Source organism: Ideonella sp., from assembly GCF_036277275.1.
GTDB lineage: Bacteria > Pseudomonadota > Gammaproteobacteria > Burkholderiales > Burkholderiaceae_C > Ideonella.
This window is the reverse complement of record NZ_DASUNH010000174.1, coordinates 1-55829: the sequence shown is the minus strand read 5'-3', so window position 1 is coordinate 55829 and position 55829 is coordinate 1. Positions and strand designations below refer to the sequence as shown.

Sequence of the window (55829 nt, the reverse complement as noted above, 5' to 3'; positions counted from 1 at the left end):
CAGGAATTCGCATTGTGAAAAGAGAGCCTGCTGCAGCGCAGCAGTTTTTTCCACTATGAAATTTATCCTCTCGTATGGCGAAATGACGCATGTAAGTCATTGATTTGTAGTGAAATACTTTTGTGTCTTATATAAGACATAAGTCTCCTCAAACGCTTGCAACCGGCGTACGCTTGAGCCCAACAAAGCACCCCAACCACCTTTCGTTTTCACCCAAGGAGCACCGACATGACCCGACCGACCCGCGAACAACAGATCGCCGCCCTCGAAAAGGACTGGGCCGAGAACCCCCGTTGGAAGGGCATCAAGCGTGGCTACACCGCGGCCGACGTGGTGCGCCTGCGCGGTTCGTTGAAGATCGAGCACACGCTGGCCCAGCGTGGCGCCGAAAAGCTGTGGAACCTGGTCAACACCGAGCCCTTCATCAATGCGCTGGGCGCGCTGACCGGCAACCAGGCCATGCAGCAGGTCAAGGCCGGCCTGAAGGCCATCTACCTGTCGGGCTGGCAGGTCGCTGGTGATGCCAACAGCAACGGCGAGATGTACCCCGACCAGTCGCTGTACTCGGTGGACTCGGTGCCGAAGGTCGTCAAGAAGATCAACGCCACCTTCGCCCGCGCCGACCAGATCCAGTGGTCCGAAGGCAAGGACGACATGGATTTCTTCGCACCGATCGTGGCCGATGCCGAAGCCGGTTTCGGCGGCGTGCTGAATGCGTTCGAGCTGATGAAGGCCATGATCGAAGCGGGCGCTGCCGGCGTGCACTTCGAAGACCAGCTGGCTGCTGCCAAGAAGTGCGGCCACATGGGTGGCAAGGTGCTGGTGCCGACGCGTGAAGCCGTGGCCAAGCTGGTCGCCGCCCGCCTGGCTGCCGACGTGATGGGCACGCCCACCGTGCTGCTGGCCCGCACCGACGCCGAAGCCGGCGACCTGGTCACGAGCGACATCGACGATAACGACAAGCCGTTCTGCACCGGCGAGCGCACCGTCGAAGGCTTCTTCCGCACGAAGAACGGCCTGGATCAGGCCATCAGCCGCGGCCTGGCCTATGCGCCGTATGCCGACATGATCTGGTGCGAAACCGGCAAGCCGGACCTGGCTTTCGCCAAGGCCTTCGCCGAAGCGATCCACGCCAAGTTCCCGGGCAAGCTGCTGGCCTACAACTGCTCGCCGTCGTTCAACTGGAAGAAGAACCTCGACGACGCGACGATCGCCAAGTTCCAGCGCGAGCTGGGCGCGATGGGCTACAAGTTCCAGTTCATCACGCTGGCCGGCTTCCACAGCCTGAACTACTCGATGTTCAATCTGGCCTACGGCTATGCGCGCAACAACATGAGCGCCTTCGTCGAGCTGCAAGAGGCCGAGTTCGCCGCCGCCGAGAAGGGCTTCACCGCCGTGAAGCACCAGCGTGAAGTGGGCACCGGTTACTTCGACGCCGTGACCACCACGATCGAGCGCGATGCGTCGACCGCGGCGCTGAAGGGCTCGACCGAAGACGAGCAGTTCTTCGACGCGAAGCATGGTTGACGGCTTGCAGCCGCCGACCATGCGGTGAACGTTTCGCTTCCCCGCGCCTCCTCCAAGCGGGGGGCTCCAGCGAGACCGACGAGACCGGGCCTTGGCCCGGTCTTTAAACGAAAGACCGGCGTGTGCCGGTCTTTTCACATCGACGCGGCGAGCATCTCGCGGTAGTCGTCGGCACTGGCCACGCGCGGGTTGGTCTTGTGGCAGTGGTCCACGAGGGCGTGCTCGATGATGGCGTCGAACATGTCCTCGGTCACGCCCATGTCGCGCAGGCCGCAGGGCAGGCCGAGGCGGGCGTTCTGCGCGCGTACCGCTTCGGCCACCTCGGTGCCCTGCGCGTCGCAGCTTCCCAAGCCCATCGCGTGGGCCATGCGCTGCAGGCGCTGCTCGCGCTGGATCGTTTCGGCACCCGCGTTGAAGCGCACCACTGCAGGCAGGAAGACGGCGTTGAGCGTGCCGTGGTGCAGCTTCGGGTTCGCGCCGCCCAGGCTGTGGCTCAGGGAGTGGACGCAGCCCAGGCCCTTCTGGAACGCCAGCGCGCCTTGCATGCTGGCACTCATCATGGCCCAGCGGGCATCGCGATCACCACCGTCGCGCGTCGCGCGCTCGATGTGCGCCCAGCCGCGTGCCAGGCCGTCCAGCGCAATGCCGTCGGCCGGCGGGTTCACCGCATGGGCCATGAAGGTCTCCATGCAGTGCGCGATCGCATCCATGCCGGTGGCGGCCGTCAGCATCGGCGGCAGGCCCAGCGTCAGCTCGGGGTCGAGGATCGCGGCCTTGGGCATCAGATGCCAGCTGTGAAAACCCAGCTTGCGGCCGTCGTCGACGATCAGGATCGCGCCGCGCGCCACCTCGCTGCCGGTGCCGGCGGTGGTGGGCACGGCGATCAGTGGCGCAACCTGGTCGCTGATGCGCATGGCGCCGCCGAGGATGGTGGCGTAGTCGGTCAGCGGGCCCGGGTGGGTCGCGGTGATGGCCACGCCCTTGGCCAGGTCGATGCTGGAGCCGCCGCCGATGGCGATCAGGCCGTCGCATTGGCTTTGTGCATACACGGCAGCGGCCGCACGCACGGCTGCTTCGTTCGGGTTCGGCGGCGTGCCGTCGAACACCGCATGCGGCAGGTCTTTCAGGGCAGCGAGCGCCTTGTCCAGCACGCCGGCTGCGCGCACGCCGGCGTCGGTGACGACCAACGGGTGCCGGATGCCGATGCGTTCGCAGTGCTGCGGCAGCAGGCGCACCGCGCCGAAGTCGAGTTCGATTTGCGTCAGGTACTGGATCAGGGCCATGGCGGTCGAGGGCAGGGTGGTTGGAGCCAGTATGCTCACGAAGCCCTTTTCGTGCCAATGAGGCCCACCCTGAGCCACCTGTCTCCTACGCGACTGCTGACCCCGGCGATGGCCGGTGTCCTGGAGCGCATCCAACGCATCAAGCGAACGCCGTTTCACCACATGACGCCTGTCGAGGCCCGCGTCGCCTACCAGGCTGCGGCCGAGATCCTGGAGTTGCCGCGCGCGCCGCTGCCACGGGTCGAAGACTTCGACATTCCTGCCGGCGACGGCACGCCACTGCGCGCACGGCTGTATGCGGCGGGTGCTGGGCGCTTGCCGGTGCTGCTGTACCTGCATGGCGGCGGCTTCACGATCGGCGACCTCGAAACCCATGACAGCCTGTGCCGCCAGCTGGCGCTGCGCAGCGGTGGCGCCGTGGTGGCTCTGGACTACCGGCTGGCGCCGGAGCATCGCTTTCCGACCGCGGTGGACGACGCGTTTGCGGCGCTGCGCTGGCTGGCCGGCGAGGGCGCCGCCGCACGCGGGCTCGACGGCGGCCGCCTGGCCGTCGGCGGCGACAGCGCCGGTGGCACGCTGGCGGCCGTTTGCGCCATCCTGGCGCGCGATGCCGGGTTGCCCCTTGCCCTGCAGCTGCTGATCACACCCGGCACCACGGCGCACGCCGACACGCCGTCGCACAAGCTGTTCGCGAACGGCTTCCTGCTCGAGGCCGACGGCATCGCCTGGTTCTTCGACCACTACATCGACCAGCACCACCGCAACGACTGGCGTTTCGCCCCGTTGAACGCGCCGGACCTGGACGACCTCGCGCCCGCCTGCGTGCTGCTGGCCGAATGCGACCCGCTGGTCGACGAAGGCCTGGCCTATGCGGACAAGCTGCGCGCCGCCGGCGTGGTGGTCGAGCTGGAGCTGTACCGTGGCCTGACCCACGACTTCATCAAACTCGGCCGGGCCATCAAAGAGGCCGGCCATGCCCAGGGTGTGGCGGCGGCTGCCTTGCGCCGCGCCTGGGAAATGCCGGAGACAAACCAATGAGACAGCGAATTGACTCGTGGGCCGAGCGCTGGGCCGCTCCCGAGCCGGCCCACATCCCCTCGGGGGATCGACCGACGTATTCGTCGGACGAGGGGCACCAATGATTCGAAGCGACTTTCGTTTTCTCGACCGCCTGCGCGTGCGCTGGGCCGAGGTCGACATGCAGCAGATCGTCTTCAACGGCCATTACCTGATGTACATCGACACGGCGGTTGGGGGCTACTGGCGCGCCGTGGCACTGCCATACCAGGAGGTGATGCAGCGCCTGGGCGGCGACCTGTTCGTGCGCAAGTCCACCCTCGAATACTTTGCCTCGGCCGGCTACGACGACGTGCTGGACGTGGGCGTGCGTTGCGAGCGCATCGGCAACTCGTCGCTGCTGTTCCAGACCGGTGTGTTCCGCGGCGAAGAGCTCCTGGTCAGCGGTGAGCTGGTCTACGTCTTTGCCGATCCGGTGGCCAGGCAGGCGAAGCCGGTGCCGCCCGAACTTCGCAGCACGCTGCTGGGCTTCGAGGCGGGTGAAGACATGGTCAGCGTGCGTGTCGGCGGTTGGGCAGAGCTGGGCCACGAGGCGGGTGCGATCCGGGCCGAAGTCTTCATCGACGAGCAGAAGATCCCGGCTGAGATGGAATGGGACTCGGCCGACTCAAGCTGCGTGCATGCGGTGGCCTACAACCGGCTCGGCATGGCGGTTGGCACCGGGCGGCTGCTGGAGCATGTGCCAGGCGTCGCGAAAATCGGCCGCATGGCGGTGCGGCGCGCGCTGCGCGGCAGCCGCGTCGGCCGCTCGGTGCTGGATGCCTTGATGCAGGCGGCGCGCGAACGCGGCGACCGCGAGGTGATCCTGCATGCGCAGATGAGTGCCGAGCCGTTCTACCGCCGCGCCGGCTTCAACCAGCGCGGGCCCGTGTTCGACGAAGCCGGCATCGCCCACGTCGAGATGGTGCGGGCGCTGTAGATCAGCGCAGCGGCCGTATCAGGCTGCGCACGCGGCGCTTCTTCGGCAGCTCCAACGGCACCTCGGCCAGCTCGCTGTCGTCGACCGTTCCCCAATGCGAGGCGCCCGACGGGGCCGGCGCCGGATCGTCCTCGGGCCGGTATTTGGGCGGCCAGTCTTTCAGCGTGGCGCGGCGCAACAGTGCCAGATCGGCGCCGCCGGTGAAGGTCCGCTCGAAGACGTGGGTCGTCAGGTGCTTGGCGGCGCGTTCCGTGATGATCAGCGTCGAGCAGCGCGTGCCGTAGGTGCCGTCCGGCGTGCGGATGAAGGCCGAAGACAACTGCCGCTCACGTTCGCGGTCCAGACCGGTGTGAGGCAGGTGCTCTTCGTCGGCGGGCTCGCGATCGGCCAGCATCGCGAACAGCTGGCCGGCCAGTGCGTCGACGCTGGCTTCGTCTTCGAGCTCGTGCAGCGCGTCTTCGAGGCGGTGCTTGAGCTGTTGCACCTTCGGCCACGGCGCGTCGATGTCGGCCGCGTTGCTGATCGCCGTGATGCCGCGCTCGATGCGGCGGCCGCTGGCTTCCTGGTTGGTGGCCCAGAAACACTCGCCGCGGCGGAAGTCGGCAGCGATCAGGTTGAACGGTGCGTAGCCTGACAGGGCCATGCGGGGCCAGAACCGATCGGAGGCCTGCTGGCCTTCCAGCCAGGCCGGCACGATCAGGCCGCGCGACGGGCCGTCGCTGGGTCCCCCGCTGCCAGGCCGGCGCACGTTGGTCACCAGCGCGAAGCGGCCCTCGGCAGTCACGCCCAGCCAGGTGCCGCCGCCGGACAGATCGCGCCCGCCGAGGATCGGTTGGGTCGCGCCCTCGGGGGTCCACCAGCCCAGGCGTGCGGCCGGGCGGTGAAAGAACTCGTCGCGGTTGGCCGCCACCACCAGCGGGAAGCGGCGGCTGACATCCAGGGCCAGTGCGGCTAGGCACATGGTTCGAACACTTCCAGGTGGCGCGGGCCTTGCAGCCACGGCGCCAGCGCGGCGCCGAGCGTGCGCTCAATCGCGGTGGGCAGGGCAGCCGCCTGGTCGGCGGGCCAGTCCAGCGCGGCGCGGTAGGTTTCGAGCAAGGTCATCTGCGGGAGGCTGTCGGGCGATGCGGACGACGACGGTCGTTGCATCAGCGAGGCCGAGAGCCCGGGGTGGGCACTGCACAGCGCTCGCTGGCCCTCGCGCGCTACGGCCACGGCTGCGGCCAGGTCGACGAGGTGCACACGATAGTAGATGAACCACCAGCGCTCGGCAGGGCCCTCGAGCGGGTTTGGAACAGGCAGGTGAGACATCGTTCGCAGCCGGCCGCGCTTTGCGCGCCGCCGACCGTGGATCAGCCCTGATCCACCGGCAAGGGGTAGGGCAGCGGCTGCAAGGCCAGGGCCGGGCCATCGGCCGCGCCGAGGTGGAACGCACCAGGCCCCTGCGCCAGCGCCAGCTTGACTTCGACCAGACCGAGTTGCACACCGCCTGGCCCCTGGCCGGCCAAGGCCACCAGCCCGGCGGGCTGGCCTGGGTCGGTGTCGTGAAAGACTTCCTGCCCGGCGGCCATGGTCGGCTCGGGGGCCGACAGCGCCAGCAGCATCGCGCGGCGCTTCAGCGTGCCACGGTACTGGCTGCGTGCGACCACCTCCTGGCCCGGGTAGCAGCCCTTCTTGAAATTCACGCCGCCCACCACTTCGAAGTTCACCATCTGTGGCACGAACTGATCGGCCGTGGCGGCGACGATGCGCGCGACACCGCTGCCGGCTTCGAGCCATTGCCAGCCGGCTTGCGCGAGGGAGGGCAACGCAGGGGTTGCGGCGTCTGCGGGTTGTGCCAGCAGGCTTCGCGGCACGCCCGCCACGTCGGGCAGGCGCACCACCTGTTCGGTGCTGCTGGCCGTGTGCACGGCCCAGGGGGCGGCCGGTTGGCGATCGCCCAGCCAATCGGCAGCGGCTTGCCCCGCCAGGCCCCACAGCGCGACTTCGGTGCTCGCATCGCTCAGCTTGCACTTGGCGCGCAGCACGAACATCGACAGGCGCTTCAGCGTTGCCGGCAGCAGGTTGGATGAGCATGCCAGCAAGAATTCTTCAGGCGCCGGAGACCAGACGATGAAGCTGGCCAGCAGGCGCCCCTTGGCCGAGCAGTAGCCCGCCAGCGTGGCCTGGCCGGGTGCCAGGCCGATGACGTCGTTGGTCAGTTGGCCTTGCAGGAAGCTGGCGGCCTCGGCGCCGCGGGCCCGTATCAGGCCCCAGTCGGACAGGCGAACGGCACCTTGCAGCGCGGTGGTGGTGGGGGTGAGTGCAGCGGGGTCCGGAGCCAGGTCAGTCATGTCGCCGATTATCATCGCCGCCCTATGTTCGAGAGCCCTCTGGGGATACCTTCACTGGCATGAGGCGGTTGCGCAAGTTCTTCATCGCTGCGTTGCTGCTGCTCGTGGCCGCTGCTGCTGCCGGTTGGTGGTGGCTGGAGCGGCCGTTGCCGCTGCGTGGCGAACGGGTCGAGGTGTCGATCGAGCCCGGCACCACGCCGCGCGAGGTCGTTCGCCTGTGGCGGGAGGCCGGCGTCGACGCGCCGCCCGAGTTGCTTTACCAATGGTTCCGTTGGTCCGGCCAGGCGCGGAAGATCCGTGCCGGCAGCTACGAAATCGGCCCCGGCACGACGCCCCGCGACCTGCTGCACAAGATGGTGCGCGGCGACGAGGTGCTGGAAAACCTGCGCCTGATCGACGGCTGGACGTTCCGCCAGGTGCGCCAGGCGCTGGTCGATGCGCCGAACATGAAACAGACGATTCAAGGTTTGACCGACGAGCAGGTCGCCAAGCTGTTGGGGCTGCCCGGCGGCGTGGTCGAAGGCCATGTGTTCCCCGACACCTATGCTTACAGCCGCGGCGTCAGCGACATGACCGTGCTGCGCCGGGCCGTCGCTGCAATGAGCAGGCGTGTCGCCGAAGCGTGGCCGACCCGCGCCGAGGGCCTGCCGCTGCCCGACGCCGAGGCGGCGTTGGTGCTGGCCTCGATCGTCGAGAAGGAAACCGGCACCGCGGGCGATCGTGGGCGTGTCGCCGCGGTGTTCATCAACCGGCTCAAGCTCGGCATGCCGCTGCAAAGCGATCCGACGGTGATCTACGGCCTGGGCACCAAGTTCGACGGCAACCTGCGACGAACCGACCTCACCACCGACACACCGTGGAACACCTACACCCGCGCCGGTCTGCCGCCGACGCCGATCGCGATGCCGGGCCTGGCCTCGTTGCAGGCGGTGCTGCGTCCAGACCCGAGCAAGGCGCTGTACTTCGTCGCCCGCGGCGATGGATCCAGCGTCTTCTCGGACAACCTGGACGACCATAATCGGGCGGTGAACCAGTTCCAGAAAGGCCAGCGCAAGTGAGCACCCGTGGCCGCTTCATCACCTTCGAAGGCATCGACGGCGCCGGCAAGTCGACCCATGTCGAAGCCGTGGCCCAGGCCTTGCGCGAGCAGGGCGACGAGGTGCTGCTGACCCGCGAGCCCGGTGGCACGCCGCTGGCCGAAAAGCTGCGCGAGCTGTTCCTGCACGAGCCGATGGACGCGCTGTGCGAAGCGCTGCTGGTCTTCGCGGCGCGGCGCGACCATCTGCACACCCGCATCGAGCCGGCACTGGCCGCCGGTACCACAGTGCTGTGCGACCGCTTCACCGACGCGACCTTTGCCTACCAGGGCGCTGGCCGTGGATTCGACCTGGCCGTGCTGTCGACGCTGGAGCAGTGGGTGCAGCAAGGCCTGCAGCCTGACCTGACGCTGTGGTTCGATGTGCCGCCCGCGGTGGCCGCGCACCGCCGCGCCGCGGCGCGCGAGCCCGACCGCCTGGAGCGCGAGGCCGAAGCGTTCTTCGTGCGCGTGCGCAGCGGTTATGCGGCGCGCTGGGAGGCGGCGCCGCAACGGGTGCAGCGCATCGATGCCGATGCCGAGGTGCCGATCGTGCGCGCTGCCGTGCTGGCGGCTGTCGCGAAGACCGTGGGGCGCACCGGTGCTTGACGAGCGGGATCTGCCCTGGCTCGCCGAGCCGCTGAAGCAACTGCGCGACCACGCTCGCAGCCACGCCATCATCCTGCATGGTGGTGCCGGTTCGGGCCAGTGGGAGCTGGCCTGGCGCGTGGCGCAGGCCTGGCTGTGCGAAAACGGCCCGGGCCCGTGCGGTGAATGCCCGAGCTGCCACCTCGCACTCGCCCACAGCCACCCGGACATGAAGGTGCTGATGCCCGAGACCATGCAGTTGGCGCTCGGTTGGTCCGAAGGCAGCGCCGGCGACGACGGCGACGGCGACAGCGGTGACGGCAGCAAGAGCAAGCGCAAGCCGAGCCGCGAAATCAAGATCGATGCGGTGCGGCTGGCGATCGACTGGGCGCACACCAGCTCCAGCCGCGGCCGCGGCAAGGTGCTGCTGTTCTACCCGGCCGATGCGATGAACGCGACGTCGGCCAATGCGTTGCTGAAGACACTGGAAGAGCCGGCCGCGGGCACCAAGCTGCTGCTGTGCGTGGACGACCCCGAGCGGCTGCTGCCCACCGTGCGCAGCCGCTGCCAGCGTGTCCGCCTGGCGCCGCCCGATCTGACCACCGCCGAAGCCTGGTTGACGAAGCAGGGCGTGGCGGGGGCCGCTGCGCTGCTGCGGGCCAGTGGCGGCGAGCCCCTGGCCGCCAAGGCGCTGGTCGACGAAGGGCTGGATGCTGCACTGTGGGGCCAGTTGCCGGCACAGGTGGCGCAGGGCGAGACCCGCACGCTGGCCGCCATGCCGTTGCCACGTGCGGTGCGCGTGCTGCAGCAGGTCTGCCACGACGCGATGGCCCAGGCCGCTGGTGGCGAACCCCGCTTCTTCGAACCGGGCCAGGTGCCGCGCGGGGCCGGCATGGCCGGCCTGGCGGAGTGGGCGCGCGAACTGGCACGCGTCGCCCGTCATGACGAACACCCCTGGAACGCACCCTTGCGTGTCGAAGCACTCGTTGCGCAGGGCCAGCGCGTGTGGAATGAGACCTGATGGATACACTTCAGCCATGAGCGATGTCGACGGCCGTCCCCTTCCTTCAGCGCCCGCCGGTGCGGCGCGGCCCAGCGTCATTCAGCTGGTGTTCCGCGAAAAGGGCGCGCTCTACGCGGCCTACGTGTCGGTCTTCTCGGACGGAGGGCTGTTCGTCCCGTCGACCCGCGACTACCAGCTCGGCGACGACATCTACCTGCTGCTGTCGCTGCCGGGCGACCCGCAGCGCTACCCGGTCGCCGGCAAGGTCGGCTGGATCACGCCGCCCAACACGTCCGGTGGCCGCACCCAGGGCGTTGGCGTACGCTTCCCCAGCGACGACAAGACCCGGATGCTCAAGATGAAGATCGAAGAGATCCTGGGCACGTCGATCCAGTCGTCCAAGCCGACGCAGACGCTGTAACCCTGCGGCGCGCTGGCCCCCCGGGCGGTGTCGCCCGTGTCCTCTTTCCCGTTTCCGACCATGTTCGTCGACTCGCATTGCCACCTGAGCTTCCCGGAGCTTCACGGCCGGCTGCCGCAAATCCTGGCCGACATGCGCGAGGCCAAGGTGGCCGCCGCGCTGTGCATCTGCACCACGCTCGAAGAATTCCCGACCGTTCAGGCGCTGGCCGCCGAGCACACCAACCTCTGGGCCAGCGTCGGCGTGCACCCCGACACCGAGGGCCTGACCGAGCCGAGCGAAGACGATCTGTGTAGATTGGCGGCGCAGCCCAAGGTCATCGCCATCGGTGAGACGGGGCTCGACTACTACCGTTTGAATGGCCGCAGCATCGCCGACATGGAATGGCAACGCGACCGCTTTCGCGCCCACATCCGCGCGGCGCGGCGATTGAAACTGCCGCTGATCATCCACACCCGCAGCGCCAGCGACGACACGATCGCGTTGCTGAAGGAAGAGGGCGCCGGGCAACAGGGCTCGGGCATCGGCGGCGTTTTCCACTGCTTCACCGAGACGATGGACGTGGCCCGCGCCGCACTCGACCTGGGCTTTCACATCTCGTTTTCCGGCATCGTCAGCTTCCGCAATGCGGCCGATCTGCGCGAGGTGGTGCGCTTCGTGCCGCTGGAGCGTTGCCTGATCGAGACCGACAGCCCGTACCTCGCGCCGGTGCCTTACCGCGGCAAGACCAACAGCCCGGCCTATGTGCCGCACGTGGCCAGCGTGCTCGCGGCAGAGAAGGGCTTTTCGGTGGAAGAGATCGCCCAAGCGACCACGCACAACTTCGAGCGCCTGTTCCAGGTGCAAGTGCCGGCCTTGGCCGCGGCCTGAGGCATGCGCAATCCACGACGCTTTGATCGGCGAGGTGTTCTGAGGGCGGGCGCCGCGCTGGCGTTGGCGCAGGCGGCCTCGAACGTGCGCGCAGGCTCGTATGAAGACTTCTTCCTCGGCATCGAACTCGACCGTCCCGGCATCGTTGCGCCGCTGCTGACCAAGGGGTTCGATGTCAATGCCCGCAATCCGGAGAGCCAGCATGGCCTTTACCTGGCTTTGCGCGAGAACTCGTTCGAGGTGGTGCCGCTGCTGCTGAACCATCCGCAGCTCGATGTCGAGGCCACCAGCCCGGCCGGTGAGACGCTGCTGATGATGGCCGCCTTGCGCGGCCAGCTCGACGCGATGAAGAAGTTGATCGCGCGGGGCGCCCAGGTCAACCGCGAGGGTTGGACGCCCTTGCACTACGCCGCGTCAGGCAACGACCAGGCGGCGGTAGCGCTGCTGCTGGAGCGTGGCGCACAGCTCGATGCACGGGCACCGAATGGCAACACGCCGCTGATGCTGGCTGCCGGCTTCGGCAGCGTGGATGCGGCGGATCTGCTGGCCCTGCGCGGCGCCGATGCGACGCTGCAGAACAAGGCCGGGCTGCGGGCCGCCGACTACGCCCGCAAGGCGGACCGACTGTGGCTTGCACAGCGGCTGGACGCCATCGCGAAGCGCGCCCGTCCTTGACGACGGGCAGGCGGCGTGCGCTTGCTCAGCCCTTCAGGCCGGCGAGGTCGGCGAGCGCCAGACCGAAGTAGCCGAGGACGGCGACGACCAGCAGGGCTTCGACTTGCGAGTAGCCCAGTTGCGCGCTGGTGTTCGTGAAGAGGTTGATCAGACGTTGTTTCATCATGGCCCTTGTGAGGTTGCGGGGTTGTTCGGTTGGCCGGCGCCGGCCCTGGGCCGACCCGGTATCCCCGCAAAGCGGCTCTTGGCGTTTTTACGGGGTGTCGGGTTCTGGCGAATTGCAGGACCCGATGATTGCTGTTAAGCGATTTGCTCGACAGCCGGGACTGTGACAGGCCCGGGCGACAGTTTCAAGGCAAATCCTAGGGATTACCCGCATCTTGTGACTTCGCTCACGGCGATTCATGGCGTAACCGTCAAGGGGTCGCCACCTTTCGCTCGCCAGCCCGTCTTGTCGGTCGCCCGGCCCGTGAGGTCCGACCTGCCAACCGAACGTCTCATCTGGCGCGAGTGCTCAATGCGCCGTCTGCGAATGAGGGCCGCCGGGTGCGGAAATGCCGGCAATGGCCTTGCCCACTTGTCTTGCACCTTCGCGGGCCGCGACGTCGCCGATCGACACGATGCCCACCAGGCGCTTGTCACGGTCAACGACCGGTAGCCGCCGAACCCGGATGTCGCTCATGTTGTTCGCGACGCTGTTCAAGTCGTCATCATCAAAGCAATACAGCACTTCGCGAGACATCACTTCGCTGACCTTGGTGTCGGGCCCCTGCCCTTGGGCGAGGGCCCTGACTGCCATGTCGCGGTCGGTGATCATGCCGACCAGGCGATCGCCTTGTCCGACCGGTAAAGCGCCGATGTCATGTTCGGCCATCAACCGCGCTGCCTCCCGAATGGTCTGGCCCGGGTCGACCAGCAACACATCAGACGTCATTGCCTCACGTACTCTCATTGCATAACCCTTTTGCGCCGCGATTCAAAAGTGCTCGGCCGAGGGCGCCTGACCGGCCGGGAGCACCCAGTGGCGGGGCACGGCGCATACCCGGTGCAAAGCCGCGTCACCCGAGACCGGACAAGCCGCGCCCCGGCGTCCGGCAGATCCCCCTACACCGCAGGCCAGGCCGCCCGTCAGGCTTGTCAGGCTTTTTCTGACAGCGGGCTTGTCTGTCAGCCGACTGTTGTTGGCCAAAGTGCTTCTCTACAGTTCGTGACATGGGTTTCGCGCCGAAGCCCACACCCTCAGGAGAACCTCATGCGCCACGCCCAAACCGCTCTGAACCCGTTCACGATGATGACGGACCCGGAGAGCATCCTGCAGGCCATGGAGCGTTCGGATCGCCTGAACCGCTTGCAGCGTCACGTCTGCCGTCCGCTGGACCGCCCGCTGATCCCGAAGGTCAAGGCTTCTGAATTGGCCGCCTACGACCGCGAAATCGATCTGTCGGCCGACGAGGAAGTTGACGGCGAGATCTGAGCGACCGGTCGCGGCCGGTGATCGCCGGCTTGCTCGATCGTTTTGCTGCAGCACGCGCACCCGACGAGGAGCATGGCCCCTGCGGCGGCGACTTGCGCAGCGCCAACGTCGAGCCGTCGCTCGTCCATTGACCCAACACCCAGCAAACGGGGCCGGCGCGGCCCCGTTTGCCTTTGGCGCTTCTGAACCTGCCTGAACCGTGTCATCGAGGCGATGGAACATGACCTGGCGGGTCATCGCCAACGCGAAGACGCCCGGCAACACTGGCGGCAGTCCCACCCAAGAAAGGAAACCACCATGTCCTCGGACACCCTGCTGCCGCTGGCCGTCGCGCTGCTGATCGGCATTCCGGCGTTCGGCTCCTGCATCGGCATCGGCCTGGCGACGATGAAATTCCTCGAAGGCGCTGCCCGTCAGCCCGAGCTGATTCCCGAATTGCAGACCAGGTACTTTGTCGGCGTGGGCGTCACCGATGGCGCCTTCATCATCGCCACCGGCATCGGCCTGTGGCTGGTGACGGCCAATCCTTTCAAGTAGTTCCACAGCGCAGGGCAGCGGGCCCGGTCGGGCGTCCATGACGTCAAGCGCAAGCGGCGCCCGATGTCGGTGCGCCTGGCGCGAGCCGGGCCGGCTGTCGAAGTTGGTATTCGTCAGCGCTGTGGTCAAGCCGGGTCGATCGCTGTAGGCTTTGCGCGCCTCGTCGTGAGGCTGTCGAAAGGCTGCAATGGCGCGTTGGCCTTTGGCTGCCCACGGAGTCATCGGTGCGCTGGTGGCGGCGTTTGGGGTGTTCGTCGTTGCCAATGGGCTGAATGACCTGCCGTGGGTCGATGCCCTGATCCGCAAAGGGTCTGATCTCGGCCCCGGGGCCGGGCTGCTGTTTGTCTGCGCCGGTCTTGGGCTGTCGCTGGTCGACGGTGCGGATCGGCCACCGGTTCGGCGAGCCGTGGTCGACCTGTGCGCGCTGACGCTGATGGTCTATTCGTCATTGGTCTTGGCGCAGTCGGTACTGCATGCCGATTGGGGGCTGGACTTCACCAAGGCGTCGACGCCCCCGACGCCCCAGAACCCGCATCCGGGGCGCGTGTCGCTCAACTCATGCCTGGCCTTTGCGGCCGCCGGCGCGGCGCTGTTGATCGCGAACCGCCCTGCGGCAGGGGCGCGGCAGGCGCTGGCCGCAACCGTTGCGGTCGTTCTGGTCCTGCTGTTCGTCTTGTTGGGCATGGTCGGGCAATTGCTTGGCCTGCAACAGCTGTATCGGCTGGGTGGGTTCAATCAGCTGTTGTTTCCCTCCGCTGCCGCACTGTTGCTGTTGACGGTCGGCTTCTGGTCGATGCTCAGGCGGCGGTTCGCGCCCTCACCGTCCCAGGAGGCGGGCTACCTTGAACGCCGCATCGTCTATCGCGCCTTGACGACGCTGACCATCGTCGCGCTGGCGGCGGGCCTGGTGGGTTTCGCGGTGATGCGCGAGACCTTCGAGCGGACCATCATCGACAACGCCCGCGATGCAGCGCGCACCCACGCGTTGGCCCTGTCGAACACGCTGCAGACGAGTCTGTGGTTTCCGCGCATGATCGCTGCGCGGCCGGGGGTGCTGGAAGCGATCAACAAGACCCGAAACGAAGCCACCGAAGCGGCCGGGCTGGAGCAACTGAAGTACCTGACAACGACATTCGTCGGCGACGAGGTGGTGGGTCTGCGCTTTCTCGCCGAAGACGGCCGGTTGCTGAGCGAGGCAGGGCAGTTCCTCGATTCATCCACGTCGGTGAGCCACGACCTGTCGGTCGATGCGGCAGCGGCGGAGTTGCTGTGGTCGCAAGGCTATGTGCTGCGCACCCATGTCCCGCTGCAGCGGGCCGGGCAGCGCCTGGGCACGCTGGTGACTGAACAGAGGGTGCGCCTGTTCGATGAAGTATTGCAGGCACTGCGGCAAGTCAACGAGAGCTCTGACGCCGTCATCTGCAGCGTGCGTGACCGGATGGCCGCCTGCGCCCCCAGCCGGTTCTACAGCGCCGCCTTCACGGTTCCCTTGCTCGACGGGCAAGGCAAGCCAAGCTACCCGATCACCTTGGCGCTGAATGGCGACTCCGGCGCGATGATGGTGCTGGACGCCCGCGCCGAGCCTGTCGCCGCGGGTTATGCGCCCATCGGTGATTCGGGCCTCGGGCTCGTCGTCAAGACCGATGTCCACACCCTCTACACGCCGATCCGGCATCGGTTCAACCTGGCCACCGTCCTGATCGTGGCGTTCGTTCTGGCCGGCACCTGGGCATTGCGCGCGCGTGTGCGGCCGCTGCTCGCGGCGCTGGTGGCCGAGCAGCGGCGCAGCCAGGCCATCCTCGACACGTCGAGCGACGCTTTCATCGCGATCGACGCGGCCGGGCGAGTCAGCGACTGGAACGCCGAGGCGAGCCGTTTGTTCGGCTGGGGCAAGAGCGAGGCGATGGGCCGGACCCTGCCGGAGCTGATCATTCCGCCGCAGCACCGCCAGGCCCACGAACAGGGTCTTGCGAACTTCGTGCGATCCGGCGCCGGGCCGGTGGTCAACCGTCGCACCGAGATTGCCGGCCGGCACCGCGATGGCCACGAGATACCGATCGAGCTGTCGATCTCGGCAATGCCGACGGCCGACGGATTCGCCGCCAACGCCTTCGTCCGTGACATCCGCGAGCGCCACGAAGCGCAGCAGAGCCTGGCGATGAGCGAGCGGCGGCTGCATGAGGTCATCGACAACATTCCGGCGATGGTGGGCTGCTTCGATCGCAACGAGACGTGCATCTATGCGAACGACCTGGGCCGCCGCATCAACGGCTTGCAGCGAGGGCAGGAGCAGGGCTTGAGCCTGCGCGAGGCAGTGGGTGATGACAACTATGCGCTGCACGCACCGCATATCCAGGGGGTGCTCAGTGGTCAACGCCGCGGCTTCGAAGCCACGGTCATCCGCCACGGCCGCGAATCGCACTATCAGGCCCATTTGATCCCGCAGACATCGGCTGACGGCGAGGTGACGGGTTTCTATGCGATGTCGTTCGACGTGACGGCCCTGCGGCGAGCCCAGCTTCAGCTCGAGCGCAGCGAAGGTCAGCTGCGTGCGATTACCGACAACCTGCCGGTGATGATCTCGTACATCGACAAAGATCAGCAACTGCGCTTCGTCAACCGGACCTTCGAGGACTGGACGGGCATTCCCATCGCGAAAGCCTTGAACCGGCCGCTGGCCGAAGTCATCGGCCGGGAGCTGTACGAGCAGCGGTCCCAGGCGCTGAACGAAGCGCTCAGCGGCAAGCGGATCGAATTCGAGGTGAGCTCCGACGCGATGGGCACCAAGCGGGTGCTGCACACGCTCTACATTCCCGACATGGCAGCGCTCGACGACGTGTTGGGCGTCTATACCTTGACGACCGACGTCACCGCCATCCGCGAGTCCGAGCGCAAGCTGGCGGAGCTGGCTCTGAACGACCCGTTGACCGGCCTGGCAAACCGGCGCTGCTTCGAAGACATGCTGGCCGAGTCGCTGTCGCGTGCGCGGCGGCTGGGCACCGGCGTGGCGCTCATGTTCCTCGATGTCGACCAGTTCAAGGCCATCAACGACACCCACGGCCATGCCGCTGGCGACGCGGTGCTGATCGAGTTCGCGCGGCGCCTGGAGGGCAGCGTGCGTTCGACCGACTCGGTCGCGCGGCTGGCGGGCGACGAGTTCGTGGTGATCCTCGACACCGTGCGCAACAGCGAAGAAGCGCGCCGCGTGGCGGAAAAGGTGCTCGCCAACATCAGAAAGCCGATGCAGCTGCGCGGGGGAGCGCTGAACGTGACCACCAGCATCGGCGTGGCCTACCAGGGCGCCAGTTCACTGTCCACGCCGAGCGAGTTGCTGGCCCAGGCCGACGAGGCCTTGTATGCCGCCAAGGTGGATGGTCGCGACACGCTGCGTGTCGTGCCGCAAGAAGCGCAGACCATCAGCATCGAAAGGCGGCGGGCGTTTCGATAGTGCCGGCGGCCTGCTGTGCCATTCACGCAGCGCCGAGGCTTCAGGCTGTCAGGACAACCCCGCCTTGTACAGAGCCACCAGCGCGCGCCAGGCCCGCTCGGCTTCGGCCGCGTTGTAGATCGGTGTCCCACCTTCGACAGGCATGTCGGCCACGCACCAGCCGTGCAGCGCTGCAAAGACCTCGACGGTGGCCGGCACCTTGGCGTCGGCGAAGTGGCGCTTCAGCGCGTCCTTGGCTTCCGGTTGGCGCTGGTCGTCGTTCGATGCGACGCCGAAGTACATGTGGGCCTTGATCTTCGATGCCAGCAGGTGCGGGCTGTCGGGCTTGTCGGTGACCAGGCCCCCGCCGTGGAACGACGCGCCCGCGCCGATGCGGGCTGACTGCGAGGCGGCGGTGCGCACCACCAGCGCGCCGCCCATGCAGTAGCCCTGGGTGCCGATCCTCTTGGTCTTGTCGACCGCAGCCTGGGCATCGAGGAACTCGACGAACGCCGCCGCATCGGCTTCCGCCGCGCCTGCCGCCGTCACCGAACCCATCAGCGGATTGAGCTTGGCCCACAGCGCGCGGTCCTTGAAGTCGGCGTTGGCCGCGGTGTCGAAGACCGGCGCCTTGGCGACGCGGTAGAACGGATTGGGCACCAGCACCGAGTAGCCCTCGGCGGCCAGGCGCTTGCCGATGTCACGCATGGCGGGCCGCAGGCCGAAGGCATCGGGCCAGATCAACACGCCCGGGTACTTGCCGGTCGCCGGGTGGATGAAGGTCGCATCGCAGGTGCCGTCAGGGGTCTTGATCGTCACCTCGTCCGAGACCACCGCCAGCCCGGCCGCCGAGGCACCGGCCGCACTGCCGCCGAGGCCGGCCGCCACCGACAGCGCGACAAAGTCGCGCCGGGAGAAGTCCGGTGCTGTCTCGCCGCATGCCGGCGCGTTCGATGTCTGATCCATCTTGCTGGCTCTCCTGTTGTCGTTGGCCACGAAACGGGCGAGCATACGCCCGGGCGATGCGCCGGTGGCGTGTCGCCGTAGCGTGCCGTTCTCGATCTGCATGTTCTGGCTGGTGGGTGTAGGCGCACGCAATAATCGATCGAACATCGATCGAACATCGGATCGAACAGGAGCGCAGCCACCTTGCCGCCGCGAATGGAGCCTTCATGCCCGTCATCAAACACAACCCGTCCGAGCTGTTTCCGCAGTACCGCTGCTACAGCCATGCCACGGAAATTCGCGGGGATTCGAGGTTGCTGATCATCAGCGGCCTGAACGGCTATTTGAAGGACGGGCAGACGATGCCGGAATCCTTCGAGGATCAGGCCGAGATCATCTGGACGCACATTCAGTCGATTCTTCGCTCCGCCAACATGGAGCTGCATCACCTCGTTTCGCTGCGAACCTACCTTGCCGGCCCGGAATACGACGAAGCCAATGTGAAGATGCGGGTGAAGTTCCTCGGCACACACGAGCCCGCATCGACCGTCATCTGCTGCCAGTTGCTCGACCCGCGCTGGAAACTCGAAGTCGAAGCAATGGCGGCCACGTAGCCCCTACCAGCAACCACCATGAGCGAAGACAACCAACTGGTTCTGCCCGCATCTTTCATCGCACTGTTCATCGAGCCGGGCCGCACCAAGCCCAGCGAGCCGCGCGCCGTCATCCAGGAGCGTTACGGGTTTTGCGAAGACCTCGCGTCGATGTTGGTGGACACCGCGAGGACCAAACAGTGGGAGCTCGGCATCGCCGAATCCGACGTGCTGACGCGCGTTCACGAAGGCCTGCTGAGCAGCGGTCTGCAGGTCTCGCAGGCCGAAGCGCAGTGGGTGTCGACCCGATTGGCAGAGCTGCTGGAGTGGGAGCCGATCTTCGCGTGGGAGGCGCCGCAGGCCTCGCCGGGCTGAACTTCGTTGAACGGCGTTGGCCGGCCGTGGCATTCATTGCACTGAATTCGAGTTCGGCCATTGAGTCGATTTCAGGGTTTGTGCCGATCCATCACAGTACAGCGTTAGCTTCCGAAAGAAGGATGGTTGCATTTTTGTCCTTGATTCGATCTCCATTTCCGGCAATTGCCCGCTGAATTGAATAGACTCGCGCCACCGCAACTGCTTGGAAGTACCCAATGGCCACTCTGGCATCGATCAAGAAACAAATCGCTGAACTTCAGAAGAAAGCCGAAGCGCTGGTCAAGGCGGAGTCGAAGGACGCCATTGCCAAGGTCAAGGCATTGATCGACAGGTACCAGTTGACCGCCGAGGATCTGGGTTTGGTGGCGAGCGCCGCCACCGGCCGTGCCGACAAGGCCGCCAAACCGGCCAAGGCCGCCCGTGCTGGTGCCCGCAAAGGGGGCGCACGCAAGAAGGCTGCCGCCAAATCGGTCGGCGTCGCGATGTACCAGGACCCGAAAAGCGGCAAGACCTGGACGGGCCGCGGCAAGCCGCCCAACTGGCTGGCCGGCGTCAAGGACCGCAGCGCCTTCTTGATCGGCGCGTCTGAAGCGGCTGCTGCGCCGACTGCCGCATCGCCCCAGAAGACTCGGCGCGCCAAGAAGGCGAAGGCCGTTGTGGCCGCTGCGCCTGCCAAGGCCTCGCGCAAGCTGAACGGCAGCAAGCCGGCCAAGGCCACCCGTGCCGCCAAGCCGGCCGCTTCGAAGCGCGTTTCGAAGAAGGCGGCCAGGAGCAACGCCACACCGGTGGAGACGTCTGCCGACGCCGGTCAGGTCGCATCGTCCGCAGCGGGCTGAGCCTTCGGGGCCGAGGCGGTGGGATTCCGGTCGCTGCCCGGCTCCTTCCCCCTCGAATGCAGGGTGGGCGCGGTTGCGTGGCCCCGGCGAGAGTGCCACCATCTGCGTCAGGTTCGCGACACGGCGTGTCCGCGACCTGATGTTGTATCTGCGAAGTTGGAGGTCGGTATGAAGAATGACATCCCACTTCTGTGCGGCCCGCGGTTCGGCACGGCAGTTCGCAAGTGGGCTGGCCTATTCAGCCCGGCACTCCTTTTCGCAGCCTCGCTTTGCCATGGGGCTGCCGCCGTATCGCCGATCGAAGTGACGATCTATGCCGACGATGGCTACCCGCCTTATTCGTACGGCGAAAACGGCGAAGCGTCCGGCATCTACACGGCCATACTCAACAAGGCATTCGAGCGAATGCCTCAGTACCGGGTGACGCTGGTGCCGGTGCCGTGGAAGCGGGGGCTCAGGCTGCTTGAAAGCGGCCAGGGCTTTGCGCTGTACCCACCGTATTTCAGGCCCGAAGAGCGCCCGTACATCAAGTACTCCGAGCCGATTCTCGACGAGCAGGTCGTCGTGTTCTGCAACCGGTTCACCACCGTCAACAGGAACTTGAAGAACTGGCCGGATGACTACATCGGCCTGACGATCGGCACCAATGCAGGCTTCCTGCTGGGTGGCAAGGAGTTCGATCGCTACGTGGCCGCAGGAAAGATCGTTCGCGACTCCGGCACCTCCAGCCACGGCAGCGTGCTGAAGATGCTTTCGGGTCGGAACGACTGCTACATCAATGACCGGTTGGCCATTCGCTGGCAGGTCGAGCAGATCAAGCGCAACGGGGAAATCGAGGCCGAGCGGGTAGCCATTTTCGAGGCCGCCAGGCTGTACTCTGAAAAGGGACACCTGGGGTACACCGATCGCGATGAAGGCCGGTTTGCATTCAAGGACAGCTTCGTTCAAGAGTTCAACGCCGTCATCACCAGCCTGAGAAACGACGGTGAGATCGACAGAATGATCGAGAAATTCTTGAGCGGTCGCCGATGAGGGTGGAAGATCCCGGCTCTTGAAGGCTTGCCTTGGCGCCACGCGCGTGGTGTCGAACGCGGTGAGCCGGCGACCAGGGAGCCACCATGAAGATCGTCGCAGCCGCCTTGCTCTTCGCATTGAGTGCAGCGAATGCCCATAGCCCGCTGCCCCCAGCCAGCCCCGCCGCCAGCGCACCGGCAAAAACCCCCTGTGATGCGCTGGCGGCAGACAGGAAGCTCACAGGCCCCGCCCGAGCGCAGTTCCTGAAGCAGTGCAACGACAACGCGGCGAGCGAAGCCAAGGCTGCCTGCGATGCCAAGGCGGCCGAGAAGAAACTCTCCGGCGCCGCCAGGAACAGCTTCACCAAGCAGTGCATGGCTGATGCGTCGAGCCTCTGATGCGCGGCCCGCGCAGCGGGCGAGAGGCCCCGAGCCGCTTGTGGCTGATCGGTCGGTGTACAAGGCTTGCTCGTCTTGGGCTTTCAAAGACTCCGCCATGAGCCAGCCTGCCGCGCGCATCGACGCCAACGAGATCGATCCCGACCTGTGGTGCTTGTTCGACCAGTACGTCCACGGCGACATCGACCGCCGAGGTTTTCTTGATCGCGCAGCCCGCTTCGCTGCGGCCAGCGGCACGACGGCGACGGCGCTGCTGGCGGCGCTCAGCCCCGACTTCGCCCGGGCACAGAAAGTGGCGCCTGGCGATGCGCGCCTGAAGACGGAGTTCGTCGAGTTCGCTTCACCGGCCGGCTACGGCAAGGTGCGCGCCTATGTGGCGCGGCCGGCGCAAGCCGCCGGGCCGTTGCCGGTGGTCCTGGTGGTCCACGAAAACCGCGGACTCAACCCGCACATCGAAGACGTCACGCGCCGCCTCGCGCTGGAAAACTTCATCGCTGTGGCGCCCGACGCGTTGTTCCCGCTCGGTGGCTACCCGGGTGACGAAGACAAGGCGCGCGAGCTTTTTGCCAAGCTGGATCAAACGAAGACCCGCGAGGATTTCGTCGCCGCGGCGACTTACACGCGCACGTTGGCCGGCGGCAACGGCAAGCTGGGTGCCGTGGGCTTCTGCTATGGCGGTGGCATGGTCAACCTGCTGGCCACGCGCGTGCCCGAGTTGCGGGCCGGAGCACCCTTCTATGGCGCGCCGGCCGAGGCGGACCAGGTCAGCCGGATCAAGGCCGAACTCGTCTTGGTCTTTGCCGACAACGACGAGCGCATCAACGCGGCCTGGCCTGCGTACGAAGCGGTGCTGAAAGCGGCCGGCATCAAGTACGAGGCCTTCAAGTACCCCGGCACCCAGCACGGTTTCAACAACGACACCACGCCGCGCTTTGATGCCACGGCGGCCCAGCAAGCCTGGGGGCGGATGCTGGCGTTGTTCAACCGCACGTTGCGCTAGGGCCTGTTTGACGCTACGCATCGGGGCTCCGCAGTGTGAACAGGCCCTGGTGTTTTGTCGCGGGCGGCGCGGTGCCGCGCGCTCGGCGCCGCGTTTGATGGCGACCACCTGACAGGGTTGATGCCCCTTTTACTGCGCGAACGCTTGCGCTCGAATAGCGGGGCAGGACCCGGGTGCCAGGGCAGGGACGCCGGCTGGCTTGGGCAAGCGGAAGGTTGTACGTGCCGGCAGTCGACGATCTGCAATCGAATCGGGGCTCGCCAAACCCGATGGTTCGCGACCTGGTGTATCAGGCACTGGTGGCATTGGGCTGCAGCCTGCTTTCTTATGCGAGCCTGCACTGGAGCCCGCTCACCGGGCGGCCGATCCTGGATGCGACAGCCGGCCTGGCCCTGGCCGCGGTCTGGGTGCTCGGCTACCACTCGGCCGTGGCGGTCGGCATCGGCACGCTGGTCGGCCGCTGGCTCTGGGCGTCTGCCCTGCCGGCCTGCGGCCACGACGACTGCGACCTGTGGTTGACGGCCGGCGTGCACGCCGCCACCGAAGCGGCGCAAGCCATGCTCGGCGCCTGGCTGTTGCGACGTCATCACGCCGCCCCGGCGGCGCTGAACGAGCCGCGCGAGATTCTCTCGTTCGTCGTCAACGGGGCCGCCTGGCCCGGCCTGGCCGGCATGGCGATCACCACCGTCTATCACGTCGGCGTGAGCGGCATGCCGTGGGCCGCCGCTCCGTTCGCGGCGGCCAGCCTCTGGGCCGGGGTGGTCCTCGGGGTGATGATCGGTGCTCCGATTGCACTGACCTGGCTCGCCCGGCCGCGGCGGGACTGGGTGCCCCGGCGCTGGCCGCTGACTCTGACTGGCGTGACCAGCGCGGCCCTGGTTCACGTAGGCGTTGCGGCGGTCGCCGGTGCCGACGCGAGGCGCAGCCAGAACGAGTTCGACCACAGCGCGCAGCTCGCGGTTGCGCTGACCCGGGCGGAGTTGCACAACACGCTGCAGGCCGTGCGGGCCATGCAGATCCTGTTCGCGCAGACCCGCGAGGTATCGGCCACGGAGTTCCGTGTCGCGGCCGCCGGGTGGTTGCCGACGACCAACGAGATGCAGGCCATCGGTTGGATCGACTGCGAGGGTCCCAAATCGCAGGCTGCGGCCCCGCGGGTGCGCTATGTCGAGCCCTCGCTCTATCGGCCGCCGACGGATGGTGGAAGCTGGTTCGTCGAGCCCACCGTGCAGGCGGCTCAGCTGCGTGCGCTGCAATCGGGGCGTCCGGCGACCAGCGGCCGAGTGGATCTCGGCGCCCCGGCCACCGGCGGTGACCGCAGCCGGGCCGTGCCGGGCGTGGTGGTCTTCCAGGCCACGGCCTCGATGTGGAGGCCTGGGGGCGGGTGCGATCACGGCGTGCGCGGATTGGTGTTCGCCACCTTGCCGTTGACGCGCCTGGCCAGTCAGCTGACCGGGCCGATGGCGGCGCCGCTGAGCGCCTGCTTGATCGACCGGCATGCTGAGGGCCGCGAACGCGTACTGCTGGGCGCTGCCGATTGTGAAACGACGCCTGCGGCGCGCCGATTGGCCGAACCCGTCACCCTGGCCGACGGGCAGTGGGAGCTGATTGTTGCCGACCGCGGCCGTTCGGAAGGGCGGGGCGCCAGCGTGGTGGCCGGCGTCAGCACCGCGGGCATGGCCGGCGCGGCGGCCCTGATGGTGTTGCTGCTGACGGTGACCGGGCGCGCGCGGCGCATTGAAGACTCGGTCGCCGAGGCCGAGGCGGCACGGCGCGCGGCCGAGTCCGCCAACATGGCCAAAAGCAATTTTCTTTCACGCATGAGCCATGAGCTGCGCACGCCGTTGAACGCGGTGCTGGGCTTTGCGCAGCTGCTGGAGATGGCCACTGCGCCGGCGCTGAGCCCCTCGCACAAGCGCTGGGCCACGAACATCCGCCAGGCCGGCGATCACCTGCTGGCGATGATCAACGACATTCTCGACCTGTCGCGCATCGAGTCGGACACGCTGAGCCTGTCGATCGAATCACTGGCGGTCGATTCGCTGGTGGCCGAAACCGTGACCCTCGTCGAGCAGCGTGCCGCAGAGCGCCGGATCTCGATCCAGCTGGACCTGTCGCCCCAGGCCGAGCGCCTGTACGGCGATGCGACCCGGGTGCGCCAGGTGCTGGCCAACCTGCTGTCCAACGCCGTCAAGTACAACCGGGATGGCGGCGAGATCCACCTGGCCGCGCGGCGGGCGGGCGGGATGGTGGAGATCGAAGTGCGCGACACCGGTCTGGGGTTGACGGCGACGCAGATGGCCCAGCTGTTTCAACCGTTCAACCGGCTGGGCCGTGAGAACAGCCAGGTCGAAGGCACCGGCATCGGCCTGGTCATCAGCCGCCGCCTGGCTGGCCTGATGGGGGGCAGCTTGCAGGTCAGCAGCGTGCCAGGCACGGGCTCGTCGTTCACGCTGGCTCTGCCCGCCGGCGAGCACGCAGAGCGGCCTCTCGCGCCGCCGGTCCAGCGCGGCGACACGACGCCCGCGCATCCGGCGTCGGCACTGACGTCGCAGCGCATCCACTACGTCGAAGACAACCCGTTGAATGTCGAAATCGTCCGTTCGGCGCTGGCCGAGACCGACGCGATCCAGCTCGATCACAGCGCCACAGGGCAGCAGTGCCTGGACAAGCTGCTGATGCCCGGCGCCGCCCAACCGGACTTGATCTTGCTGGACCTGCACCTGCCCGACATCGACGGCATGGCGCTGCTGCGCCGGCTGAAGGCGCACCCGGCGACAGCCGACATCGCGGTGGTGGTGATCAGCGCTGACGCGTTGGAGGCAAGCGTCGAGGCGGCCATGGCATGCGGCGCAGTGGAGTTCCTGACCAAGCCGTTGGACGTGGCTCGTCTGAGGCGGGCCCTGGCCCGGCACGGGCGTGCGGCGGGGCATCTGGTGATCTGACTTGCCGCCATTCAGACTTGTGCACGCCGCCGAGCGCCGAGCGCCGATAGCCGGGCGCCAGCCTTGGCGGCCATCCGGCCGTGATCGAGGCGCTGACAGGCCTCAGGCGGCCTGCCGGCGTTCTTCGATGCCGTTGCGTTGCAGCAGCCGGCCCAGCACCTTGCCGTCGACCGGCTTGATGATCAGTTCGTCGAAGCCGCAGCTCTCGGCCTCCCGTCGCTCCTCGTCGTCGCCGGACACCGACATCGCGACGATCTGCACCGGGCGGCCCTGGCTGTTCTTTCGCAAACGCTGACAGACCTCGAACCCGCACATCAACGGCAGCTCCGTGGCGACGAGGACGAGATCAGCCTGCACGTGGAACGCGCGGTTGACGGCGGAGTAGCCGTCGCGGACGACCCAGCACTGGTGGCCCAGCGCCTCGATCAGATCGGCCAAGGGGTAGGCGCGGTTGATGTCGTCATCGACCACCAGGACTCGCCGGCTGCCTGGCCAAAGAAGGGTGGAAGCCATTGGATCTCTCGAACGACAAGGTCTGAACCATCGGCCCGCTTACCGCTCCGAGCGAAGGCCAGTCGTTGGTGTTCTGATCAAGAACTGCGCCATGGCGCATGGCGCGCTGCGGGGATTCTTCTCCTTTTCCGGGGCGCGGCAACTTCAACCCCGATGCGCACATGGAGAACCGCTCACGCAGGCCGTCAGAACGGTGGCGACGAGTCCACGAGCGCGTCGGCGAAACGTTCGGAGCCCTTCGTCATTTGCTGCTGCAACTGCGCGACTTGCTGGCGCAGCGCGGCGTTTTCGGCGGTGAGGGTCGCCACACGCGCCTGCAGCGACTCGATCGTGTCTTGCTCGGCTGCCTCGGCTGGCGAAACCGGGGCCGACTCGGCGGGCGACTCGCTGGCCGGCTTGCGCTTGGCCTCGCGGGCGCGCTTGGCGGCTTGCTTGAGTTCGTCCTTGCCAGCCGTCGCCGCGGCGACCTGTTCCTGCGCCGGCAAGGTGGCCACCGCGGCGGCGGCATTGATCGAGATCGAACCGGCCTTGACCGCAGCCACCAGCTCGGGCGCCGCCTGCTTCTGGATCTTCTCGATCAAGACGACCTGGTTGCTGCTCAGCCGCGCGGCCTTGGCCAGCGCTTCACGCGTGTCCAGCGGCTCGGGGGCGAGCGCGGTCGGCGCGGCGCCCTCCGGCGCGGCAGCGGCCGAGTCTTCGGGCGCCGGAACGGGGGCAGCACGCCGCGCGCGGCGCTCGGCCACGATCTCGCGCTTGCGCAGCGCCAGCACTCCGCGCTGGAAATCCGAAATGCTGCGGCGGCCGAGGTGCTGATCGATCATCCACAGGTGCACGTCCTCGATCGACTGGAAGCGGGGGTTCTGCACTGTCTGGAACGGCAGGCCGTGCTTGCGGCAGATGCCATATCGGTTGTGACCGTCGACCAGCACGTTGCCCCACAGCACCAGCGCATCGCGGCAACCTTCGGCCAGGAGGCTGCGTTCCAGCGCCTCGTATTCCTCCAGGGTCAACGGGTCGATGTAGGCCTTGAGTTCTTCGTTGACGACGATGTCCATGACGCGCGGTTCGGGCAGCTGCAAAGGGCGCGCATTGTAGGGAGGCTGCCCGGCTGGGCGTGGGAGCGATGTTTGCTCCCACCGCCGCAACAGGCTTCGAGGGATATGCCGTGACGGTGACACCACGCTCTCCAGGGAAACTGCAGTGCACGAACGATGACGGTCGGCCGGCGGCGGACCGCGCTGACGGCGAGCACTCCGCCTCATGCAGCATCTATACCCGCCTCGCCAAGGTCATCGCCCACTTCTGCGGCCGGCCGGCGGTCTTCGTGACGGCATTCGGGACCATCGTGCTTTGGGGCGTCAGCGGGCCGCTGTTCGGCTTCAGCGACACCTGGCAACTCCTCATCAACACCAGCACCACCATCATCACCTTCCTGATGGTGTTCCTGATCCAGAACACTCAGAACCGCGACACCGAGGCGATCCAGGTCAAGCTCGATGAGCTGATCCGGGCGACCCAGGGCGCGCGCAATGCGCTGATGGACATGGAGGAGATGGACGACCAGCAGCTCAACGCCATACGCGCGCAATATGCTCGGATGGCGCGATTGGCCCGGCGCGGCGAGAGCACCGCCGCCAACGGCGCGCGCAACGCCGCCGCAGGGCAGGAGGACGCCGTGGCCGATGACGATCCTGATGGGGAGCCGCTGCGCCGGTAATGCCCGGGTCATGGGCCATGTGAGCACAACCGCGGCTGGCGTTCGGCGTGGATTGGTCAGCGCTGCTTACCAGCGTGTCCTGAATTGATCGATTCTGTTCTCGGCTCGGCGGTCATACGCTTACCAGCCCCGACCACCGATCCATGAACACGATGACCACCTCCACCCTTCGCGCCCTCAGCCCTCCCACCGCAGCCCGCCGCGCCGGCTTGTTCAGTCGGCTGGCGGCACATCTGCGTGCACCTTCCATCCGGCACCTCGACGCCGCCACGCTCAAGGACATCGGGGCCAGCGCTGAAGCGCGGGCGGAGGCGGACTTGCGTGACGCGTACCGCCATTGGTTTTCGCCGAGCCGATGGCACGGCTTCTGAACCGCTCCGTCGAGGCGTGCGATTGAAAATCCGCCCGATCCTGGCGGAGACCGGCACGGTGCCCTGAGGCTGGGATCCGTGCGCTGGCCCTACTGCAAGGCGAGCTCAGGCAAGACGGGTGTGGCCTCGCGGCTCGCCGAGACGGTGGCTGAAGACGCCCCCGCACCGCCGGGCACTTGCCACCCGGTCAACACGGCCGGTCGCCAATACACGAAGCGGCCCTTGCCGCGGTGCTTGGCCTGGTACATCGCGTCGTCGGCCTGTGTCAGCAGATCGCTGGCGCCAGAGGTCTCCCCCGGGGCCCAAGACCGGATCCCGATGCTGGACGACAGGCATGCCCGCACGCCACCCGCCAGATCGAACGGCGTGGTTGCGGATTGCATGATCTTCTCTGCCACGGTCGTCGCGTCGTTGGGATGGCTCAAGCCCTCTGCAATGACAACGAATTCGTCACCCGCCAGGCGCGCCACGGTGTCCACCGAGCGCATCTGGGTTCTCAGGCGGTCGGCAAAGTCGCGCAAGACCTTGTCGCCTGCATCGTGCCCGTGGGAATCATTGATGCCCTTGAAGCCGTCCAGATCCAGGAACAGAACCGCCATCGCCTGCTGGCTGCGTTGGGCACGGGCCATTGCCGACGGCAGCATCTTCATCAGCGCGCGGCGGTTGGGCAGGCCGGTGAGGCTGTCCTGTTGCGCCTGCTCTTCGAGCTGTTGCTGCAGCGCCTTGCGCTCGGTGATGTCGCGCGCGAATCCATCGAAGAAGCTTTCGCCGGTCGTGGTCAGGCGAACGCGCATGCTCAACTCGATCGGGAACTCGCTGCCATCGCGCCGGCAGGCTCGCAACTCGGTCCGGCGGTGGGGCGCAGCGCCGTCACCGCCGGCCAGGTAGTGGGCCAGACGTCCCTCGTGGGTCGTGCGGGCCTCCACCGGAACGATCAGCTCGACCAGGCGGCGGCCAAGGGCTTCATCGCTTCGCCAGCCGAAGATCGTCTCGGCCATGCGGTTCCAGGTCACCACCCGGCCGTCGACGTCAGTGGACACGAACGCGTCGTTGGCCTGCTCCAGGATCGCGCGTTGGGTCGCCTCGCTTTCGGCGAGCGCGGCCGTGCGTTGCTCGACCCGGTCCTCGAGTTCATGGTTCGCCTGCTGCAGCGCCTTCTCGCGTTCGCTCAGCACGTCGAGCATGGCGTTGAACGAGGCGGCCAGGCGGCCCACCTCGTTGACCGAGTCGGCTTCGCCACGCAGGTCGCGGCGGCCGGCCTTGGTCGCTTCCGCCACCTGCAGCAGGTCGTAAAGCCTGTGCGTGGTGCGCCTGGCCATCACCATGGCCAACAGCACGCCCACGGCGATGGCGCCGATGCCATACAGCAGACCTTCGCGGGCCACCTGGCGCAGCTGCCCCGAAATGCCTTCCCAACCCGCCGCAAATCGGACCCAGCCCAGCAGGTGACCTTCCCAGACGATGGGCGTCGCCACATCCAGCGCGTCCTGGTCGTCGACCAAGGCTCGGCCGACGTGCGGACCCTTGAGCATCGCCTGGGTGATCGGGTCGCTCATCATCTGTCCCACATGCTCGACCTGGGTGTGCGCGAGCACCTTGCCGTCGATGTCGAGAATCGCGGCGTAGCGCATGTCCGGGTAGTCGATGAACCCGCTGATGATTTCCTGCAGCGCCACCACGTCGCCCGACATCAGGTCGCCGGTCGCGTGCCGCGCAATGCCCTGCACCAGGCTGGTGGCACTTTGCAGATGGCGCTGGTGAAGGTATTGACGCTGCTGCACGAAGAGGTCGCCGACGAAGATCGTCATCAGCACGGCGTGCACGAGCGCCACCCCCACCACCAACTGGCGGCGGATGGAGCGGTGCTTGAAGAACCGGCGAGGCAGCATGTCGTCAGAGCGGATCGATGGGTCGCACGTCGCGTTCGAAGTTCTCGACGAAGTGGCGCACCTTGTTGTAGGTGTCCTTGGTCGCCGGCTCGAAGCGTTCGAGTTCCAGGTGTGCGAGCAGCTCGCGCCCGGCCGCGGTGTCGGACAAGCCGACGAGAAGTCGTCGCACCTCGACCACGACATCGGCCGGTACGTCGTCGCGAACGACCAGTGCGTTGTTGACGAGCGGCATCGTCTGCCACTTGACTTCGATCTGCTCGGCCAGCCGCGGATGGTCCTTGACGAACACGCGCCACGGCTGGGGCCAGGTGGCCGCCGCTGCTGTCTTGCCGAGTGCCATGCTCATGATCGAGCTCTCTTGCGTGCCGACATAGCTGTTGTCGAGGTCGCGCAGCACGTTGATGCCATGGTCGTGCAGCCAGCGTTGCGGCAACAGCGTTGCGGCCAGCGCTGTCGGCGCCGGGTAGCTGACCTTCTTGCCAACGAGATCGGCGGGCTCGTCGATGCCGCTGTCGGTTCGCACCAGCAGCAGCCCGCGGAAGTCATGGTCGTCGCCCATCTTGGCGAACACGTGGTAGCCGCTCTCCTCGGCGCTGATCGCCTGATAGGGGTTGGGCAGCGCGAAATGAACGGTGCGATCTTTCAGCTTTCGCTCGAATGCCTTGTAGTCTTTCGCCGTTTCGAGCTGGAACCGCACACCGTTGAATCCACGGTTCAAGTGGTCCATCAGCGGCTGGTAGAGCTCGAACAGGTGCTTCGGGTTGTGCAAGGGGTGCACCGCGAGCAGGTAGACGGCCTCCTGCTCGTGCTTCGGCGGCGGGGAATACGACGGCTGATAGACGGGCGCGTCGCTGGGCCGGCAGCCGGCCGCCAGCACCAATGCGACAGCCGCCAGGCTGCGCAGGGCGGCCAGGTGGGCACGAAAGGCATTGACGAAGGATGAGGGCATCGGACGGATCGAAGGCTCGACCCGATTTCAAGGGCCTGCACCCGACGCTTTCGGCCAGCGACGTGAGCGTGTGAGCGGTTCTAAAGCCCCAAAAATGGCGGATTTCCTCCACCTGTAACCGTCATCGGCCGCATCAGGTGGCTGCCGCCGCTACATCAGGTGGCTGCCGCCGCTAGTAGCGAGCGCGCATCACCTCCAGCGCAGACACGGCCGGTGCGTGATGACCCCAGGCATTGCGGATGTGGCTGAGGACCGCGGCGATGTCTTCGTTGGCGAGCGTCGGGCCAAAAGGGGGCATGCCGTAGGGCGCGGGGTTGCCGGCCGTCGTCGGCGGAAAGCCACCGCCCACGACCATCCGCACCAGGTTGGTCGGGTCGTTCAGCGTGACCATGCGGTTGCCCGCCAGCGCCGGGTAGGCGCCGCGCGCGCCTTCGCCTTGGTCACCATGGCACGAAGCGCAGTGCTTGTCGTAGAGCTTCGCACCGTGCCGCAGCGCGGCCGGATCGATTGGGGCGTCTGCGCGGCGCTGGGGCCCTTGGTGCTGCGGCAGCCCCTTCAGAAACACGGCCATCGCCTGCAAGTCGGCATCGGTCAGGTACTGCGTGCTGCGAAAAACGACGTCGGCCATCGGGCCTATCACCGAGGCGCGGGGTGAGACACCGGTTTTCAACAGCGCGGCCACCTCCTGCGTCGGCCAGTCGGCCACGCCGGCTTCTTGGGGCGAGGCCAGCGACGGCGCATACCAGTTCTGCATCGGGATCAGGCCACCGCGAAACTCGAGGGCGTCGGTGATGGCACCGAACGCGTTGCGCGGTGAATGGCAGGCCACGCAGTGCCCGAGGCCTTTGACGAGGTAGGCGCCGCGGTTCCATTCGGCAGACTGCTGCGGTTGCGGCTGGTAGCTGCCCGGCTCGAAGAACATCGCTCGCCATACCGCCAGCGCGGCTTGCGTGCCGTAGGGGAAACGCAGCTCGTGCGGCCGGTTGGCCTGGCGCACGGGCGGGAGCGTGCGCAGATAGGCGTGGAGCGCATCGGCATCTTCGCGGCTGACCTGGGTGTAGCTCGGGTAGGGGAAAGCCGGGACCAGCAGCCGACCGTCTTTCGAGCGCCCGTTGTGCATCGCGCGCCAGAAGTCCGCGGCGCTCCATCGCCCGATGCCCGTCTCGGCGTCGGGCGTCAGATTGCCGGCGAAGACGATGCCGAACGGCGTTTCGATGCCACGCCCACCGGCGTATTCGGCGCCGCCGCGCGTGGTGTGGCAGGTGGCGCAGTTGCCGGCGCGTGCGAGGTACGCGCCGCGTTCGACCAGCTGCGGCGTGATGGCGAGCGACGCGGCGTGGCCCCGTTGCGGCGTCTCGTCGCGCAGGTTCCGCGCCACGACGACGGCCAGCAGGCCCAGCAGCAGGCCCACGACCACGAGGCCGATCTTCACCGGGCGATCGAGGAACATGCGGCTGGCCGTCACGGCAACGCGCTTCCGCAGCGCAGCGGCAGCGGCTCACCGGCGGCTGTCGCCGCTTTCGGGTTCGGCGGCAATGGCTGCGCCGCCAACCAGGTGGACACGGCGGCGATGTCATCGGGGCTGAGCGCCTTGGCGATCTGGGCCATGCAGTCGGGCGCGGCGGCCTGGCGCGAGCCACTGCGCCACGCGCCGAGCTGGCCGACGAGGTAGTCGCGCGGCAGGCCGAGCAGCCCGGGCGTGGCGGGCAGGGTGCCGGTCATCGCATCGCCATGGCACTTGACGCAGGCCGGCAACCGACGCGCGTCGTCACCGTGCCGGGCCAGGCGCTCGCCAGCCGCCAGCAGCGCAGGGGGCGCTCGGGTGGCGGGTGGTGCGGGGTAGGGCAGATCGAGTGCGGCGAAGTGCTCGGCGATGCGGCGCAGGTAGTCGTCCGACATGTGCTCGACCATGTTGGTCATGCCGGCGTAGTGGCGCCGTCCGTCGCGAAAGCCGAGCAGCTGGTTGTAGAGGTAGCCCGCAGGCTTGCCTGCAATGCGCGGGAAGTAGCCCTGGTTGGTGGCGCGCCCGTCCTTGCCGTGGCAGGCGGTGCAGGCGATCAGGCGCTGCTGCAGCGTGTCAGGCACCTGGTGCCCGCCCGTGGCGTTGCCGGCCCAGGCGGCGGCGGTGCAGCACGCCGCGAGCGCAGCGGCGCCAGCGCGCCTGGCCAAGGCACGGCCAAAAGATCGGCGCAGAGACCGGTGGAGAAGACTGTGCGGCACGCTCATGGTTGTCGGCACTGTGCCTGATGCCGCATCGAGCGCAAAGGCTCAAAAACGGAGAAACCGGCCATATCAGTTGAACGGCGGCCGGGCATTTCTGCTGTGAAGGTCGGCGAATCAGTACAGTTGATCAAATGGTGATCTTGACCAGATCAGTTGCCTGCTGCCGCCGATGAAGCGCTACGAACGTTTTGCCGACGAGATCGCCGGGCTGATCCGGCAGCAGACCCTGCGCCCGGGCGACAAGCTGCCCTCCGTTCGGCAAGCCAGCGCCGGCCGACAGATCAGCCCGTCGACGGTGTTCCAGGCGTATTACCTGCTGGAAGCCCGCGGCCTGATCCGGGCTCGGCCGCGCTCGGGCTACTACGTCAACGCCACGGCCAGGGTGACATCGCCCGAGCCGCTGGCTTCACAGCCGCCGGTGAGCTCGACCCATGTGGCGATCAGCGACCTGGTGTTCGAGGTGCTGGGCGCGATGCGGCAACGCGAGCTGGTGCCGCTGGGCTCGGCATTCCCCGGGCCGGAGCTGTTTCCGCTGCCGCGGCTGGCGCGCACACTGGCCTCGGGTATGCGGCGGCTGGACCCGCGACGCATCGTCGAAGACCTGGGCCCCGGCAATGCGGAGTTGCGTCGCCAGATTGCGCTGCGTTATGCCGTGCAGGGAATGAAGGTCGACCCGAACGAGATCGTCATCACCAACGGTGCGATGGAGGCGCTGAACCTGTGCCTGCAGGCTGTCACCGAGCCGGGCGACGTGGTGGCCATCGAGTCACCCACGTTCTACGCCGCGCTGCAGGCGCTGGAGCGCTTGAAGCTGCGCGCAGTGGAGGTCACCACCCATCCGCGCCACGGGGTCGACCTGGCCGCGCTGCGGGCGGTGCTGGCCCGGCATCGCGTCAAGGCCTGCTGGTTCATGCCCAACTTCCAGAACCCGCTGGGCAGCCTGATGCCTGACGAGGTCAAGCGCGAGCTGGTGGCCCTGCTGGGCGAGCACGACATCCCGCTGATCGAAGACGATGTGTATGGCGAGCTGTACTTCGGGCGCCAACCGCCGTTGCCGGCGAAGGCGTTCGACCGCAGCGGCTCGGTCATGCATTGCGGCTCGTTCTCCAAGTGCCTGGCGCCGGGTTATCGGGTCGGCTGGGTCGCCGCCGGCCGGCAGGCGCAGGCCGTCGAGCGATTGAAGCTGATGAGTTCGCTGTCGGCGCCGGTGCCGTCGCAACAGGCCATCTCGGGCTACCTTCAGCAAGGTGGTTATGACCGCCACCTGCGCCAGCTTCGCCAGGCGTTGGCCGGCAGCCAGGCGCGAGCGCTGCGGGCGGTGGAAAGGCACTTCCCAAAGGGGACGCGCATCACACGGCCGGAGGGCGGCTACTTCCTGTGGGTCGAGCTGCCTGCCTCCGTCGATGCCTTGCAACTGCAGCGCCTGGCCTTGGCGCACAGCATCAGCCTGGCACCGGGCCAGATCTTTTCGGCCGACCGGCGCTTCGGCCATTGCCTGCGCCTGAACTTCGGCCACGCCGCGGACAAGCGCCTCGACAACGCCATCAGGACGGTGGGCCAGTTGGCGGGTTCGCTGATGCCGCCTGCGTGACGGTCGTCAGTCGAGTTCAACCGCTGGCGCCGCGTGCGGCCGGGGCGAGATGGCACCCGATTCAACGATTCGCAGACGCGCATCGACGTGCAGATCGGCACAGCCGTGCGCACAGGCAGCTGAAATTGCAGCCCGAAGCGCCTCATCCCATGCCAGAGCCGTCAGCGCATCCCGTTTCGTCAGGACCACCGGATCGTTGGCGAGCCCCAACGCCTCGCTGAGGTCGCGCCGCCAGCGCCCGTAGTCCGCCTCGCAAGGCGAAACGCCGTGAGCGTTGAGGACCTCGTGGGCCGCCGAGACACCCCGCTCGAGGGCCAACGCGTCTGCGCCAGCCACGTCCAGTGCGAGGGTTCCTGGTGTCGTTCGCAAGGGCATCGTCGACATTGAAGCCTGTTCAGCAGGGCCCGACGGCGGGTTCCTCGGTGGCGGGGCGAAGGCGGGCGTCTGACATGAGGTGTCCAAGCTTGTCAGCGATGTCGCAAAGGCGCGCACTGTAGATAACGTTTCCAGGCCACGCCATCGCGATGCGACCAGCCGAGGGCAGCGCGGACGAACTGCGCTGAGCCGCGACGAACGGGACCGTTGGCGTCTAGCTATGCGCCTGGCCGCCGCGCAGATGAGCGCCCGCCTGGCCGTTCGACTGGACTTGCGCCTCATGCCCACGGGCTCGCAGCCACGCGGCCCAGCGTTCCGCATGTGCTTTGTCGGGGTGCCAAGGCCCCGCCGAAAAGGCGGTGAGCTCTTTGGAGCATCGACCGTACACCACCCGCCACAACATCAACGACTCCCGCTGTCCCATCGGGCGGATCAGGTCGGGGCCTGACCGCCATCAGCACAATTTTGCCCGGTCCGCCACGCCCGGCCCGGCATCTGCGCCGCCGCCTACAGCGGCACCGAGTCTTTCACGCACTGCTTGATGGAGGCTTCGCGTGCGGCGCCCAGCAGTTTCTTGTCGTCGGCGATGCTTTGGCAGCTGGCCAGGACATCCGGTGTCATTTCCAAGATGCATTTCCGGATGAAGGCGGTCTTGGCCGCGCCGGCAAGTGCCTTTGCCGTCGCCTGGGTGTTGCAGACGGTCTTGGATGCCGCGACGGTGTCGCTGGTGCACCGGGTCAGGAACGCGGTCTTCGGCTCATCGGTCAGGCCCTTGCCGGCGGCCTGGCTGACACACAGGTCGGCCCGCGCGGCGACGCAGCTCGTGGCGATGAGCAAGGCGATGGTCATGGTCTTCATCGAAGTCCCCCAATCGGCCGGGTGCTCTGCACTCTAGCGCGATTCGAGCAGGGCCGCGGGGCGTGATGGGCCGGCGATTCGGGCGACCCGCCAATCCCGCTCGTGGCCGTCGGTCTGACCCTTGCGACAGGATGAATATTCAGCATCCGCCGACGCCCATTCGGTGTAAGAATTGGGAAAATTTTCCCAACATGTCGTCGGTGGGCCGTTGAACGCCTGAGGCGCCGCGAGCCTAGCCAGCAAAGATGGGAGGGCAGCCATGTCCAGCAGTTCGAGACCGGTGTATCGAGTGATGGTCGTCGACGACGACGAGACGAACCTGTTGCTGGCCAGCGAGGTGCTTGGCTTGTTCGGGGCCCAGCCGATCGCGTGGAGCGACGCGGCCGCTGCCTTCCGGGCGTTCCAGCAAGACCCCGTTGATCTGATCTTCCTGGATGTGCACATGCCCGGCATGGGCGGCTTGGAACTGGCGGACAAGATCCGGGCGCTCGAGCAGCAAACCGGTCGGCAGAGAACCCCCATCGTCGCCTTGACCGCCAGCGCGATGCCCCATGAGCGGCAAGCCTGCCTCCAGCACGGCATGGACGAAGTGATGATCAAGCCGTTCGCCTTCGCGGAATTGAAAGCGACGCTTCGCCGGTGGGGCCAGCCTGAGCAGTAGACGCTGAACCGCGGCCAGACGAACGTCCCCAACATGAGGGAGCGCGTCGCCCCAAGCTTGAAGCCCACGCAGGCCCCTGACACGCGTAGAGTGGCCTGCGACGCTCCGGGTGGGCGAGGGGATTGCCATGGTGCGAACCACGTCATCGATCAGGGCCGCTCTGCCTTTGGCAGGTGGTGCGCTTCTGGCGGCATGTGCGGTCTCGACCGACCGCACCAGGGAGGAGCTCGGTGCATTGTTCGCACCGCTGGAGACACCGTCTGCCGAGCAGATCACCGATCCGCAGGCGACACTTGGCCGAGCACTGTTCTGGGACGCGCGCACCTCGGCCAACGGTCGCATCGCCTGTGCGAGCTGCCACGATCCTGGCGATTGGTCAGCAGACAGGCGGCGGCAATCGACGGACGCGAAGGGCAAGCTCACGGCGCGGCACTCGCAGCCGATCTTCAACGCGATGATGCAGACCAGTCTGCGCTGGACCGGAGACCGCGCCAGCGGTTCGGCCCAGGCCGAAGGCTCGATGACCGGGTCGATGGGCTATGCAGACAAGGCGGCGGCGTTGGCCAAGCTGAAGGCGCTGGGCTACGAGCCCGCATTCAGGGCTGCGTTCGCAGACCAGGCCGAAGCGCTGAGCGCGGCCAACTACGGCCGTGCCCTGCAAGCCTATCAACGTACGCTGGTCACGCCGGCGCCGTTCGATCGCTACCTGCGCGGCCAGGACGACGCGCTCTCGCCACTGCAGAAGCGCGGCCTGCGAACTTTCGTTGCGGCCGGCTGCGCGGGTTGCCACAGCGGGGCGCTGTTGGGCGGCCAGCAGTTCCAGAAGTTCGGCCTTGCGAAGGACTACTGGAGCGAGACCGGATCCGAGCGTGTCGACGAGGGCCGCTTCCTGACCACCGGCGCCGCCGACGACAAATACGTCTTCCGCGTCGCAATGCTGCGCAATGTGGCCAAGACGGCGCCGTACTTCCACGACGGCAGCGTCGCCACGCTGGATGGCGCGGTGCGCGTGATGGCGAGCGTGCAACTGGGCCGCACGCTGCCCGACGACGACGTCGCCGCGATCGTTGCGTTCCTCGAATCGTTGACCGGCGACGTGCCGGCACACTATGCGGCGCCGGCACAGTGATTCAGGCGGCCGGGGCAGAGGGCGTGGCTTGGCTGAGCGGGAGCTTCGACCGCCGCACCTGCGTTCATTCCTCGGCGCGAGGATTTGACGCTACCGCGGCGCTCAGTCGCCTTCGCGCGGACGAGCGCCCACCGGCTCAGGCAGCAGCGGGGGCCGGGGCGGCTGCGCCAGGACGTTTGTCAACGCATCAACGAAGCGGTTTCGCCGCGCAGATTCGCTGTCACTGCGTGGCTCGCCCGTGGCCCAGGCCGCATGGCTGCGCGCGGGAGACAGCGCGTCCATCACCCGTTTGACCGCCTCGTCCGACATCGCGATGCCCCCGCCGATCGAGACCTTGTCGACGGCGCCGTGGCCGCGCTCTTCCAACGCGGCCTCGAGCTTCAGCAGGCGATCGCAGAGCAGCAGCAGCACGGCGTTCTCGACCGTGACGTCTTGCTGGCCGCTGACCTTGTTCACCAAGGCCCGGCCCATCGGCGCAAACCCCTGGCCCGCCGCTCCCCCGATGGCCGCACCGACGGCAGTGCCGACGCCCAGCGACAGGCCGGCCAGCGCGATGTCGAGACCCAGGCCAATGGCCGCGCCGACCGCGGCGCCCTTGCCAAATGTCTGCGCCGAGATCTTCAGCGCCTCGGGATCGAAGAGATCGTCTTCCCAACGGCCGCTGACTCCCGGCAGGCTCTCGACGTCCGCGTCGCCGACTCGAAAGTCGTGAGCCTGCAACAGCTCGTGGTGGGCGGCTCGGGCGTGCGCAACGACGTCCTGCCGGATCTTGTCGATGCATGTCGCGAGCTTGGCTTCATCGGCCAGCTCCGCACGGCTGAGTGTGCGGCGCAGGGCGGCCAGGCCCACCAGGCAGTTGGCCACGGCCTTCATGCCAGCGTTGCGGCGGCTCGCGGCAGCGCGATGGGCGGCCGCTTCCAGCGTCTGCGCTTCCGGCCGCCTGTTGGCCAACGCCGCCGCCAGCGACTGGTAGAACAGTCGCTCCGATCCGGGGCCCGGGACGGCGGCGTCCAGGTTCACCTGGGCTTGCATGCCGTGCTCGTTCAGGGCCGCCGGCCACCGATCAAGGCGGCTGCCGGCGCTGTGCAGGTGATTCAGCACCACCACGATGGGCTTGGCGATCGCGACCAGCAGCGACATTTCGCAGCGAAACTTCGGCAGTACCGCCTCGCGCGTGTCAACGACGTAGACCACTGCGTCGGCGTCGAGCACGGCGCGAAGTGCCCTGGCTTCCGGCGCGAAATCGTCGTTGGCGTCGGGCCGTCTCAGGAACGCGCGAATGCGGTCTGCCGGCGTCAGGCCGTGGGGGACGGCCTGAAGCAACTCCAGCAAGGCCACCGGATCTTCAATGCCGGGCGTGTCGTCGAACCGCACCGCAACGCAGGCGTCGAACCTGCGAAATGCAGAGACGACCGTCTTGGTCGTCCCGGGCGCCTCATCAACCTCGCCGAACTCGCCGCTTCTTGTCAGCGTACGAATCACGGCTGTCTTGCCCGCATTCACATGGCCGACGACGGCCAGCACGATCGGGCGCTCAAGCATGGGCCTGGCTCCCAAGCCACGCCTGGGCCTGCTCGGCGTCGGTGAACACGGTCACGGCATTGTCGAGTTGCATGGCGGCCAGCCAGTTGCGCCATCGCGCCGTCGGCGCGTCACCCAGCAGCAGCAGGGCTGCCTTGGCGTAGCCGGGTGTGGCGGCGCGCAGGAATCTGGCCGTTCCGCGATCGGGCGTGGCGTTGGCCCAGCAGACGATCATGACCTGCCTGGGCCGGGTCTGGGCGACCCGGTCGAGACACTCGCGGCGCTCTTCGGCGGTTCCTTCGATGCGCGCTGTCCAGCCTTCTTCCGGCGGCGGATCGCGAAGCGGCCACGGCGCCTCTGCCGGCAGTTCGAAGCCGATGACCGAGACCATGTGCGGCAGCGCCTGGACAGCATCCGAACTGCCCAATGGCGTGAGGTCTGTGCCGGCTGCCGCTGCGGCCGCATCCCAGCGCGCAAACCGGTCAAGCAAGGTGCGGGTGTAGCCGTCGGCCGGATCGACGAGGCGCAGGGTCGCCCGGCGGCGGCGCCAGACAAGCCAGCAGACCGCCATGGCAACCAGGCGAGGGAACAACCCATAAACGACCGTGCAGCCGATGAGCCACCAGGCCCAGGGGCTTTGGTCGCCGGAGGCACCGCCTGCCGTCATCACCGCCGTCGGGTCGGGGACCGGGAAGCCCAGCGCCGCAGGAAGCGCCCCGGTGGCGCTGACGAGCCGGGCGAAGAACGCCGGGCTGAGGATGGTGGTTTCCCAGCTCAGCGTGTAGGCCCGGAACGAGAACGAAACGAGCAGGCCGAACAGGATGCCCAGGAGGGCGCCGATCCACACCACGTGGTTGGCCAGACCAATGCTCCACGGCACCAGCCGGGCCTGGCCCAGCGCCTCCAGGCCCGCCCGGAACAGCCGAAGGCTGTTGGGCGTGCGCAGGCCCGGAAGGCGGGCAGCGGCGGCCAGCGCCCACCGGGTCACCCCACCGCCGGCCAGCGGACGACGCCAAAGCAGGCCCACGCACCAGACCACGAGGCTCAAGGTCGGCAGTGTCAGGACGGCGGCCAGCGCGCCGATCGCGTTGATGCGGCGGTCCTGTCCCGTGACGGCGTGCAGGATCTCCGACGACAACAAGCCGATCACGGCCGCGGTGGCCAGCAGCAACCATGGCAGCCAGGCGCGCCAGCGCTCGATCGCCTCGTCAAGACCGAGGCGTTGGCCCAGCAGCCGTGCGCGAATGGCCAGCCGACGCTCGGGACTGCTGGCTTCGGTGGCCGCCGAGCGGACCGCCTGCCCATCGTCCAGTGGCCCATCGTCTTGCTCGATGGCACGCACCGTCCGAAATACGACCGTCGACAGCCAGTCGGCCCTGGGTGATTCCGAGGTCACTTCGTGATTGTCCTGACGAAGCACGTGGCTGGCCAGAGCGGCTTGCCTGCCTTGGCCGCATCGAACTTCGAGGCGCTGCCAAGCATTCCGTTCAGCAATCCCATCGTTCCTCCTTGTGGCGCCGCGTCGTGCCCACATCAGCATGCGGCAGTGGCTGCGATCTCGGGCGATTGTCCACGTCCCTGTATTGCCGGCCGTCGGCCGGGGGAACCAAGCATCCGGTGGCATCCGTTCTTCGAACGCGCGCCCGCCGGCGCACAAACGGAATCCGAAGGCCGATGACGACATCGGTGCCTAGGGATTCGGCATCAGGCGCGCCCCACCTAGCATCTGGGCCAGCCGCAGCGCATCGCCAAGACCAAGTGGCGGCCATCAGCCGATGGCGGGCCCGCAGGTTCTCCTCCTTCCCCACGTCAGACAGACAGCGCCATGCAGAGCACGAATCAACAAGCCCACACCCGTCCCATGCGCACCAGCCGTCGCGCCCTGCAACTGGTGGCGGCCGTTGCCTTGGCCGGATGCGGGGGATCGAGCACGCCCGACCCCGAGACGCTTTCACCCGAAGATCTGGCCACCGAAGCCGACGTCGCGCCGATCGACCACGGCGCCGGCCCGGGGATGGGGGCGGACGACCAGCAGCGCAGCACCCGCGTATCGGCCCTGGGGAAGCAGGCCGCCCAGGCGATCGCCGTGCCCAACGGCGGACCGGATGCGCATTTGAGGGGCGCGTTCGGTGAGCCCTTCAGTTGGCCGCTCATTCCGCTGCACACCATCTTGCTGCCCGACGGGCGCGTGCTGAGCTACGGCAGCAAGCCCAGCGGCATTCAGAGCGGGCTCATGCACTACGCCCTGTGGGATCCGCTGCAGGGCACGGGCACCGAATCCAAGCTGCTGCTGTCCAACACGACCGGTACCGACATCTTCTGCGCCGGCCAGGCGCTGCTGCCTGACAGCGGCAATGTGCTGCTGGTCGGTGGCGACCGCATCGCCAATGGCAAACGCAACTACGCCAACAACGACGTCAATGTGTTCACGCCTTCCAACAATGCGCTGACCAGGCAGTCGCAGTCGATGGCGTACCAACGCTGGTACGCCACGCTGGTGACGACGTCGTCCGGCGAGCAGGCGGTGATCGGTGGCCGCATCGACCGGCTGTTCGAAGGCAATGCCCAGTACCCGCCGACGGACGCCAGCTATGCCAGCACGCCCGAGGTGTACAGCGCCACGCAAGGCTGGCGCACGCTGACCACCGCCAAGAGCGAGTGGGCCTACGGCTCGAACGTCCAGTCCTGGAGTTATCCGCGGGCCTGGTGGTCCCCGCAGGGCAAGGTCATCGTCTTCACCGTCAAGGGCGAGATCTTCGCGCTCGACGTCGCCGGCACCGGCAGCGTGGCCAAGGTGCCGGGCGCCATGCCGACGGGCGCCTACATGCTGCCGGCTGCGATGTACCAGCCCGGCAAGATCCTGTCGGTGCGCGCAGCGGCCAAGGCCGTCGTGGTCGACATCAACAATGCCACGCCGGTGGTCACGCCCACGGCGTCATTGTCGGCCGACCGCCGCTTCGGCAACGCGACCGTCCTGGCCGACGGCAAGGTCTGGGCCAATGGCGGCTCGACCACCGGCAACGACCTGGCCGGTGCGCGCTACGACTCCGAAACCTGGGATCCGGCCACGGGTGCCTGGACGCTGGGCGCCTCGGCCACCAAGCCGCGGCTCTACCACAGCGTCTCGATGCTGATGCCCGACGGGTCGGTGCTGACCGGCGGCGGCGGCGCCCCGGGCCCGGTGGTGAACATGAATGCGGAAATCTACTTTCCGCCGTATCTGTACAAGACCGATGGTTCCGGCGAGCCGGCCGTCCGTCCGACCATCGCCACGGCGCCGAGCGCGGCGGCCTGGGGCCAGGCCGTGCCCGTGACCATGTCCGAGGCGGCCCCGGTGGCGCGGATGACCCTGGTTCGCTTCGGCGCCGTGACGCACGCCTTCAGCAACGAGCAGCGCTTTCAGGACGTGGGCTTCACCCAGAACGGCCAGGACCTGACAGTCACCATGCCGGCTTCGGCCAACTACGCGCCGCCGGGTTTCTACATGCTGTTCGCGCTGGACGCGCAAGGCGTGCCCTCGCAGGCCAAGATCCTGCGCCTGGGCGCTTGAGCTGACAACGCGGGGACGGCCGGCTGCTTCCTGCCTGCTTCCTTTGGGGAGCGGCCGGGCCACACAGGCGAACCGCGCCGGAGGTGCGCGCCGTTCGCCTGTTCGCCTGTTGGAAAATGCAGCCGCGATGCCCACCCGCAAAGCTGCCCGACACCACCACCACGTCTACGTGGTCGAGTTGTCCGATCGTGTGTGGAACGTGCCGGCGTTTCGCAAGGCCAATCCCGAACACGTTCTCGGCAAGCCCCTGGTCTATGTCGGCATGACCGGGCTGGATCCCGACCTGCGGTTCGACCGGCACAAGGCAGGCATTCAGGCCAATCGCTACGTGTTGCAGTACGGGCTTCGCTTGATGCCGGAGCTCTACGAGGTCTACAACCCGATGCCCTACGAGGCGGCAAGGGAGATGGAGGTGGAGCTGGCCATCGGCTTGCGGGAAGCTGGCTACGGCGTCTGGCAGGCCTGACCCGGGGCGTGAACGGCGCAGCGTTGTCGGTGAAGCGAACCGCGTCGAAGAGCTGGGGTTGCATGTGGACCCGCAGCCGGATCCTGGAGTGACGGTACTGTCCAGGAAGCCCTTGGGGCTTCCGGAACAGCGGCGCGATTGTTGCTCATGTAACGCACCAGTTGCCCGTCACCGTGACTTTGGGCTGTGTCACACCATGGCCTTGAGAGAGCCATCAGGGCGGGTCCGAGTCAAACCCGATACTTCGGTTTGTCCCGGACCCACGGCTTCGCGCCGCGGCGCCTACTTCACGGTGTGCTCTTCCTCGAGGCTGCTGCTCGGAAGGAAGACGCTGTCCGCGGTGGGCAAGTAGCGCGCCGTGACCGTCACGACACCGGGCCTGGCGAATGAGGTGACCCATTGGGCCGTCCCCTTCCTGTTCAACGCGACGGGCGCGCCCATGTCTTCGCCATTGACGGCGAACTGCACGTGGCCCGTCGGCACAGGCTGCTTTCCGGTCTTGGCGCTGAGGGCGACGGTGGCGGAGAAGGTCACCGGCCCGTCACCCGGGGGCGTCGGATCCTTCGCATCGATCAGCGACGTCTTGGTGGACCCGGCCATGATCTGCTGGGCCAGCTCATAGGTCTTGACCAGCCCCGGTTCGCCGGTGACGCGGACGTCGAAGACGCAATTCGCATTGGCGTCCCTGCCGGTGATCGGGCGGCACAGTTCGACCGCGGTCGCCTTGTCGATGGGCTTCGCCGGCAGGTCGTCCGAACCCGGGATCAGGCAGGGCGGAGACTCCAGCGGCCACGCGTCGAAGGTGAAGTTCTTCGTCGACGTTCCCGGCGCATAGTCGAACAGGCTGCTCGCGTCGGTGACGCGCCAGGCGTCCGCGAAGGTCTCGTTCAGGTCGACGTAGCGGTCATGCAGTGCAATCGGCCGCAGGCCCAATGAGCTGCCGTCCGGCAGGGTGGGCAACCAGCTGCCCGGCTTGATCGCGCCGAGGATGCCTTCCTTGGCAGGCGTGCGAAGCACCTTCACGGTCAGGTACCACTTCGCCTGCGAGGCCCACCAGTTCGGCACCACCGTCAGGACGGTGCCGTTCGGGAAGTCGACCTGGATGCCGTCGCCGACCGGCGCTTTCGACACCCGCCCGCCCGGAGGCAGGTTGATGCCCGATGCACCGAGCGTCGTGAGCACGCCGTCGATGCGCAGCTGCATGCCGCTCGAGTCGGGGTGGCCGTCGATGTTCGGCTGGTAGGTGACGCGGTGGCCGCCCACACGCGTCGCGACCGCGGTGTTGAGGCTGACGCACGAAGCAAGGCCCGTGTAGGGATTGGTCGGCGGATTCATCGTCGACTGCACCGGTGTCTGGCGCGTCTGGATCTCCATGCCGTTGCCGTCGCGCAGCGCCACGAACTCGCCGGCACTCTGGAAGTCGTAGTGAACACCTTCCACCGTGGTGAGGTGGGGGTCGCCGTCGGTCGCGCCATCGGCCACGGAGCCGTAGTGCAGCAGCTCATTCGGCGAACCGAACGGCAGCGCGATGAGGCCCGGCCAGCCGGCGGTGGTCGAGATGTTGTTGGTGTTGACGTGCAGGTGGTTCCACACCATCGCCGGCGTGTCCAGCGGGTGGGTCTGCAGGTAGCGCGCCACCACGCCCGCCACATGCGGCGCGGCCATCGAGGTGCCGTTGATGGTGTTGGTGGCGGTGTCGCTCGTGGCCCAGGCGGAGGTGATGCCGACACCGGGCGCGTAGAGGTCCAGGCAAGGCCCGAAGTTCGAGAAGCTGGCCACGACATCGTTGGTCGGGTCGGTGGCGCCTACCGTGAATGCCGAGGGTTCCAGGGCGGGCGAGAAGCCGCAGGCATTGGCGGACGAGTTGCCGGCCGCGACCGTGTAGACCACGCCACTGGCCACCGAGTTGGCGACGGCCGTGTTCAGCGAGGGCACCACCGCAGCGACGCCCAGGCTCATGTTGGCAACCGCTGGGTGGATCGCGTTGTTGGTCACCCAGTCCACCCCGGCAATGACGCCGGACACGGTGCCCGACCCGCTGCAGTCCAGCACCCGCACGGCATGCAGGTTGACGAGCTTGGCGATGCCGTACGTCGTGCCACCGACGGTGCCGGCCACGTGCGTGCCGTGACCGTGGCAGTCGTTCGCGTCCGGGGCGACGGCGGTGAAGTCCAGCGTCGCCCGGCCCACCATGTCGGTGTGGGTGGCGCGGATGCCGGTGTCGAGCACGTACGCATGCACGCCCGCGCCGGTCTCGCTGTAGGTGTAGCGGTTGTCCAGCCCCAGCAGGCGTTCGCTCGTTCTGTCCAGGCCGGTGGGCGGGTTGAGCTGGACGGTCTTGAGCGACACCGCCTGGTCGGCATCGATGTAGTCGACGTTCGGGTCGGCGCGCATGGCGTCGAGCGCGGGCTGCGGCAGTCTGGCGCTGAACCCCACCAAGGCCTTGGTGTAGGTGAACCCTATCGTGCCGCCGTTGCGGGTGGCCTTCCTCTGGGCGGCCCTGACCTGCGCGTTGCTGGTGCCGGGCTTGAAGACCACGATGTACTGGTCTTCAAGCGCGTCCGCGCGCTGCTGGCCGACGACGGGCGCCAGGCGCGCCGGCTTGGCGGACTGCGTCTGTGCAGGTTTCGCGTTCGCCTGTGCAGGCGGGTTGCCCGCCGGTGCGGCGGCCGCGGCGGAGCCGAGCGCCATGAGGCACGCGACGGCCAGGCCCACGCGCGTGCGAGCGGCGATGAATTGACATTGAGCGAGAGCAGCCATTCTTCTTTCCTCCTCTACCCAGCGGGTGAATGCCTGAAGACCAGGCGGACGGAGGTAAGAACGTGGAGAGGGACCCAAATCCGGACATCCCTCGATTTCCGTGGAGCGGCCGACAGACGTGGCGACTGTCATGTCGCGGTGGCCAGGTTGCGTCCACCGGGGCGTTGGGCCATCGACGGCCCGCCATCAAGCGGGCCGTGGGAAGGCCGCAGATCAGATCAGGCCAGGTCGAAGCGGTCCAGGTTCATCACCTTGGCCCAGGCGGCCACGAAGTCGCGCACGAACGTGGCTTGCGCGTCGTTGCTGGCATAGACCTCCGCCAGCGCGCGCAGCTGCGAGTTCGAGCCGAACACCAGGTCGACGGTGGTGCCGGTCCACTTGAGCTTGCCGGTCTGGCGATCACGGCCTTCCAGCACGCCCGCGGCGGTGGCGGACCTCTGCCACTTGGTGCGCATGTCGAGCAGGTTGACGAAGAAGTCGTTGCTCAGCGTTCCGGATCGGTCGGTGAAGACGCCGTGCTTCGAGCCGCCGACGTTTGCGTCCAGTGCGCGCAGGCCCCCCACCAGCACCGTCATCTCGGGTGCGCTCAGGGTCAGCAGCTGCGCCTTGTCCAGCAGCAGCTCGCCGGCCAGCTCCTCGAGCCCGTCGCGAGCGTAGTTGCGGAAGCCATCGGCCTGCGGCTCGAGCACGGCGAACGAGTCGACGTCGGTCTGGTCTTGCGAAGCATCGGTGCGGCCCGGGGAGAAAGGCACCGTCACGTCGTGGCCGGCCTTCTTCGCCGCGGCCTCGACGGCCGCGCTGCCCGCCAGCACGATCAGGTCGGCCAGCGAGATCTGCGTGCCACCGCCCTGCGCGCTGTTGAATGACTGGCGGATGCCTTCGAGTACAGACAGTGTCCGGCCCAGCTCGGCGGGCTGGTTGACCGCCCAGTCCTTTTGCGGCGCAAGGCGGATGCGCGCGCCGTTGGCGCCGCCGCGCTTGTCGCTGCCGCGGTAGGTGGAGGCCGAGGCCCACGCGGTGCGCACCAGTTGCGCGAGCGGCAGGCCCGAAGCCAGCACCTGGGCCTTCAGTGCCGCGACGTCCTGCTCGTTCACCAGGGGGTGATCGACGGTGGGCACCGGGTCCTGCCAGATCAACGCCTCTTTCGGCACGAGCTTGCCGAGATAGCGGGCGCGCGGGCCCATGTCGCGGTGTGTCAGCTTGAACCAGGCGCGGGCGAAGGCATCGGCAAAGGCCTGCGGATCCTGGTGGAAGCGGCGCGAGATCCTCTCATAGGCCGGGTCGAAGCGCAGCGACAGATCGGCCGTGGTCATCATCGGCGCGTGCTTCTTCGACGGGTCGTGCGCATCGGGGATCATGTGCTCGGGCCTGACGTTCTTGGCCACCCACTGGTGGGCACCGGCGGGGCTCCTGGTCAGCTCCCATTCGTAGCCGAAGAGCATGTCGAAGTAGCCGTTGTCCCACGTCGTCGGGTGAGGCTTCCAGGCGCCTTCGATGCCACTGGTGGTCGTGTGCACGCCGATGCCAGTGCCGAACGTGTTCGTCCAGCCCAGGCCTTGCTCCTCGATCGACGAGCCTTCGGGTTCGCGCCCGACGAACTTCAGGTCACCCGCGCCGTGGGCCTTGCCGAAGGTGTGGCCGCCGGCGACGAGCGCCACGGTCTCTTCGTCGTTCATCGCCATGCGGGCAAAGGTCTCGCGCACGTCGCGACCCGATGCGACCGGGTCGGGTTTGCCATTGGGGCCTTCGGGGTTCACGTAGATCAGGCCCATCTGCACGGCGGCCAACGGGCTGGCCAGTTGCCGGTCGCCGCTGTAGCGTTCGTCCCCCAGCCAGGCGGCCTCGGCACCCCAGTCGATGTCGGCCTCCGGCTCCCAGATGTCTGCCCGGCCGCCGCCGAAGCCAAGGGTCGTGAAGCCCATCGATTCGAGCGCCACGTTGCCGGCCAGCACGAGCAGATCGGCCCACGAGAGCTTGCGGCCGTACTTCTGCTTGATGGGCCAAAGCAGGCGCCGTGCCTTGTCGAGGTTGCCGTTGTCGGGCCAGCTGTTGAGCGGCGCGAAGCGCTGGTTGCCCGTGCCCGCGCCGCCACGGCCGTCGGCGGTGCGGTAGGTGCCCGCCGAGTGCCAGGCCATGCGGATGAACAGCGGCCCATAGTGGCCCCAGTCGGCCGGCCACCAATCCTGCGAATCGGTCATCAGCGCGTGCAGGTCTTTCACCACCGCGTCGAGATCGAGCTGCTTGAACGCCTGGGCATAGTCGAAGTCTTCGCCCAGCGGGTTGGACTGTGCCGAGTGCTGGTGCAGCAGGCCCAGGTTCAGCTGATTCGGCCACCAGTCACGGTTGGTGCGCGCGGCTGGCCTTGGTTCGCGGGCCCCTGCGAATGGGCACTTCGATTCGTTGGACATGATCGATTCCTGGATTGCCTTCGATGCAGGCAGTCTAGAAGTCGGGCATCAGCAGATCCATTGAGAAAGCTTGATCGTGGCGATAGCCGCACGTTCATGGCTTGGCAGCAGAACCATCGCCAAGCTGACGCGGCCAACGGCTCTCCTGGCTGTTGACAGCGGTCCCCGAACTACCGATCCTCACCGCATTCCATCGATGCGAGGGCCCATGCGCGAAATCGAGATACGAGTTGCAGAAAAGTTTCCAGAGCCTGAGTTCTCCCGGCTTCAAAGGCTCGTCTTTTGCGATGTGCAGCAGCCCTCGGAGCAGTTTGCGTCCGTCCTCAACGAAGAGGCTGCCCAGTTTCCTGGCACGGATCACCAGCATGTCCCGATGGTCCGCATGGGGGCCTACGACGGCGACGCGCTCGTCGGCTGGTCCAGCGGGTGGATGGAACGCGGCAAGGTCTTCTACATGGCCAACAGCGGTGTCGTGGCCACCCACCGCCGCAGGGGCCTTTACTCGAGATTGGTGACGGCGGTGCGCGAACACGCTGCCTCGACGGGGGCCGTGGCGCTGCGCTCGCAGCACAGCGTGGCGAACAACCCGGTCATCATCGCCAAGCTGCGCGCGGGGTTTCAGATCTCGGGCGTGTCCATGCATGCGCAGATGGGCACGCTGGTCGAACTGACGCTGCACCTGAGCGAAAGCCGGCAAGCGCTGTACCGCACCCGCGTGCTGCCATTTGTCGTGCCGCAGAGCCAGGCGTAGCACGCGCCGACGGTTCGGTTGGCATGTTGTGGTGCGACGCCGGCCGATTCGTCGACGGGAGGGCCAACCCCCTCACCGGCGAACGGCGCGACGACGCGATCCCCCCACGACGACAGCATCCGGGCTGCTTTCTGCTCCAGTTGGCGGTAAGTGCCGCGCGCGGGCAGGTTGGTTGCATCCATCAAGGCGAGATTCTGTAACGCGCGAAGTGCAGCCCAGCCGACCTTGGTGTCTCGCGAAGGCATGCGTCGTCCATCGTTGACCTTTGGCAACCGACAGCGCTTGCCTTGATGGTGCCTGAGCACCAAGATGGCAACGGGCCCCGTGTATCTGGGCGCCGGCCATGACGCTCGGTCGGAGCAACCCCGCCGCTCCACGAGGAAAAGGGGAGGCCATGTCGAACAGTTCGAACTTGACCACGACCACCCGCGCCCGCCGCGTGATGGTCGTCGACGACGATCAGTCCAACCTGATCCTGGCCAGCGAGGTGGTCAGGATGTTCGGCCACGAGCCGATCGTCTGGGGCAGCTCGGCAGCGGCCCTCGAAGCCATCCAGAGCGACCACGTGGACCTGATCTTCATGGATGTGCACATGCCGGGCATGAGCGGCCTGGAGCTGACCCAGCAGATCCGCGCGCTGGAGCATCGGCAAGGTCGGCGCCGCACGCCCATCGTTGCCTTGACTGCCAGCGCGATGCCGGAAGAGCGGGCAGAGTGCCTGGCGAACGGCATGGACGACGTGATGACCAAGCCGTTTCAGTTCGCAGCGATCAAAGCCATGATCGACCGCTGGTGCGAGCCATTCCATTTGGCGCCGGACTCGAAGTAACGGCCGTCGCCACGGCGGCCGCGTCGGCTCAGACCACCCGGCTTGGCGCGGTCATCGGAATGCCCGTCGTCGCAGGCGGGCCTGATCGCCAAAAGCGGCCTTGCCCGAGGGGTGATGTCACCTCCATGTCACCTCCTGCGCAGCCGAGCGCGAGGGTCGCACTTTGATAATCAGCCGGCCTCCCGCCACGGCGCGCACGCCGGTGATGCGAAGCGAGGTTGGTTGTATTCGATCAACGCCTGCGAGGGGGCGCGACACGTCCGTGTCTCACCCATTCGCGGGTCCCCGGCATCTGGCATTCGACTGAAGAGGTACGCATGTTGGCGACGATTTCCTATGGCTGCGCGCGAGGCGCCTCCCGTGCGCGATGGCGCCGCGCAGTGGTTCAGGCACTGGTGACGGCCGCGCTGGCCGGGCAGGGCGCGTCTCACGCGCAAGGGCAAACCCCGCCGGCGACGAGCGCCGGTTCGCTCGTGACGGCGCGAGAGATCACCACCTTGGTCGTGCAGAGCAAGGACCAGGTGGCGCAGTCTCAGGCACCCCTGACTTTTGGTCAGGTTTTCGCGCGAGGAGATCTCCCTCGCGACGCGAAGCTCGTCGCCAGCGTCGCGGGCGAACGGGTGCCTGTTCAGCTGGACGTGAAGGCCCGCCACGACGATGGCTCGGTTCGACATGGCGTCGTGTCGGTGGCGATTCCTCAGCTCGCTGCGGGTGCCTCCGCAAAGATGGTCCTTTCCTCCAATCCGAGCGGGGACCAGATGGTCGCCTCGCTGCCAACCCAGCGCGATCTGATGCGCGCCGGGTTCAGCGCGAAAGTGCGACTCCAGATCGAAGGCAGAAGCTACCGCGCATCGCCCAATTCGATGCTCTGGCAGCAGCAGGGCGTCCCCTGGTTGACAGGCCCGATCGCGCCCGAATGGATCGTGGACGCCCCGCTCGTCGACGACGCAGGGGCGATCCACCCGCACCTGGCCGCACGCTTCTTGGTGCGCTGGTATCCCCAGCAGTCGCGCGCACGGGTCGACGTCGTGCTCGAGAACATGTGGGCGTATGAGCCTCATCCCCAGAACTACCTGTACGACGTGAACGTGCGCGTCGGCGAGAAGCTTGTCTATGAGAAGCAAGACCTCGAGCACTTCGCGAGGGCACGTTGGCGCAAGTCGTTCTGGTGGGGGGCGGAGCCCAAGGTGCACCTTCGGCACGACACCCGCTACCTCGTGGCCAGCGGCGCCGTTCCGCACTACGACCTGACGTTCAAGCCGGCTGCCTCCGCACTCGACAGCCTGGCCGCTGCCTGGAAAGCCGCGCCGACCGAGCCGATGGCGCCGGGTCTGGTGCTTCCTGCCATGCCGACGACCGGGGGGCGCGACGACATCGCGCCGTTTCCGAAGTGGACGGCGCTGTACCTGCTGAGCATGGACGCGCGTGCGAAGGCCGCGACCCTGGGCACAGGCGACCTCGCCGGTAGCTGGCCCATCCACTACCGCGACAAGAACACGGGGCGCCCGGTCAGCCTGGCCGACTACCCCTACATGACGATTCTCGGCCGGCCTGGCGATACCGTGAACCCGCGAACCGGGTTGAGCGAGGCTTTCCCTGAATGCAACGCTTGCGACACCGAGCCCTATGTCTACCAGGTGGACTCGGCGCACCAGCCGTCGTTGGCCTACCTGCCGTACTTGGTGACGGGGGACCACTACCACCTGGAAGAACTGCAGTTCTGGGCCAACTACAACATGCTGCAGTCGAATCCCTACTACCGCGGCTTCGAGATGGGGCTGTTGAAATGGGATCAGGTGCGCGGGCAGGCGTGGTCGCTGCGCACCCTGGGGCACGCGGCCTACATCACGCCCGACGACGATCCGATGAAGTCGTACTTCACGGAGCGCCTGCGCCACAACCTGGACTGGTACCGCACCACCTACGTCGACGGGCGTTCGAACGCGCTGGGCGTGATCGACGCGGGCTACGCCATCGTCTATACGACGCCAGCGGGCCCTTCGACCGGGGTCGCTCCGTGGATGGACGATTTCTTCACCTGGAGCGTCGGGCACCTGGCCACCGGGCTGGGGTTCGAGGAAGCCCTGTCGCTCGCCCGCTGGAAGGGCACCTTTCCCGTCGGGCGAATGACGGCGGCCGGCTATTGCTGGATCGATGGCGCCGTGTACGCGCTGGCGGTTCGCCCTGCGACCGGAAGCCCGTTGTTCAGTGACTTCCGGCAGGCCTATCTGACGACGATGCAGGGTGTCGACTCGTCGGGCCGGCCGGTGCCGCTGGTCAACAGCACCGGGGCGCTGTACCTGGACCAGCCCTGCGGCAGCCTTGCGCAGGCGCAGTGGCGCACGCAACAAGACATCGACATGAACGTGCATCGCTCGCCGTGGGTGGCCGGCGAGATGACGGGCTACGCCTCGGTGGCGTCGGGCTTTCCGTCCAACATGCAGCCTGCACTCGCCGCTGCGGTGGACGTCGGTGTGCCGAACGCGCGGACGGCATGGGATGTCTTCATGAACCGTTCCGTGAAGCCGGACTACACGCAGGCACCGCAATGGGCCGTCGTGCCAGCGGGGCAGAACAGGCGTTCGCCGCGACGGTGATGGCCCGCATGACGAGGCCGGCTCAGGGCTGCTTGCACGTTGTCATGCCAGCTCACCGGCACGCCATGGGCCCCCAGGTGCAAGACGATGTTTGAATCCAACGGGCGGCCCCACGCCACGGCGGAAGCCATTCGGGTCCAGATCGACTACCGGGTTGCCGAATACCGGGCCATCGTTGGCGAGTACGCGACGTCCGTCGATATGGCCGGTGCGCCTGCCGGGCCGCGGCGGCCATGGCCCGGGCCGGTGACCCGGCTCGTGCTGGCCCTGCTGGTGCCTCCGGTCGTCTGGTTCAACAAGCTGCGCACCGGGCGGTGCGCCTTCGAGTTCGACGCCAGCGGGCTGCGGCGTACCGCCAAAGGCCGCACGGCGATTCGATCGTGGTACCAGGTGTCCAGGGTCGTCGAGTTGCCAAGCGGCTTCTTGATCGAGCTGCACGAGGGCGCGACGTATCCCATTCCGTATCGCGCGCTGTCGCCGATCCAGCTCTGGACGCTGCGCGGCTTGATTCGAACCCGGTGCCGGTTGTGATGGCCGGCACCGCTTCGCGGCAAGGTGTGTCGGCCACGGGTCTTTGCAGCATGGATCTCTCGTCAGCCACGGTTCGCAGCACGCACGACTTTCTGTGCCATGTGACGAACATCCACGGGTACTCGGGGCACCAGGTGCGTTTGCTCGAATCGGCCATGCGGTGGTCGCCGGAAATGGGCCAGCCCAGCCTGCGAACGATCGAGATTCGCGGCCTCATCAAGCACGACGTCACCCACTTCGTCGACATGAGCACGACACGGTGGGGCTTCCAGTACACGTTGCACAAACGCCGGCTGCTCGAAACCATCAACCGGCGCGACAGTGGGGTCGAGCAGGCGCTGTCGCCGTTCATGCTCGAAATGGCCGAGCTGGATCTTCACGCGGGCCTGCTCGAAACGTGCGACACGCACGTGGTGGACATCCAGTCGGTTCGGCTCGATCTCGCCCACGAAGAGAGTTTTGGCGTCGTGCCGATCTTGCAGCTGGAAGGCAAGGAGGGGCGGCACCACACCGTGCCGATGGGTTTGATGAGCCTTCTGGAGGCGCACGCCATCGCGAACGAGTACCTGTCGATGCTGTCGGACATGCAGTGGGTGACCGACCGCATCCGGCTTCGACTCGACATGCAGGAGTTCGAGCGCCGATTCGACGCGATGCTGGCCGCTCCCGACGGCCTGCTCTGGTCGGCGCCATTGCATCTGGCGCGGATCCTGCTGCCGTGGTTGCGTTGGGAAGAGCAACTGCGAATGGTCGATGCGCTGGTTCGATTCGCACTGGATGCGCCCGATCTCGCGCTCGTCCGAATGGCAGAGGGCTACCGGCGAAGGTTCGACAACCCGGCGCTGGGGGACTGCGTCTGCAGCGAGCTGCGGCGTGGTCGCCAGCTGCCGGTCGTCTATGTGATGAGCTTGATTGCCATCCACCAGTTGTTCGAGGAGTCTGACGCCGCTGGACGCGATGCGTTGCTGCTTCGGATGCGCAAGCTGCCTCACTCCACCGTTCCCTACCTGCTCACCACCGCCTTCGGGGTCGATCCGTACGCGCTCGACCCCGCATGGTTCGATGAGGTGAGGGCCCAACTGATCGCCGCGGAGCCGATGGGACCGGAGCAGCGGATCCTTCAGAAGAGTCTCGAGGTGAATGCGCCCCTGGTGGCCGCCCGCTCGGCCGGCGAGTTGCCGTTCCAGCGCTTGGCGTTGATGGACATGGTGCTGGACGATGGTGCCATCGTGCGGCCGCCGCGCCGAATCGATCTCGACGTATGGCGACATGTCGACGAGAGCGTCGCTGCCATGGCCCGCATCGGCGCGATTCACCGAATGCACAGGCGGATGCACGTTCCCGCCTCGGCCGCGGTCGCCTTGCCCGCCTGAATCGCCGGCGGCCCCTCGATCAGGCCATCGTTGCCACTCGCCTGAGGTGGGGCGCCAATGCCTGAAGCTCCAATGGCTTGGGCAGGCATTCATCCATGCCCGCCTCGAGGCAGCTGCGCCGCGCCTCGGCGCTCCATGCGGTCGTGAAACCGACGATCGGGAACGGCGGTATGGCGCCCTGCCGCTGCAAGGCACGAAGGCGTTGCGTCGCCTCGATGCCATTCATCTCCGGCATGTCGACGTCCATCAGGACAAGGGTCGGCGCAGCACCCGTTTGACAGGCTTCCATGGCCTGATGGCCGCCGCCGGCGGTGGTCACGGCGTAGCCGAGGGCTTCCAACATCGCTCGCCCGACGATCAAGTTGACGGGCGAGTCGTCCACGAGAAGGATCGACGGCATGTGCCCGGCGTCCAACGGTGCAGGCCTGGTCTGGCCGGTGGGCGTGTCCGGGCCATCCAACTCGGCGACGAAGTTTTCCATCTGCTGGGGGCTGAAGGGAAAGACATGCACTTCATAGCCCGGCACGCAGTGCGGTTCACGCAAGCACGTCGAGCCGGCCGGCACTGCGTAGATCAGTCGAGTCCACTGGGGCAAAAGCTCAGGGAGGCTGGCCGTCCCGTCGGTCAAAGGGTCTCCCGTTTCGACCACCACGACGATCGAGGGCCTGGCGGACTGGGGCTGCTGGGCGAGCTGGGCCGCCGCAGCCTCGAACGACGCAAACTGCGAGACCGCCCAGCCGAGCCGCGTGAATCTGCGAAGCCAGGAAGCTCCCATGTGGTCTTCCACATTGACGAGCCAAGCGCGTGCACCCTGTGCCGAGCGCGTCTCGGTCGGGATATCCCACGCGCCGTCCGTCTCCGTTTCAAGCGTCAGCAGCACACCGTCCTGGTGGACCAGGTGCAGATGGATCTGCCCGTTGATGGCCGGCCAGTAGCCTTGGATCGGGGCACGCGTGCCCTCGGCGGGCTGCTGCAAGGCCAGTCGCGTTTGAATCTCTTCCTGCACGGCTTCGGCATCCAGTGCACCGATGCCGCCGGCATGCACGGTCAGTTTGATGCGGCGGCCGGCCGGTTGAGCGGTCGCCGTGAGCGTCACAAAGCCTGTTCGCAGCATGGCCACCACGGCCAGGAACATCCGATGGCAGGCCCCTTGGAAGGCGTCCGGTGCGCCCTCGACGCAGACGTTCGCTCCCGAGCAATCAAAAGAGAAAGCCAGCTTCTTGGCCAGTACCAAGGGAACCGCTCGCCGGGCGGCTACCGTGAATACTTCTGCGAAGTCGAACGTCATGGGAGCGCCTTGGTTGCTGCGCCGCAGCGGCGTGGCGAAGACTCACGGTGGGCGCTCGTGCAGCCCCGGCACTTGCGCTTGCCGCTTTGGTAGAGCGCGGCCAGCGCCACGTCTCTGGGCAAGCGTCGTTCCTGCCCTGCTTGCCACGGTGGCGGTGTAAC

The 55829-nt window shown here is 67.3% G+C and carries 52 protein-coding genes; 31 read left to right on the top strand and 21 right to left on the bottom strand.

All coding sequences use genetic code 11. The features are described from left to right. Positions 1-228 precede the first annotated feature (228 nt). Positions 229-1527, top strand: a complete 1299-nt coding sequence (gene aceA / locus VFY73_RS29745; RefSeq protein WP_329725218.1) for an isocitrate lyase — start codon at positions 229-231, stop codon at positions 1525-1527. A gap of 134 nt (positions 1528-1661) precedes the next feature. Here aceA and VFY73_RS29740 read toward each other — a convergent pair whose 3' ends face one another. Further along, on the bottom strand, positions 1662-2810 hold the full coding sequence (locus VFY73_RS29740; protein ID WP_329725217.1) for an iron-containing alcohol dehydrogenase: 1149 nt from the start codon (positions 2808-2810) through the stop codon (positions 1662-1664). 108 nt (positions 2811-2918) lie between these two features. Between VFY73_RS29740 and VFY73_RS29735 the strand changes: the two genes are divergently transcribed. Beyond that, positions 2919-3848: an alpha/beta hydrolase gene (locus VFY73_RS29735; RefSeq protein ID WP_329725216.1), complete on the top strand. Its 930-nt coding sequence runs from the start codon at positions 2919-2921 to the stop codon at positions 3846-3848. A gap of 100 nt (positions 3849-3948) precedes the next feature. Next, on the top strand, positions 3949-4806 hold the full coding sequence (locus VFY73_RS29730) for a YbgC/FadM family acyl-CoA thioesterase (RefSeq protein WP_329725215.1): 858 nt from the start codon (positions 3949-3951) through the stop codon (positions 4804-4806). Position 4807: 1 nt separating this feature from the next. On the opposite strand, the gene VFY73_RS29725 is transcribed toward VFY73_RS29730, so the two are convergent. Genes VFY73_RS29725 through VFY73_RS29715 form a run of 3 tightly spaced genes read right to left on the bottom strand, consistent with a single transcriptional unit; the run spans position 4808 to position 7139 of the window. Continuing rightward, entirely contained in the window at positions 4808-5767 is a 960-nt protein-coding gene (locus VFY73_RS29725; RefSeq protein ID WP_329725214.1) for an NRDE family protein, read from the bottom strand. After that, positions 5758-6117 carry a DUF4936 family protein gene (locus VFY73_RS29720; protein WP_329725213.1) on the bottom strand — a complete coding sequence of 120 codons (360 nt, stop codon included), beginning with the start codon at positions 6115-6117 and terminating at the stop codon, positions 5758-5760. The genes VFY73_RS29725 and VFY73_RS29720 overlap by 10 nt, the downstream gene beginning before the upstream one ends. A 41-nt stretch (positions 6118-6158) precedes the next feature. Beyond that, positions 6159-7139: a folate-binding protein gene (locus VFY73_RS29715; RefSeq protein WP_329725212.1), complete on the bottom strand. Its 981-nt coding sequence runs from the start codon at positions 7137-7139 to the stop codon at positions 6159-6161. Between the two features lie 59 nt (positions 7140-7198). Here VFY73_RS29715 and mltG point away from each other — a divergent pair, with 59 nt between their 5' ends. From mltG to VFY73_RS29685, 6 genes are read left to right on the top strand one after another with little or no spacing between them, the layout of a single operon-like run. Then, positions 7199-8197, top strand: coding sequence for an endolytic transglycosylase MltG (gene mltG / locus VFY73_RS29710; protein ID WP_329725211.1), 999 nt, complete (start codon positions 7199-7201; stop codon positions 8195-8197). Beyond that, positions 8194-8823, top strand: coding sequence for a dTMP kinase (gene tmk / locus VFY73_RS29705; RefSeq protein WP_329725210.1), 630 nt, complete (start codon positions 8194-8196; stop codon positions 8821-8823). Before mltG ends, tmk begins: the two co-directional genes overlap by 4 nt. Further along, positions 8816-9823 carry a DNA polymerase III subunit delta' gene (locus tag VFY73_RS29700; protein WP_329725209.1) on the top strand — a complete coding sequence of 336 codons (1008 nt, stop codon included), beginning with the start codon at positions 8816-8818 and terminating at the stop codon, positions 9821-9823. The genes tmk and VFY73_RS29700 overlap by 8 nt, the downstream gene beginning before the upstream one ends. A 16-nt stretch (positions 9824-9839) precedes the next feature. After that, entirely contained in the window at positions 9840-10226 is a 387-nt protein-coding gene (locus tag VFY73_RS29695) for a PilZ domain-containing protein (protein WP_329725208.1), read from the top strand. Between the two features lie 60 nt (positions 10227-10286). Continuing rightward, complete coding sequence (locus tag VFY73_RS29690; RefSeq protein WP_329725207.1) at positions 10287-11096, top strand: TatD family hydrolase; 810 nt, start codon at positions 10287-10289, stop codon at positions 11094-11096. A gap of 3 nt (positions 11097-11099) precedes the next feature. Beyond that, the gene (locus VFY73_RS29685; protein ID WP_329725206.1) at positions 11100-11771 is read left to right on the top strand and encodes an ankyrin repeat domain-containing protein; all 672 of its coding nucleotides are present in this window, start codon (positions 11100-11102) and stop codon (positions 11769-11771) included. A 25-nt stretch (positions 11772-11796) separates the two neighbouring features. Here VFY73_RS29685 and VFY73_RS29680 read toward each other — a convergent pair whose 3' ends face one another. Both VFY73_RS29680 and VFY73_RS29675 read right to left on the bottom strand, forming a co-directional pair. Next, positions 11797-11934 carry a hypothetical protein gene (locus tag VFY73_RS29680; RefSeq protein WP_329725205.1) on the bottom strand — a complete coding sequence of 46 codons (138 nt, stop codon included), beginning with the start codon at positions 11932-11934 and terminating at the stop codon, positions 11797-11799. Positions 11935-12285: 351 nt separating this feature from the next. After that, a complete protein-coding gene (locus VFY73_RS29675; protein ID WP_329725204.1) occupies positions 12286-12723 on the bottom strand; it encodes a CBS domain-containing protein in 438 nt (145 codons plus the stop codon). Between the two features lie 300 nt (positions 12724-13023). On the opposite strand from VFY73_RS29675, the gene VFY73_RS29670 reads away from it, so the two are divergent. The 3 genes from VFY73_RS29670 (at position 13024) to VFY73_RS29660 (ending at position 17230) form a co-directional block, all read left to right on the top strand. Next, entirely contained in the window at positions 13024-13245 is a 222-nt protein-coding gene (locus tag VFY73_RS29670; RefSeq protein WP_329725203.1) for a hypothetical protein, read from the top strand. 297 nt (positions 13246-13542) lie between these two features. Then, positions 13543-13782, top strand: coding sequence for a F0F1 ATP synthase subunit C (atpE, locus tag VFY73_RS29665; RefSeq protein ID WP_329725202.1), 240 nt, complete (start codon positions 13543-13545; stop codon positions 13780-13782). Between the two features lie 202 nt (positions 13783-13984). Next, a complete protein-coding gene (locus VFY73_RS29660; protein ID WP_329725201.1) occupies positions 13985-17230 on the top strand; it encodes a sensor domain-containing protein in 3246 nt (1081 codons plus the stop codon). Positions 17231-17278: 48 nt separating this feature from the next. Here the strand turns inward: VFY73_RS29660 and VFY73_RS29655 are convergent, their stop codons facing one another. Continuing rightward, entirely contained in the window at positions 17279-18175 is an 897-nt protein-coding gene (locus VFY73_RS29655; protein ID WP_329725200.1) for a dienelactone hydrolase family protein, read from the bottom strand. A 206-nt stretch (positions 18176-18381) separates the two neighbouring features. Between VFY73_RS29655 and VFY73_RS29650 the strand changes: the two genes are divergently transcribed. The 7 genes from VFY73_RS29650 (at position 18382) to VFY73_RS29620 (ending at position 25318) form a co-directional block, all read left to right on the top strand. Then, the gene (locus tag VFY73_RS29650; RefSeq protein ID WP_329725199.1) at positions 18382-18768 is read left to right on the top strand and encodes a RidA family protein; all 387 of its coding nucleotides are present in this window, start codon (positions 18382-18384) and stop codon (positions 18766-18768) included. 18 nt (positions 18769-18786) lie between these two features. Further along, positions 18787-19122, top strand: coding sequence for an ATPase with chaperone activity (locus tag VFY73_RS29645; RefSeq protein ID WP_329725198.1), 336 nt, complete (start codon positions 18787-18789; stop codon positions 19120-19122). A gap of 218 nt (positions 19123-19340) precedes the next feature. Next, a complete protein-coding gene (locus VFY73_RS29640) occupies positions 19341-19961 on the top strand; it encodes an H-NS histone family protein (protein ID WP_329725197.1) in 621 nt (206 codons plus the stop codon). 168 nt (positions 19962-20129) lie between these two features. Next, positions 20130-20993, top strand: a complete 864-nt coding sequence (locus tag VFY73_RS29635) for an ABC transporter substrate-binding protein (protein ID WP_329725196.1) — start codon at positions 20130-20132, stop codon at positions 20991-20993. A gap of 86 nt (positions 20994-21079) precedes the next feature. Continuing rightward, a complete protein-coding gene (locus VFY73_RS29630) occupies positions 21080-21373 on the top strand; it encodes a hypothetical protein (RefSeq protein WP_329725195.1) in 294 nt (97 codons plus the stop codon). Between the two features lie 97 nt (positions 21374-21470). Beyond that, positions 21471-22373, top strand: coding sequence for a dienelactone hydrolase family protein (locus VFY73_RS29625; RefSeq protein WP_329725194.1), 903 nt, complete (start codon positions 21471-21473; stop codon positions 22371-22373). A 269-nt stretch (positions 22374-22642) separates the two neighbouring features. Beyond that, positions 22643-25318 carry an ATP-binding protein gene (locus tag VFY73_RS29620; protein ID WP_329725193.1) on the top strand — a complete coding sequence of 892 codons (2676 nt, stop codon included), beginning with the start codon at positions 22643-22645 and terminating at the stop codon, positions 25316-25318. Between the two features lie 102 nt (positions 25319-25420). Here VFY73_RS29620 and VFY73_RS29615 read toward each other — a convergent pair whose 3' ends face one another. Further along, positions 25421-25831, bottom strand: coding sequence for a response regulator (locus VFY73_RS29615; RefSeq protein ID WP_329725192.1), 411 nt, complete (start codon positions 25829-25831; stop codon positions 25421-25423). A gap of 185 nt (positions 25832-26016) precedes the next feature. After that, complete coding sequence (locus VFY73_RS29610; RefSeq protein ID WP_329725191.1) at positions 26017-26886, bottom strand: plasmid replication/partition related protein; 870 nt, start codon at positions 26884-26886, stop codon at positions 26017-26019. Positions 26887-27098: 212 nt separating this feature from the next. Between VFY73_RS29610 and VFY73_RS29605 the strand changes: the two genes are divergently transcribed. Both VFY73_RS29605 and VFY73_RS29600 read left to right on the top strand, forming a co-directional pair. Then, positions 27099-27548: a low affinity iron permease family protein gene (locus VFY73_RS29605; protein ID WP_329725277.1), complete on the top strand. Its 450-nt coding sequence runs from the start codon at positions 27099-27101 to the stop codon at positions 27546-27548. Between the two features lie 152 nt (positions 27549-27700). Then, the gene (locus VFY73_RS29600) at positions 27701-27919 is read left to right on the top strand and encodes a hypothetical protein (protein WP_329725190.1); all 219 of its coding nucleotides are present in this window, start codon (positions 27701-27703) and stop codon (positions 27917-27919) included. A gap of 89 nt (positions 27920-28008) precedes the next feature. Here VFY73_RS29600 and VFY73_RS29595 read toward each other — a convergent pair whose 3' ends face one another. From VFY73_RS29595 to VFY73_RS29580, 4 genes are all read right to left on the bottom strand, one after another. After that, on the bottom strand, positions 28009-29808 hold the full coding sequence (locus VFY73_RS29595; RefSeq protein ID WP_329725189.1) for a diguanylate cyclase: 1800 nt from the start codon (positions 29806-29808) through the stop codon (positions 28009-28011). A gap of 4 nt (positions 29809-29812) precedes the next feature. Next, the gene (locus VFY73_RS29590) at positions 29813-30757 is read right to left on the bottom strand and encodes a phosphate/phosphite/phosphonate ABC transporter substrate-binding protein (RefSeq protein WP_329725188.1); all 945 of its coding nucleotides are present in this window, start codon (positions 30755-30757) and stop codon (positions 29813-29815) included. Between the two features lie 172 nt (positions 30758-30929). Continuing rightward, on the bottom strand, positions 30930-32207 hold the full coding sequence (locus VFY73_RS29585) for a c-type cytochrome (protein ID WP_414654570.1): 1278 nt from the start codon (positions 32205-32207) through the stop codon (positions 30930-30932). A gap of 11 nt (positions 32208-32218) precedes the next feature. Then, entirely contained in the window at positions 32219-32926 is a 708-nt protein-coding gene (locus tag VFY73_RS29580; RefSeq protein WP_329725186.1) for a cytochrome c4, read from the bottom strand. Positions 32927-33149: 223 nt separating this feature from the next. Here VFY73_RS29580 and VFY73_RS29575 point away from each other — a divergent pair, with 223 nt between their 5' ends. After that, the gene (locus VFY73_RS29575) at positions 33150-34571 is read left to right on the top strand and encodes a PLP-dependent aminotransferase family protein (RefSeq protein ID WP_329725185.1); all 1422 of its coding nucleotides are present in this window, start codon (positions 33150-33152) and stop codon (positions 34569-34571) included. 6 nt (positions 34572-34577) lie between these two features. Here VFY73_RS29575 and VFY73_RS29570 read toward each other — a convergent pair whose 3' ends face one another. Beyond that, a complete protein-coding gene (locus tag VFY73_RS29570) occupies positions 34578-34955 on the bottom strand; it encodes a hypothetical protein (protein WP_329725184.1) in 378 nt (125 codons plus the stop codon). A 498-nt stretch (positions 34956-35453) separates the two neighbouring features. Next, positions 35454-35795: a PsiF family protein gene (locus tag VFY73_RS29565; RefSeq protein WP_329725183.1), complete on the bottom strand. Its 342-nt coding sequence runs from the start codon at positions 35793-35795 to the stop codon at positions 35454-35456. 301 nt (positions 35796-36096) lie between these two features. Here VFY73_RS29565 and VFY73_RS29560 point away from each other — a divergent pair, with 301 nt between their 5' ends. After that, positions 36097-36465: a response regulator gene (locus tag VFY73_RS29560; RefSeq protein ID WP_329725182.1), complete on the top strand. Its 369-nt coding sequence runs from the start codon at positions 36097-36099 to the stop codon at positions 36463-36465. 235 nt (positions 36466-36700) lie between these two features. Beyond that, entirely contained in the window at positions 36701-37594 is an 894-nt protein-coding gene (locus VFY73_RS29555) for a cytochrome-c peroxidase (protein ID WP_329725181.1), read from the top strand. 102 nt (positions 37595-37696) lie between these two features. Here the strand turns inward: VFY73_RS29555 and VFY73_RS29550 are convergent, their stop codons facing one another. Together VFY73_RS29550 and VFY73_RS29545 are read right to left on the bottom strand one after the other, a co-directional pair. Further along, positions 37697-39136 (bottom strand): DUF3482 domain-containing protein, encoded by a 1440-nt coding sequence (locus VFY73_RS29550; protein WP_329725180.1) that lies wholly within the window; start codon positions 39134-39136, stop codon positions 37697-37699. Then, positions 39129-40772, bottom strand: coding sequence for a DUF2868 domain-containing protein (locus VFY73_RS29545; protein ID WP_329725179.1), 1644 nt, complete (start codon positions 40770-40772; stop codon positions 39129-39131). Before VFY73_RS29545 ends, VFY73_RS29550 begins: the two co-directional genes overlap by 8 nt. Positions 40773-40976: 204 nt before the next feature. Here VFY73_RS29545 and VFY73_RS29540 point away from each other — a divergent pair, with 204 nt between their 5' ends. Together VFY73_RS29540 and VFY73_RS29535 are read left to right on the top strand one after the other, a co-directional pair. Continuing rightward, positions 40977-42665 (top strand): galactose oxidase-like domain-containing protein, encoded by a 1689-nt coding sequence (locus VFY73_RS29540; protein WP_329725178.1) that lies wholly within the window; start codon positions 40977-40979, stop codon positions 42663-42665. 127 nt (positions 42666-42792) lie between these two features. Next, complete coding sequence (locus VFY73_RS29535; protein WP_329725177.1) at positions 42793-43131, top strand: hypothetical protein; 339 nt, start codon at positions 42793-42795, stop codon at positions 43129-43131. A 282-nt stretch (positions 43132-43413) separates the two neighbouring features. On the opposite strand, the gene VFY73_RS29530 is transcribed toward VFY73_RS29535, so the two are convergent. From VFY73_RS29530 to VFY73_RS29520, 3 genes are all read right to left on the bottom strand, one after another. Further along, positions 43414-45891 carry a S8 family serine peptidase gene (locus tag VFY73_RS29530; protein WP_329725176.1) on the bottom strand — a complete coding sequence of 826 codons (2478 nt, stop codon included), beginning with the start codon at positions 45889-45891 and terminating at the stop codon, positions 43414-43416. A 218-nt stretch (positions 45892-46109) separates the two neighbouring features. Next, positions 46110-48299, bottom strand: a complete 2190-nt coding sequence (gene katG / locus VFY73_RS29525; RefSeq protein WP_329725175.1) for a catalase/peroxidase HPI — start codon at positions 48297-48299, stop codon at positions 46110-46112. Between the two features lie 94 nt (positions 48300-48393). Beyond that, the gene (locus VFY73_RS29520) at positions 48394-48666 is read right to left on the bottom strand and encodes a hypothetical protein (RefSeq protein WP_329725174.1); all 273 of its coding nucleotides are present in this window, start codon (positions 48664-48666) and stop codon (positions 48394-48396) included. Between the two features lie 6 nt (positions 48667-48672). On the opposite strand from VFY73_RS29520, the gene VFY73_RS29515 reads away from it, so the two are divergent. From VFY73_RS29515 to VFY73_RS29495, 5 genes are all read left to right on the top strand, one after another. Beyond that, positions 48673-49050, top strand: a complete 378-nt coding sequence (locus VFY73_RS29515) for a GNAT family N-acetyltransferase (RefSeq protein ID WP_329725173.1) — start codon at positions 48673-48675, stop codon at positions 49048-49050. A 394-nt stretch (positions 49051-49444) separates the two neighbouring features. Then, complete coding sequence (locus VFY73_RS29510) at positions 49445-49879, top strand: response regulator (protein WP_329725172.1); 435 nt, start codon at positions 49445-49447, stop codon at positions 49877-49879. 317 nt (positions 49880-50196) lie between these two features. Further along, the gene (locus tag VFY73_RS29505; RefSeq protein ID WP_329725171.1) at positions 50197-52476 is read left to right on the top strand and encodes a hypothetical protein; all 2280 of its coding nucleotides are present in this window, start codon (positions 50197-50199) and stop codon (positions 52474-52476) included. Positions 52477-52563: 87 nt separating this feature from the next. Then, positions 52564-53007 (top strand): YcxB family protein, encoded by a 444-nt coding sequence (locus tag VFY73_RS29500; protein WP_329725170.1) that lies wholly within the window; start codon positions 52564-52566, stop codon positions 53005-53007. Positions 53008-53147: 140 nt separating this feature from the next. Then, entirely contained in the window at positions 53148-54380 is a 1233-nt protein-coding gene (locus VFY73_RS29495; RefSeq protein ID WP_329725169.1) for a hypothetical protein, read from the top strand. 19 nt (positions 54381-54399) lie between these two features. Here VFY73_RS29495 and VFY73_RS29490 read toward each other — a convergent pair whose 3' ends face one another. After that, on the bottom strand, positions 54400-55668 hold the full coding sequence (locus VFY73_RS29490; protein WP_329725168.1) for a response regulator: 1269 nt from the start codon (positions 55666-55668) through the stop codon (positions 54400-54402). Positions 55669-55829 lie beyond the last annotated feature (161 nt).

What these genes read in the sequence shown, in the direction of transcription:
- VFY73_RS29635 (WP_329725196.1), top strand. Translation starts at nt 20,130, where the DNA reads ATGAAGAATGACATCCCACTTCTGTGCGGCCCGCGGTTCGGCACGGCA.
- katG (WP_329725175.1), bottom strand. Translation starts at nt 48,299, where the DNA reads ATGTCCAACGAATCGAAGTGCCCATTCGCAGGGGCCCGCGAACCAAGG.
- VFY73_RS29740 (WP_329725217.1), bottom strand. Translation starts at nt 2,810, where the DNA reads ATGGCCCTGATCCAGTACCTGACGCAAATCGAACTCGACTTCGGCGCG.
- VFY73_RS29625 (WP_329725194.1), top strand. Translation starts at nt 21,471, where the DNA reads ATGAGCCAGCCTGCCGCGCGCATCGACGCCAACGAGATCGATCCCGAC.
- VFY73_RS29565 (WP_329725183.1), bottom strand. Translation starts at nt 35,795, where the DNA reads ATGACCATCGCCTTGCTCATCGCCACGAGCTGCGTCGCCGCGCGGGCC.
- VFY73_RS29695 (WP_329725208.1), top strand. Translation starts at nt 9,840, where the DNA reads ATGAGCGATGTCGACGGCCGTCCCCTTCCTTCAGCGCCCGCCGGTGCG.
- VFY73_RS29680 (WP_329725205.1), bottom strand. Translation starts at nt 11,934, where the DNA reads ATGAAACAACGTCTGATCAACCTCTTCACGAACACCAGCGCGCAACTG.
- VFY73_RS29735 (WP_329725216.1), top strand. Translation starts at nt 2,919, where the DNA reads ATGGCCGGTGTCCTGGAGCGCATCCAACGCATCAAGCGAACGCCGTTT.
- VFY73_RS29630 (WP_329725195.1), top strand. Translation starts at nt 21,080, where the DNA reads ATGAAGATCGTCGCAGCCGCCTTGCTCTTCGCATTGAGTGCAGCGAAT.
- VFY73_RS29520 (WP_329725174.1), bottom strand. Translation starts at nt 48,666, where the DNA reads ATGCTGGTGATCCGTGCCAGGAAACTGGGCAGCCTCTTCGTTGAGGAC.
- VFY73_RS29530 (WP_329725176.1), bottom strand. Translation starts at nt 45,891, where the DNA reads ATGGCTGCTCTCGCTCAATGTCAATTCATCGCCGCTCGCACGCGCGTG.
- VFY73_RS29730 (WP_329725215.1), top strand. Translation starts at nt 3,949, where the DNA reads ATGATTCGAAGCGACTTTCGTTTTCTCGACCGCCTGCGCGTGCGCTGG.
- VFY73_RS29540 (WP_329725178.1), top strand. Translation starts at nt 40,977, where the DNA reads ATGCGCACCAGCCGTCGCGCCCTGCAACTGGTGGCGGCCGTTGCCTTG.
- VFY73_RS29720 (WP_329725213.1), bottom strand. Translation starts at nt 6,117, where the DNA reads ATGTCTCACCTGCCTGTTCCAAACCCGCTCGAGGGCCCTGCCGAGCGC.
- VFY73_RS29505 (WP_329725171.1), top strand. Translation starts at nt 50,197, where the DNA reads ATGTTGGCGACGATTTCCTATGGCTGCGCGCGAGGCGCCTCCCGTGCG.
- aceA (WP_329725218.1), top strand. Translation starts at nt 229, where the DNA reads ATGACCCGACCGACCCGCGAACAACAGATCGCCGCCCTCGAAAAGGAC.
- mltG (WP_329725211.1), top strand. Translation starts at nt 7,199, where the DNA reads ATGAGGCGGTTGCGCAAGTTCTTCATCGCTGCGTTGCTGCTGCTCGTG.
- VFY73_RS29590 (WP_329725188.1), bottom strand. Translation starts at nt 30,757, where the DNA reads ATGCCCTCATCCTTCGTCAATGCCTTTCGTGCCCACCTGGCCGCCCTG.
- VFY73_RS29690 (WP_329725207.1), top strand. Translation starts at nt 10,287, where the DNA reads ATGTTCGTCGACTCGCATTGCCACCTGAGCTTCCCGGAGCTTCACGGC.
- VFY73_RS29550 (WP_329725180.1), bottom strand. Translation starts at nt 39,136, where the DNA reads ATGCTTGAGCGCCCGATCGTGCTGGCCGTCGTCGGCCATGTGAATGCG.
- VFY73_RS29725 (WP_329725214.1), bottom strand. Translation starts at nt 5,767, where the DNA reads ATGTGCCTAGCCGCACTGGCCCTGGATGTCAGCCGCCGCTTCCCGCTG.
- VFY73_RS29575 (WP_329725185.1), top strand. Translation starts at nt 33,150, where the DNA reads ATGAAGCGCTACGAACGTTTTGCCGACGAGATCGCCGGGCTGATCCGG.
- VFY73_RS29650 (WP_329725199.1), top strand. Translation starts at nt 18,382, where the DNA reads ATGCCCGTCATCAAACACAACCCGTCCGAGCTGTTTCCGCAGTACCGC.
- VFY73_RS29640 (WP_329725197.1), top strand. Translation starts at nt 19,341, where the DNA reads ATGGCCACTCTGGCATCGATCAAGAAACAAATCGCTGAACTTCAGAAG.
- VFY73_RS29620 (WP_329725193.1), top strand. Translation starts at nt 22,643, where the DNA reads ATGGTTCGCGACCTGGTGTATCAGGCACTGGTGGCATTGGGCTGCAGC.
- VFY73_RS29600 (WP_329725190.1), top strand. Translation starts at nt 27,701, where the DNA reads ATGACCACCTCCACCCTTCGCGCCCTCAGCCCTCCCACCGCAGCCCGC.
- VFY73_RS29510 (WP_329725172.1), top strand. Translation starts at nt 49,445, where the DNA reads ATGTCGAACAGTTCGAACTTGACCACGACCACCCGCGCCCGCCGCGTG.
- VFY73_RS29615 (WP_329725192.1), bottom strand. Translation starts at nt 25,831, where the DNA reads ATGGCTTCCACCCTTCTTTGGCCAGGCAGCCGGCGAGTCCTGGTGGTC.
- VFY73_RS29560 (WP_329725182.1), top strand. Translation starts at nt 36,097, where the DNA reads ATGGTCGTCGACGACGACGAGACGAACCTGTTGCTGGCCAGCGAGGTG.
- VFY73_RS29500 (WP_329725170.1), top strand. Translation starts at nt 52,564, where the DNA reads ATGTTTGAATCCAACGGGCGGCCCCACGCCACGGCGGAAGCCATTCGG.
- atpE (WP_329725202.1), top strand. Translation starts at nt 13,543, where the DNA reads ATGTCCTCGGACACCCTGCTGCCGCTGGCCGTCGCGCTGCTGATCGGC.
- VFY73_RS29655 (WP_329725200.1), bottom strand. Translation starts at nt 18,175, where the DNA reads ATGGATCAGACATCGAACGCGCCGGCATGCGGCGAGACAGCACCGGAC.
- VFY73_RS29610 (WP_329725191.1), bottom strand. Translation starts at nt 26,886, where the DNA reads ATGGACATCGTCGTCAACGAAGAACTCAAGGCCTACATCGACCCGTTG.
- VFY73_RS29515 (WP_329725173.1), top strand. Translation starts at nt 48,673, where the DNA reads ATGGTCCGCATGGGGGCCTACGACGGCGACGCGCTCGTCGGCTGGTCC.
- VFY73_RS29570 (WP_329725184.1), bottom strand. Translation starts at nt 34,955, where the DNA reads ATGTCGACGATGCCCTTGCGAACGACACCAGGAACCCTCGCACTGGAC.
- VFY73_RS29715 (WP_329725212.1), bottom strand. Translation starts at nt 7,139, where the DNA reads ATGACTGACCTGGCTCCGGACCCCGCTGCACTCACCCCCACCACCACC.
- VFY73_RS29595 (WP_329725189.1), bottom strand. Translation starts at nt 29,808, where the DNA reads ATGCTGCCTCGCCGGTTCTTCAAGCACCGCTCCATCCGCCGCCAGTTG.
- VFY73_RS29535 (WP_329725177.1), top strand. Translation starts at nt 42,793, where the DNA reads ATGCCCACCCGCAAAGCTGCCCGACACCACCACCACGTCTACGTGGTC.
- VFY73_RS29670 (WP_329725203.1), top strand. Translation starts at nt 13,024, where the DNA reads ATGCGCCACGCCCAAACCGCTCTGAACCCGTTCACGATGATGACGGAC.
- VFY73_RS29490 (WP_329725168.1), bottom strand. Translation starts at nt 55,668, where the DNA reads ATGACGTTCGACTTCGCAGAAGTATTCACGGTAGCCGCCCGGCGAGCG.
- VFY73_RS29675 (WP_329725204.1), bottom strand. Translation starts at nt 12,723, where the DNA reads ATGAGAGTACGTGAGGCAATGACGTCTGATGTGTTGCTGGTCGACCCG.
- VFY73_RS29585 (WP_414654570.1), bottom strand. Translation starts at nt 32,207, where the DNA reads ATGTTCCTCGATCGCCCGGTGAAGATCGGCCTCGTGGTCGTGGGCCTG.
- VFY73_RS29645 (WP_329725198.1), top strand. Translation starts at nt 18,787, where the DNA reads ATGAGCGAAGACAACCAACTGGTTCTGCCCGCATCTTTCATCGCACTG.
- VFY73_RS29685 (WP_329725206.1), top strand. Translation starts at nt 11,100, where the DNA reads ATGCGCAATCCACGACGCTTTGATCGGCGAGGTGTTCTGAGGGCGGGC.